At 63.7% G+C, this 57,671-nt stretch carries 48 protein-coding genes (1 of these 48 running past the window's edge); 14 read left to right on the top strand and 34 right to left on the bottom strand.

Translation table 11 applies throughout. The features are described 5' to 3' along the window. The 18 genes in view from IAE38_RS07195 to IAE38_RS07110 are tightly spaced (at most 9 nt apart) and all read right to left on the bottom strand, a layout consistent with a single transcriptional unit that may run on beyond the window. A protein-coding gene (locus IAE38_RS07195; protein WP_028632016.1) for a hotdog family protein crosses the window boundary here: on the bottom strand, positions 1–343 show its 5' portion. It extends 128 nt beyond the left edge of the window; the window shows 343 of its 471 coding nt (coding positions 1–343); its start codon is at positions 341–343; its stop codon lies beyond the left edge, outside the window. Continuing rightward, positions 340–1,533, bottom strand: coding sequence for a beta-ketoacyl-[acyl-carrier-protein] synthase family protein (locus tag IAE38_RS07190; RefSeq protein WP_201216790.1), 1,194 nt, complete (start codon positions 1,531–1,533; stop codon positions 340–342). The genes IAE38_RS07195 and IAE38_RS07190 overlap by 4 nt, the downstream gene beginning before the upstream one ends. Beyond that, a complete protein-coding gene (locus IAE38_RS07185) occupies positions 1,530–2,015 on the bottom strand; it encodes a hypothetical protein (RefSeq protein WP_201216788.1) in 486 nt (161 codons plus the stop codon). The genes IAE38_RS07190 and IAE38_RS07185 overlap by 4 nt, the downstream gene beginning before the upstream one ends. Continuing rightward, positions 2,012–2,743 carry a class I SAM-dependent methyltransferase gene (locus IAE38_RS07180; protein WP_028632013.1) on the bottom strand — a complete coding sequence of 244 codons (732 nt, stop codon included), beginning with the start codon at positions 2,741–2,743 and terminating at the stop codon, positions 2,012–2,014. The genes IAE38_RS07185 and IAE38_RS07180 overlap by 4 nt, the downstream gene beginning before the upstream one ends. Continuing rightward, entirely contained in the window at positions 2,740–3,987 is a 1,248-nt protein-coding gene (locus tag IAE38_RS07175; RefSeq protein WP_201216785.1) for an NAD(P)/FAD-dependent oxidoreductase, read from the bottom strand. Before IAE38_RS07175 ends, IAE38_RS07180 begins: the two co-directional genes overlap by 4 nt. Continuing rightward, positions 3,974–5,131, bottom strand: a complete 1,158-nt coding sequence (locus tag IAE38_RS07170; protein WP_201216782.1) for a sodium:proton antiporter — start codon at positions 5,129–5,131, stop codon at positions 3,974–3,976. The genes IAE38_RS07175 and IAE38_RS07170 overlap by 14 nt, the downstream gene beginning before the upstream one ends. Next, positions 5,128–7,449 carry an MMPL family transporter gene (locus tag IAE38_RS07165; RefSeq protein ID WP_201216780.1) on the bottom strand — a complete coding sequence of 774 codons (2,322 nt, stop codon included), beginning with the start codon at positions 7,447–7,449 and terminating at the stop codon, positions 5,128–5,130. The genes IAE38_RS07170 and IAE38_RS07165 overlap by 4 nt, the downstream gene beginning before the upstream one ends. Beyond that, positions 7,439–8,101: an outer membrane lipoprotein carrier protein LolA gene (locus IAE38_RS07160; RefSeq protein ID WP_201211686.1), complete on the bottom strand. Its 663-nt coding sequence runs from the start codon at positions 8,099–8,101 to the stop codon at positions 7,439–7,441. Before IAE38_RS07160 ends, IAE38_RS07165 begins: the two co-directional genes overlap by 11 nt. After that, on the bottom strand, positions 8,098–8,523 hold the full coding sequence (locus IAE38_RS07155; RefSeq protein WP_060480791.1) for an acyl-CoA thioesterase: 426 nt from the start codon (positions 8,521–8,523) through the stop codon (positions 8,098–8,100). Before IAE38_RS07155 ends, IAE38_RS07160 begins: the two co-directional genes overlap by 4 nt. Beyond that, complete coding sequence (locus IAE38_RS07150) at positions 8,516–10,060, bottom strand: HAL/PAL/TAL family ammonia-lyase (RefSeq protein WP_201216777.1); 1,545 nt, start codon at positions 10,058–10,060, stop codon at positions 8,516–8,518. Before IAE38_RS07150 ends, IAE38_RS07155 begins: the two co-directional genes overlap by 8 nt. Beyond that, positions 10,041–10,979, bottom strand: a complete 939-nt coding sequence (locus IAE38_RS07145; protein WP_201163053.1) for an LpxL/LpxP family acyltransferase — start codon at positions 10,977–10,979, stop codon at positions 10,041–10,043. The genes IAE38_RS07150 and IAE38_RS07145 overlap by 20 nt, the downstream gene beginning before the upstream one ends. Continuing rightward, entirely contained in the window at positions 10,976–11,710 is a 735-nt protein-coding gene (locus IAE38_RS07140; protein WP_201216774.1) for a glycosyltransferase family 2 protein, read from the bottom strand. The genes IAE38_RS07145 and IAE38_RS07140 overlap by 4 nt, the downstream gene beginning before the upstream one ends. Further along, positions 11,703–13,382, bottom strand: coding sequence for an AMP-binding protein (locus IAE38_RS07135; RefSeq protein WP_201216770.1), 1,680 nt, complete (start codon positions 13,380–13,382; stop codon positions 11,703–11,705). Before IAE38_RS07135 ends, IAE38_RS07140 begins: the two co-directional genes overlap by 8 nt. Continuing rightward, complete coding sequence (locus tag IAE38_RS07130) at positions 13,379–13,924, bottom strand: hypothetical protein (protein ID WP_201216768.1); 546 nt, start codon at positions 13,922–13,924, stop codon at positions 13,379–13,381. The genes IAE38_RS07135 and IAE38_RS07130 overlap by 4 nt, the downstream gene beginning before the upstream one ends. Further along, a complete protein-coding gene (locus tag IAE38_RS07125) occupies positions 13,921–14,175 on the bottom strand; it encodes an acyl carrier protein (RefSeq protein WP_028632002.1) in 255 nt (84 codons plus the stop codon). The genes IAE38_RS07130 and IAE38_RS07125 overlap by 4 nt, the downstream gene beginning before the upstream one ends. 9 nt (positions 14,176–14,184) lie before the next feature. Continuing rightward, on the bottom strand, positions 14,185–14,457 hold the full coding sequence (locus IAE38_RS07120) for a phosphopantetheine-binding protein (protein WP_028632001.1): 273 nt from the start codon (positions 14,455–14,457) through the stop codon (positions 14,185–14,187). Beyond that, positions 14,426–15,244 (bottom strand): lysophospholipid acyltransferase family protein, encoded by an 819-nt coding sequence (locus IAE38_RS07115; protein WP_028632000.1) that lies wholly within the window; start codon positions 15,242–15,244, stop codon positions 14,426–14,428. The genes IAE38_RS07120 and IAE38_RS07115 overlap by 32 nt, the downstream gene beginning before the upstream one ends. Next, a complete protein-coding gene (locus tag IAE38_RS07110) occupies positions 15,220–15,939 on the bottom strand; it encodes a beta-ketoacyl synthase chain length factor (protein WP_201216766.1) in 720 nt (239 codons plus the stop codon). The genes IAE38_RS07115 and IAE38_RS07110 overlap by 25 nt, the downstream gene beginning before the upstream one ends. A gap of 301 nt (positions 15,940–16,240) precedes the next feature. On the opposite strand from IAE38_RS07110, the gene IAE38_RS07105 reads away from it, so the two are divergent. The 3 genes from IAE38_RS07105 (at position 16,241) to IAE38_RS07095 (ending at position 17,739) form a co-directional block, all read left to right on the top strand. Then, positions 16,241–17,014 (top strand): ParA family protein, encoded by a 774-nt coding sequence (locus IAE38_RS07105; RefSeq protein WP_201163057.1) that lies wholly within the window; start codon positions 16,241–16,243, stop codon positions 17,012–17,014. A 70-nt stretch (positions 17,015–17,084) separates the two neighbouring features. Then, complete coding sequence (locus IAE38_RS07100) at positions 17,085–17,393, top strand: type II toxin-antitoxin system HigB family toxin (protein ID WP_201216763.1); 309 nt, start codon at positions 17,085–17,087, stop codon at positions 17,391–17,393. Next, the gene (locus IAE38_RS07095; protein WP_201211671.1) at positions 17,383–17,739 is read left to right on the top strand and encodes a helix-turn-helix domain-containing protein; all 357 of its coding nucleotides are present in this window, start codon (positions 17,383–17,385) and stop codon (positions 17,737–17,739) included. Before IAE38_RS07100 ends, IAE38_RS07095 begins: the two co-directional genes overlap by 11 nt. Before the next feature lie 205 nt (positions 17,740–17,944). Here the strand turns inward: IAE38_RS07095 and selO are convergent, their stop codons facing one another. The 6 genes from selO to betI all read right to left on the bottom strand — a co-directional run bounded on the left by selO (position 17,945) and on the right by betI (position 28,704). Next, a complete protein-coding gene (gene selO / locus IAE38_RS07090) occupies positions 17,945–19,405 on the bottom strand; it encodes a protein adenylyltransferase SelO (protein ID WP_201216761.1) in 1,461 nt (486 codons plus the stop codon). A 44-nt stretch (positions 19,406–19,449) separates the two neighbouring features. Next, positions 19,450–22,758: a mechanosensitive channel MscK gene (gene mscK, locus IAE38_RS07085; RefSeq protein ID WP_201163060.1), complete on the bottom strand. Its 3,309-nt coding sequence runs from the start codon at positions 22,756–22,758 to the stop codon at positions 19,450–19,452. 35 nt (positions 22,759–22,793) lie between these two features. Next, positions 22,794–24,536 (bottom strand): potassium/proton antiporter, encoded by a 1,743-nt coding sequence (locus IAE38_RS07080; RefSeq protein WP_201163069.1) that lies wholly within the window; start codon positions 24,534–24,536, stop codon positions 22,794–22,796. Between the two features lie 160 nt (positions 24,537–24,696). Then, complete coding sequence (gene betA / locus IAE38_RS07075) at positions 24,697–26,388, bottom strand: choline dehydrogenase (protein ID WP_201216759.1); 1,692 nt, start codon at positions 26,386–26,388, stop codon at positions 24,697–24,699. A gap of 151 nt (positions 26,389–26,539) precedes the next feature. Continuing rightward, positions 26,540–28,012 carry a betaine-aldehyde dehydrogenase gene (gene betB, locus IAE38_RS07070; RefSeq protein WP_028631991.1) on the bottom strand — a complete coding sequence of 491 codons (1,473 nt, stop codon included), beginning with the start codon at positions 28,010–28,012 and terminating at the stop codon, positions 26,540–26,542. A gap of 38 nt (positions 28,013–28,050) precedes the next feature. Further along, entirely contained in the window at positions 28,051–28,704 is a 654-nt protein-coding gene (gene betI, locus IAE38_RS07065) for a transcriptional regulator BetI (protein ID WP_028631990.1), read from the bottom strand. A 476-nt stretch (positions 28,705–29,180) separates the two neighbouring features. Between betI and IAE38_RS07060 the strand changes: the two genes are divergently transcribed. After that, the gene (locus tag IAE38_RS07060) at positions 29,181–31,184 is read left to right on the top strand and encodes a BCCT family transporter (protein ID WP_201163062.1); all 2,004 of its coding nucleotides are present in this window, start codon (positions 29,181–29,183) and stop codon (positions 31,182–31,184) included. Positions 31,185–31,327: 143 nt separating this feature from the next. Next, on the top strand, positions 31,328–35,983 hold the full coding sequence (locus tag IAE38_RS07055) for a dermonecrotic toxin domain-containing protein (RefSeq protein WP_201216757.1): 4,656 nt from the start codon (positions 31,328–31,330) through the stop codon (positions 35,981–35,983). 6 nt (positions 35,984–35,989) lie between these two features. Here IAE38_RS07055 and IAE38_RS07050 read toward each other — a convergent pair whose 3' ends face one another. The 4 genes from IAE38_RS07050 to gpmI form a co-directional block, all read right to left on the bottom strand. Then, positions 35,990–36,757 carry a divergent polysaccharide deacetylase family protein gene (locus IAE38_RS07050; RefSeq protein WP_028631987.1) on the bottom strand — a complete coding sequence of 256 codons (768 nt, stop codon included), beginning with the start codon at positions 36,755–36,757 and terminating at the stop codon, positions 35,990–35,992. 8 nt (positions 36,758–36,765) lie between these two features. Beyond that, positions 36,766–38,082 (bottom strand): S41 family peptidase, encoded by a 1,317-nt coding sequence (locus tag IAE38_RS07045; RefSeq protein WP_028631986.1) that lies wholly within the window; start codon positions 38,080–38,082, stop codon positions 36,766–36,768. Between the two features lie 78 nt (positions 38,083–38,160). Continuing rightward, positions 38,161–39,465 carry a murein hydrolase activator EnvC family protein gene (locus IAE38_RS07040; protein ID WP_201216755.1) on the bottom strand — a complete coding sequence of 435 codons (1,305 nt, stop codon included), beginning with the start codon at positions 39,463–39,465 and terminating at the stop codon, positions 38,161–38,163. Positions 39,466–39,610: 145 nt separating this feature from the next. Next, the gene (gene gpmI / locus IAE38_RS07035) at positions 39,611–41,146 is read right to left on the bottom strand and encodes a 2,3-bisphosphoglycerate-independent phosphoglycerate mutase (RefSeq protein WP_201216752.1); all 1,536 of its coding nucleotides are present in this window, start codon (positions 41,144–41,146) and stop codon (positions 39,611–39,613) included. A gap of 206 nt (positions 41,147–41,352) precedes the next feature. Here gpmI and IAE38_RS07030 point away from each other — a divergent pair, with 206 nt between their 5' ends. From IAE38_RS07030 to secB, 3 genes are read left to right on the top strand one after another with little or no spacing between them, the layout of a single operon-like run. Then, entirely contained in the window at positions 41,353–41,766 is a 414-nt protein-coding gene (locus IAE38_RS07030) for a rhodanese-like domain-containing protein (protein WP_028631983.1), read from the top strand. Position 41,767: 1 nt separating this feature from the next. Continuing rightward, positions 41,768–42,022 carry a glutaredoxin 3 gene (gene grxC, locus IAE38_RS07025; RefSeq protein WP_029886544.1) on the top strand — a complete coding sequence of 85 codons (255 nt, stop codon included), beginning with the start codon at positions 41,768–41,770 and terminating at the stop codon, positions 42,020–42,022. Between the two features lie 39 nt (positions 42,023–42,061). Beyond that, positions 42,062–42,547 (top strand): protein-export chaperone SecB, encoded by a 486-nt coding sequence (gene secB / locus IAE38_RS07020; RefSeq protein WP_028631981.1) that lies wholly within the window; start codon positions 42,062–42,064, stop codon positions 42,545–42,547. Positions 42,548–42,700: 153 nt separating this feature from the next. On the opposite strand, the gene trmL is transcribed toward secB, so the two are convergent. Then, positions 42,701–43,162: a tRNA (uridine(34)/cytosine(34)/5-carboxymethylaminomethyluridine(34)-2'-O)-methyltransferase TrmL gene (trmL, locus tag IAE38_RS07015; protein ID WP_201216750.1), complete on the bottom strand. Its 462-nt coding sequence runs from the start codon at positions 43,160–43,162 to the stop codon at positions 42,701–42,703. Here trmL and IAE38_RS07010 point away from each other — a divergent pair. Next, on the top strand, positions 43,161–43,598 hold the full coding sequence (locus tag IAE38_RS07010; protein WP_201165446.1) for a hypothetical protein: 438 nt from the start codon (positions 43,161–43,163) through the stop codon (positions 43,596–43,598). The genes trmL and IAE38_RS07010 overlap by 2 nt on opposite strands. A gap of 279 nt (positions 43,599–43,877) precedes the next feature. Here the strand turns inward: IAE38_RS07010 and ntrC are convergent, their stop codons facing one another. From ntrC to glnA, 4 genes are all read right to left on the bottom strand, one after another. Further along, positions 43,878–45,314: a nitrogen regulation protein NR(I) gene (gene ntrC / locus IAE38_RS07005; protein ID WP_028631978.1), complete on the bottom strand. Its 1,437-nt coding sequence runs from the start codon at positions 45,312–45,314 to the stop codon at positions 43,878–43,880. Next, positions 45,311–46,396: a nitrogen regulation protein NR(II) gene (gene glnL / locus IAE38_RS07000; protein WP_060480775.1), complete on the bottom strand. Its 1,086-nt coding sequence runs from the start codon at positions 46,394–46,396 to the stop codon at positions 45,311–45,313. The genes ntrC and glnL overlap by 4 nt, the downstream gene beginning before the upstream one ends. A gap of 256 nt (positions 46,397–46,652) precedes the next feature. Continuing rightward, entirely contained in the window at positions 46,653–47,195 is a 543-nt protein-coding gene (locus tag IAE38_RS06995) for a chorismate mutase (protein WP_201216748.1), read from the bottom strand. 153 nt (positions 47,196–47,348) lie between these two features. Continuing rightward, positions 47,349–48,755: a type I glutamate--ammonia ligase gene (gene glnA, locus IAE38_RS06990; protein WP_060480774.1), complete on the bottom strand. Its 1,407-nt coding sequence runs from the start codon at positions 48,753–48,755 to the stop codon at positions 47,349–47,351. Between the two features lie 454 nt (positions 48,756–49,209). On the opposite strand from glnA, the gene thiI reads away from it, so the two are divergent. Continuing rightward, complete coding sequence (thiI, locus tag IAE38_RS06985) at positions 49,210–50,664, top strand: tRNA uracil 4-sulfurtransferase ThiI (RefSeq protein WP_060480773.1); 1,455 nt, start codon at positions 49,210–49,212, stop codon at positions 50,662–50,664. 127 nt (positions 50,665–50,791) lie between these two features. Then, positions 50,792–52,612 (top strand): translational GTPase TypA, encoded by a 1,821-nt coding sequence (typA, locus tag IAE38_RS06980; protein WP_028631973.1) that lies wholly within the window; start codon positions 50,792–50,794, stop codon positions 52,610–52,612. Positions 52,613–52,805: 193 nt separating this feature from the next. On the opposite strand, the gene IAE38_RS06975 is transcribed toward typA, so the two are convergent. Beyond that, a complete protein-coding gene (locus tag IAE38_RS06975; protein WP_016712459.1) occupies positions 52,806–53,210 on the bottom strand; it encodes a YkgJ family cysteine cluster protein in 405 nt (134 codons plus the stop codon). Between the two features lie 185 nt (positions 53,211–53,395). Between IAE38_RS06975 and IAE38_RS06970 the strand changes: the two genes are divergently transcribed. The 3 genes from IAE38_RS06970 to IAE38_RS06960 all read left to right on the top strand — a co-directional run. Next, the gene (locus tag IAE38_RS06970; RefSeq protein ID WP_201165438.1) at positions 53,396–55,846 is read left to right on the top strand and encodes a glycogen/starch/alpha-glucan phosphorylase; all 2,451 of its coding nucleotides are present in this window, start codon (positions 53,396–53,398) and stop codon (positions 55,844–55,846) included. Between the two features lie 178 nt (positions 55,847–56,024). Then, positions 56,025–57,035 (top strand): class 1 fructose-bisphosphatase, encoded by a 1,011-nt coding sequence (locus IAE38_RS06965; protein ID WP_028631971.1) that lies wholly within the window; start codon positions 56,025–56,027, stop codon positions 57,033–57,035. A 3-nt stretch (positions 57,036–57,038) separates the two neighbouring features. After that, positions 57,039–57,671: DUF924 family protein (locus IAE38_RS06960; protein WP_201216745.1), on the top strand; the 633-nt coding region annotated here is incomplete at its 3' end.

The following is a 57,671-nucleotide window of genomic DNA, read 5'->3' as shown; positions in this document are numbered from 1 at the left end:
TGCCGTTGTCGTCTTCGAGCGAACGCTGGGCGTGGATGTGCAGTTCGGCGCCGGCGGGGAAGTGCTCGACATCGCATTCGTATTTGCGCGCACCCAGCAGGAAACCCAGTTCGACTGCCTGGCCGTTGCGCCGGGCGCGGCAGCCGGCATAGGCCGCGACGCTCTGGGCCATCAGCTCGATGCCCAGCCACGCCGGCAGGCTGCCGTCGGCGCGGTTGAACAGGCCGCCAGGCTGCACGGTGGTGCGGGTGAAGATCTGCTCCTCATCGCAGCGCTCGATCTGGTCGATCAGGATCATGTCGCCGGCGTGGGGCAGCAGCTCGGCCAGTGGCCAGGGGTTCATGCGGTGTCTCCGAGAATCAGGCTGACATTATTGCCGCCGAAGGCGAACGAGTTGCTCATCAAACGGCGTGGGCCATCAGTACCCAGGCGCTGGCGGCCATCCACCAGGGCCAGGCCCGGCAGCGCCGGGTCGCGCTGCTGGTCCCACACATGCGGTGGCAGCAGGCCCAACGGGTTGTGCTCGCTCAGGCTCAGCCAGCAGAACGCTGCTTCCAGCGCGCCGGCCGCACCCAGCGTGTGGCCGGTCATGGGCTTGCTCGACGAACACGGCACCGTGGCACCGAACAGGGCATGCACGGCCAGGCTTTCCATGGCGTCATTGTGCGCAGTGGCGGTGCCATGCAGGTTCAGGTAGTTGATTTGCGCGGGCGCGAGGCCGGCATTGTCCAGTGCTTTGCCCATGCACTGCAAGGCGCCGGCACCGGTCGGGTCGGGCGCGGATATGTGGTGGGCGTCCGAGCTGGCACCAGCACCTAGCAGTGCCAGGGTGCGGCCTTGCGCGTTGCGCTGGCGCGTCATCAGGAACAGGGCCGCCGCCTCGCCAATGTTGATGCCAGCGCGGTTGGCCGAGAACGGGTTGCAGCGCTGCTCACTGACCGCTTCCAGGGCGCTGAAGCCATTGAGGGTGAGGCTGCACAGGCTGTCGACGCCGCCGCACAGCACGGCGTCGCACACGCCCAGCTGCAGCAGGCGCCGGGCACTGAGCAACGCGCGGGCACTGGAGGTGCAGGCCGTGGAGATGACGTAGGCCGGGCCGCTGAGCTGCAGCCAGTCGGCGAGGAAGTCGGCCGGCGCGCTCAGTGCCTGCTGTGCGTAGTGATAGTCGGCAGGGAACTGCCCGCTGTTCATGAACTGGCCGATGGCGGCACTGCCTTCGGCAATGCCGGACGTACTGGTCCCGAGAATGACGGCAACACGGTGCCCACCATACTGGGCGATCGCCTGGCGGATGGCCGGCTCGATCTGCAGGGCGGCCGCGTACAGCAGCTGGTTGTTGCGGCTGTGCTGCTCGGGCAGCGGTACTGCGGGCAATGCCGCGGCGACCGCACCCACGGGCGGGCAGCGGTCGGGGATCCAGCCTGAAGCGGGCTGCATGCCGGAACAATCGCCGGTGAACAGGCCGGCCGCCACTTCGGCCTGGCCCTGGCCAAGGGCGCAGATCAGGCCTAGGGCATTGAGGTAGGCGGTCATGGTCGGTTCTCGCGAGGCAGGGGGTCGATTACATAACGCAGGCCTTCACCGAGGTTCAAGTCGAAGGCATCCTCGCCCCGATAGGTGACGTGCCAGCGGTCACCCAGCCAACGCTGCCCCGCTTGCTCGCGGGCCTGTGGATAAAGCTGGGCCAGCTGCGCAGGCGGGGTGAGGGCGAACAATACGGCAGCGAACAGCTCCCGGGCTGCCGGGTTGGGCGGCAGCAGCCCATCGGCCTGCCATTGCCGGCCGTCCAGCAGTTGCCGGGCCTGGGGGATGCCCAGCAGGTCGAGCAGCGACCAGCGCAAGCGCTGATGCTCGTCCTGGATCACCAGCAACCAGTCCTGGCGCTGGCCGGCCTGTTCGCGCTGCACATGCAACTGCTGCGGCAGGGTCAGCCCCGGCAGCCGCTCGGGCAGGGGCGGGCGCGCGGCGCAGGCGCTCAGCAGCAGGCACAGCACGCATGCCAGGAAGGCTTTCATGCGGGCTCCAGCGGCTTGCGCGCAACCACGTTGACCAGCGTTTCCTCGCGTTCGCCCACCGGTGGCGGCTTGCGCAGGCCCAGGCGCTCGAGCAGGCCGAAGTCCTTGGCCCGGCTCCACCACAGGTAGGGGTAGGAGACATTGGCAGGGCCAAACTCGAAGCCCTGGCTGCGCAGCATCTGCAGGTAGCCCTCGGCACTCTTCTGCACGTGCATGGGGTGGCGGAAAAACCAGCGGATCACCCAGGTATCGATGTACGCCTCGGTGGACTCGGCGAACAGCAGGTAGCCACCCGGCTTGAGTACTCGGTAAAACTCGGCCAGGGCTTTTTCCTGTTCCACCAGGTGGTGAAAGGTCTGGTGGCAGAACAGCAGGTCGATGCTGGCGTCAGGGTAGGGCAGCTTGGCGCAGTCGCTGCCGCACAGCTCCACATCGATGCCCAGGCGCTGGGCCTCGGCTGCGCTCAGGTCAAGGCTGTGCGGGTCGGCATCGGTGCCCAGCAGGCGAGCGGGCGCAAATACCCGCTGCAGGTGCTTGAACGACCTGCCCTGCCCGCAGCCGGCATCCAGCAGCACTGCGCCCTGGGGCGGTGCACCGTCGAACAGCCGGCGCAGGTCTTCGATGGCCACCCGCAGCACGTGGTGCTGCCAGGTGTGACTGGCGAGAAAACGAAAGCCTATGCGGGTTTCCTCGACATAGGTGTCGCTCAGGAACGGGCGCTCACTCATGCCGGCGCCCTCGCGCACAGTTCGGCCAGGGTGCGCAGCCGGCGCCGGGGTTCGGCCACGAACGGGTTGCGCGTGTCCCAGGCATAGCCAGCCAGGATGGAGCTGATCATGGCGCGGATTTCCGGCGAGCTGCCTGGGTGGTAGATCACATCCTGGAAACTGCCGTCGTACCAGCCTTCGACATAGACACGGAAGGTGTCGACGCCCTGCTGAAGGGGGGCGGCAAACTCGGTCTGCCAGTTCACCGTTTCACCTTGCAGTTGGCGGTGCAGCAGGCCGGCGGCCATGCTCGCCGAGCGCATGGCGATGGTGACCCCGGAGGAGAACACCGGGTCGAGGAATTCGGCGGCGTTGCCGAGCAGGGCATAGCCCTTGCCGTGCAGCGCCTTGACGTTGGCCGAATAGCCCCCGATGGTGCGCGCCGGGGTGTCCCACACTGCATTGGCCAGCACCTTGGACAGGCTCGGCGCCTGTGCCACGAAGTGCTTGAGGCAGGCGTCGAGGTCCTCGGGGGCGTTGGCATAGTGTTCTGCGGCCGCCACCACGCCCAGCGAGGTGCGGCCGTCGCTGAAGGGGATGGTCCAGAACCAGATGTCACGGTGCTCGGGGTGGGTGGTGATGAGGATCTTGTCGCGGTCGAACCCTGGGTGGTCGATACGGTCTTCGATGTGCGTGAACACGGCCCGGCGCACCGGGAAGGCCGACGGTGCCTCGAGGTCCAGCATTCTTGGCAGTACCCGGCCGTAGCCGCTGGCGTCCAGCACGAAGCCGGCCTGCACGGTGTACTCGCTGCCGTCCGGGCGGCGCACGCGCACCTGAGGCTGCTCGCCATTCATGTCGGCGCTGACGATCTCGTGCTCGTAACGTATATCTACGCCCTGGGCTTCGGCCTGGTCGGCCAGCAACTGGTCGAAGCGGGCGCGCTGCACCTGGAAGGTACTGGGTTTACCCTGGGTGAAGGTCTGGCCGAAGTCGAATGCCGTGTATTCGTCGCCCCAGGCGAAGGCGGCGCCATTCTTGTGCTGGAAGCCTGCGGCTTGCAGAGCCTCGAGCATGCCGGCCTCTTCGACGAAATCCAGGCAGTGGGACAGCAGGCTTTCGCCGATTGAAAAACGCGGAAAACGCTGGCGTTCGATGACCAGCACATCGTGCCCCTGGCGCTTGAGCAGGGCCGATGCGATGGCGCCGGAAGGCCCGGCACCGATCACCAGGACTTGGCGTTGTTGTAGGTCAGCGTTTGGCATGCGGGCTCCTTGCCATGGATGGGGCGTTGAGTGGAAGACGGTGCAGGCCGGCCAGCGCCGGCATCAGGGTGGCAACCAGGCTCATCAGCATCAGCGCGAAATACACGGCAGGGCTGATCAGTTGCTGCGACAGCAACAGGTTGAGGAAAACGATTTCGCTGAGGCCGCGAATGTTCAGCAGCAGGCTCTCGCGCCATCTGCTGGCCCCGGGGAATGACGGGGCGGCCCAGCACAGGCCAAGCCAGTTACCCAGCAGCTTGCTGGCGATCGGCAGCGCGACCAGCGCGCACAGTTGCCAGCCGTCCAGGCTGTCGAGGGCGTGGTGTGCATCGATCTGCACCACGCCGTAGGTCAGTATCAACGGCACGGCGAGGCTTTGTTGCACTCGGTGGTTGCAGGTATCGGGCAATGGCAGCGTGGCCGGTATCCTGCGCCAGGCAAGGCAGGCCAGGTAGCCCATGCCGAAGACCAGGGCATTGAGCTTGTAGTGTTCGGCAACGAACAGCAGCACCAGAAACAGCGCCCCATAAGCCTTGGGTGCGCGCAGGCCCAGTGCATGAAGCGGCAGCGGCAGCAAGGCAGCCAGCAACGGCAACGCCAGCGTGCCCGGGTGCAGGCTGCCTTGGCCCAGGCCCAGCAGCAGCCAGCAGGCCACATCGATCAGGATGGCCGCTTGCAGCAACCGCCGGCTGGCGGCAGCGGGGTAATCGATAGCCCGCAGGTACAGGTACAGCACAGGGATTGCGGTAATGGCGAAGACCAGGCCCAGGGCCAGGGCAGCGACGCCGCTCAAACCCATCAGCCCTGTTGCGCAGGCCAGGCCGCAGGCAAACGGCAGCAGAAAGCTGGGTACCGCCAGTTTCACAGCCTGGCGGTCTGGCCGCAGGGCCAGCACATCGGTGAGGATGTGCCCGAGCAGCAGGGCGAAGCTGGCGCCGTACAGGGTCTTGACCCAGGCCGGTGCGATCAGTGCGGTGCCGTCCAGCTGCCAGTGCGGGGTTATCCACAGCCCCATCACCACAGGCAGCACCAGGGTGGCCAGCAGCAGCTGGCTGACGATGGGGATCAGGCCCAGGCGTTTGCCCAGCTGGCTGGCGAGGGCAAATGCTGCCAACGCCAGGCCCCAGAACAGAATGATCGTCATGGTAGCGATGGCGCTCCGTCGCGAGGGGCGGCCCAAGGCGCCAGCAGGAAGCTGAAGACCAGGCCCAGGCTTACCGCTGCGCCGAAGTTGCTCACCGCCGGGGTGCTGGACAGGGCCAGCAGCCCGAACGACAGCCAGGTGGTGAGCGCGGCCAGCAGGGTACCCAGCAGGCTCACGGCCGCCCCGCCTATGCGCTCGTGCATGAGGATGGCGTAGTCGACGCTGATGGCAGTGACCAGCAACAGCCCGAACAGGCTGAACAGCGTCAGGGGTTGGCCCAGCCAGCCCAGGCTCGCCAGGCTGCACAGGGCGGCCAGCAGCGGCAGTGCAACGATGCGCAGCGAACCACGCAGGCCGAAGGGCATCACCAGCAACACCAGGATCAGCACGCAGGACAGCAGCTTGAGTTCCGCTGCGCTCACCTGGGTCGCCGCAAACAGCTGGTTGAGTTCGCCCAGCCGGTCCACCAGTTGCACGCCGTCCAGGTCCTGGGTCTGCAACTGCAGCAACGCTGCATCCGACAACCCCTGAAGGCTGACGATGGCAGCTACGCCCTGAGCATCGGCGCCCAGCCACAAGGGCCGCCATGCTTCGCCCAGGGGGCCTGCCAACACCTGTTCGATGGCCTGCACAGGTAATGCCTGCAACTGCTGGATCTCGGCCTGCAAGGCCGCTTCGGGTACGCCAAGCGCCACCAGCGGCTGCCAGTGCTCGGGCAGCACCTCCAGCGCCTTGCGCGCCTGTTGTTGCTCGGAGGGGCTGGCAACCAGCTGGCTGAGGCTCATGAAGCCCTTGAGCTTGCCCAGTTCCACCAGTTCCGTGAGTTTGGCCCCCAGCGCCTGGGTGCGCGCCAGCAGTTGTTGCTGGTCGGCGGCGCGCACCAGGTAGAACTGGCTGGTAGGTTGGTAGCCAGTGATGCGCGCCACGGCCTGGGCTTGCTGCAACAGTTGCGGCGGCGTACCGACCCACTGGCGGATGTCGTTGCGCGTCTGCAGGTGCCAGAGGCCGCCGGCGCAGAACAGCAGCACCAAGGCCAGCAAGGCACCACTGGGCACCCTGCGCAGCAGCGCTTCACGCCACTGTGTCAGGGCTTGGGTGATGCGCAGCGGCCATAGCGCCGGCCTGAGCTGCGCCGACGCCAGCAACGCGGGCAGCAGGCACACCGCGCTCAGGTAGGCGCCCAGCAGGCCGGCGGCGGAAAACGCGGCGATCTGGGTCAGGGCCGGGAAAGGTGTGAAGGCCAGGGCCAGGTAGCCAATGCAGCTGGTCGCCAGGCTCAGGCTCATGCCCGGCAGGGTCAGGCGCACCGCCGGCCAGCTGTGCCAGGGTTTCAGGCTCCAGCTCTTGGATAGGTAGTGCAGTGGGTAGTCCACCGCCACACCGATCAGGCTGGAGCCGAGCACCAGGGTCATGACGTGCATCTGGCCGAACAGGGCCACGCACACCACCGAGCCGAACAGCATGCCCACCAGCACTGGTACGAACGCCAGGAGTGCCCGCCAGTTACGGAAGGCCAGCCACAGCAGCAGCAGAATACCCAGCGTGGCGCCACCGCCTACCCAGCTGATTTCCCGGCTGGCCTGCTGCTGGCCGGCAGCAGCGTGCAGCAGGCCGCTGGCCGCCAGCAGGTGGGCACCGAGCGGTTCGGCCTGCTGGCGGGCGTTGGCCAGAAGGTCGGCCACCTGCAATGGCAGCTGCATGTCGAATGCGGTGCCCAGGGTACGGGCACGCAGCAGCACCCAATAGTGGTCATCAGCCTGGGCGATCAGTGCGCCGCTGGCGGTATTCAGTTCGACATTGGCGGGCTTGGGCTGGCTGTTCTGGACACGCCCCGTGAGCCCCAGCCAGTCGTCCTGGTTGGGCACCAGGCTGAACCCGGCAAACGGGTCGAACAGGCTTTGCACCCGTTGCGCCACGAACGCATCGGGTTGCGCTTCCAGCTGTTGCCGGTCTGCGGGCGCCAGCATGGCCAGCCGGCCCTGCAACAACTGTGTGCGCACTGCCTGCAGGTCGGTCTGCAGGCTCCACTGGACCTTTTCGAACAAGCCGCTGGCCTGCCACTGCCCGGCCAGCTTCTCGGCCATGGCCAGCGCCTGCTGGCGTTGCGGGTGCCCTACCAGTACCAGCAGTTCGCGGTTCAGCGGCTCCTGCATGCGCTGCTCGGCACGCTGCACCATTGGATCCTGGGTGGCGCCAGGCACCAGCGACATCAGGTCGGCGGACAGCGGCGCGCCCCGGTGCCACTGCCAGCCGGCCACGGCAAGCATGGCCAGCAGCAGGCAGACGAACAGGCGCGGCAGCAGGCGTTCAGTTGGCAAAGTCGCTGCGCTCCGCGTCGCTCAGGTCAGCAGCGCCGCTGCTTTCGGGCATGCGCAGCACCGTGCTGTCGCCCTGGGTTTCGCTTAATTCGATGCGTTGTACATAACGCCCACCGGTGATGTCGATCCGCTTGAACACCTGCTTGAGCAGCAGCGAACGGGGGGTGAGCTGCAACTGCCAGTGGGCGGCGTCCCCGGTGAGGGCCAGCTCGAAGTCACGTTGCAGGCCGGTGCTGTCGCCTTGCAGCACGGCGAAGAACAGGCGGTTCTGCTCGGCACCGGCGCTACGGTTGGGCAGGGCCTGCCAGCCGCTCGGGTCGCGCCGGGCGATGCCATGGGCATCGATGCGGTAGTCCTGGCGCAGCGGGGTTTGCAGCAGCCACAGCAGCCCGTGGTCGCGGGCCAGCACGAACTGCCCCTGGCTCAGCAGTGGCTGGGGCAGGGCACGCAGGTGCTTTTCCTGCACGAACGGGCCTTTGACCACGGCGGGGGCGCTGAGCTGCTTTTGCAGGTCGTCGAGGGTGAAGGCGAAGGTGAGGGGGCTGATAAGCCACAGCAGCAAGGCCAGGACGAGCGGGCCTGCTTTGCAGGCTATCGCCGGCAAGCCGACGCCTGCAGTACGCCGGAGGGCGCGGTTACCGATGGGGTTCATGCAAGCACCTGCTGGACGGCATCGAGCATCACCTGTGGCGAGGCCAACTGCATTTCGCCACTGGCGATGTGCACGGCGACCTGCACGGTGCTGGCCCGGGTCATGCGCTCACCGGTTTCGGCATCGCTGATCAGGTAATGGATTTTCAGGCGGTTTTCCCACTCCACCAGGCTGGCCCGCACGTTCAGGCGCTGGCCGAAGGTGGCGCCGCGCATGTAGCGCAACTGCAGGTCGATCACCGGCCATGCGTAGCCGCTGGCCTGCATCTGCACGTAGTTGTGCGAGAGGCGGTCGAGCAGGGCGCAGCGGGCCACCTCCAGGTACTTCACGTAATGGCCATGCCACACCACGTGCATGCTGTCGACGTCGAAGAATGGCACGACCACCTCGCTGTCGACGTGGAATACCCCGGCGCTACGCATGCAGCCTCCAGTGGCGCTGGCCGATCCGTTGCAGGCAGTGGCGCAGGTCTTGCTCCAGGGCCCGGTCTTCGATCACCGGGGCAAACTCACCCAGCAGCGCTTCGTGCATGTGCGCCAGCGCAGGCGGCAATGGGCGTGCATCGGCATGGCGGCTGCGCAGCCACACACCCTGGTTGGCGGCCAGTAGCGCAGCGGCAGCTACCTGTTCGGTCAGTTCCAGCACGCGCAGGGCATCGCGGGCAGCGATGGTGCCCATGCTCACCTTGTCCTGGTTGTGGCACTCGGTGGAGCGCGAGAACACGCTGGCGGGCATGGTCTGCTTGAGGGCTTCGGCGGTCCAGGCGCTGGTGCCAATCTGCACGGCCTTGAAGCCGTGGTTGATCATCGCCCGGTCGGCCGGCGCGCCGGACAGGTTGCTCGGCAGGCCATGGTTGTAGCGCACGTCCACCAGCAGTGCGAGCTGGCGGTCGAGCAGGTCGGCGACGTTGGCCACCAAGGTTTTCAGGCTGTCCATGGCAAAGGCGATATGCCCGCCGTAGAAATGCCCGCCGTGCAGCACACGTTCAGCGTCACCGTCGATGATCGGGTTGTCGTTGGCACTGTTCAGTTCGGTTTCGATGAAACCGCGCAGCCAGCCCAGGCTGTCGGCCAGCACCCCCAGCACGTGCGGCGCGCAGCGCAGCGAGTAGCGGTCCTGCAGGCGGTGCAGGGTCGGCAGCGGGGCGTCGATGGCAAGGTCCTGGCGCAGCCAGGCGGCGACTTGCGCCTGGCCGGGGTGCGGCTTGGCGGCGAACAGCCGTTCATCGAAGTGTTCCGGGTTACCCTGCAGTGCGATCACGTTCAGGGCGGTGATGCGGGTGGCCAACTGCAGCAGGTAGTCGGCGCGGCTGTAGGCCAGGCACGCCAACCCGGTCATCACCGCAGTGCCGTTCATCAGCGCCAGGGCTTCCTTGGGCCGGAGCACCAGCGGTTGCCAGCCCAGTTCGCGGTGCACGTCGGCGCTGCTGCGGCGCACGCCCTGGTACATCACATCGCGCTCGCCCGACAGCGTCGCGGCCACATAAGACAGCGGCGTAAGGTCACCGCTGGCGCCCACCGAGCCTTCTTCGGGGATCAGCGGCAGGATGTCGTGGGCCAGGAAGTCGCGCAGGCGCTCCAGCAGCTCAAGGCGCACGCCGGAAACACCATGGCTGAGCGAGCGCAGGCGGGCGGCCAGCACCGCGCGGGTGGCAGGGGCGTCCAGCAGCTTGCCGAGGCCGCAGCCGTGGAAGGTGTACAGGTGCTGTGGCAGCGCCTCCACATGTTCCAGTGGTACAGCCACCACGCAGGAATCACCGTAGCCGGTGGTGACGCCGTAGATCACCCCTTCCTTGTCGAGCAGGGTGTCGAGAAACCTTGCACCCCGGGCGATACGCGCCCGGTAGGTGGCGTCGTCCTGCAGGTGTACCTGGGCACGGCGCTCTGCCAGGGCCACCACCTGTTCGATTGCCAGCGGCGCTTCGCCGAACGTGACAGCTTCATGCGGATGCATCGTCATCGGTCTTCCAGAAAGGGTAGAAATTGAACCACTGCAGGGGCGCCCGGGTGCAGTAGTGGCCCAGGCGGTCGGCGTAGCGTGCGGCCCACTCGGCGATTACCTGATCGCGCTGGCCGCGTCGCCATTGCAGGCGCTCGGCAAAGGGTTCGAGGGTGACGTGGTAGCGCCCCTGGTGCTTGAGGCAGAACAGCAGGTTGAGCGGGCATTCGAGCATGCCCGCCAGCAGCCACGGGCCTTGCGGAAAGGCTGCCCGGTGGCCGAGGAAATCCACTTCTACCGTGCGCCCGCCGTGCAGGGGCACACGGTCACCGGCAATCGCCAGCCATTCGCCACGCTCCAGCCGTTCGGACAATTGCAGCATGACAGCTGGGTCCAGTTCGCTGACCTGGATCAGCCTCAGGTTGGTAGCCCCCGCTTCACCCAACAGGCGGTTGAAGCGCTCGGCATGGCGGGTGTGCACCAGTACGTTCATGGTGACCTGCTCGCCGATTTCGGCCAGGGCGCGGCACACCTCAAGGTTGCCCAGGTGCGCCCCTACCAGCATTTGCCCACGGCTGCCGCGCAGTTGCCGGCGCAGTTGGGCCGGGTCGTGGATCTCGATGTCTTCGATACGCAGCTTGCCGTTCCACACGTCCAGCTTGTCCAGCAGGGCCTCGGCGAAGGCCATGAACTGGCGGAACACCTGCCATTGGCTGGGGGCGGTGGTCTGCCCGCCGCTCCATTGGCGCAGCCGCTGCTGGTACTGCCAGGCGCTGCGCCGGGCGCGGCGGCCAAACAGGAAGAAGTAGGCGACGATGAGGTGGATCAACGGGCTGAGCATGCGCCGGCCCAGCAGGCGCACCAGGGTGGCGGTGAGTTTCATCAGCCAGAAGCTGCCGCGCTCCTGATGCTCGGCCCAATGCTGCGACGGTTCGCTCATGCCCGCCACCTGCGCCAGAGTATTGCCGGTGCCCGCAGCAGCATGCCGAAGAACAGCTTGGTGTGCATTTTCGAGATCAGCGCGTTGTCATGGAACAGCCTGAAATGTGACAGGCCGTCCTGGGGGTAGTGCACCCGGGTGGGCAGCCAGCGCATCGGCTGGTTGCGCCAGGCCAGGCGCACCAGGATTTCAGGGTCGAAGTCCATGCGCTTGCCCAGTTTGACGCTGTCGATCATCGCCAGGGTGGCAGGCAGCGGATACACGCGAAAACCGCACATGGAGTCGGGGATCTGCAGCGACAAGCTGTTGATCCACACCCACACGTGGGTGAGGTAGCGGGCATACAGCCTGCCCTTGGGCACACTGGCATCGTACTGGGGGTAACCGCACACCAGTGCCTGTGGGTGGTTGCGCGACTGGTCGAGGAACAGCCCCACATCGAGCAGGTTATGCTGGCCATCGGCGTCCACCTGCAGCGCATGGCTGAAGCCAAGGCGTGCAGCTTCTCGCAGGCCAGCCATTACCGCGCCACCCTTGCCCTGGTTCACGGCCAGGGTGACCAGATACACATCACGCTGGCTGGCCAGGTGTGCGAGCACTTGCGCGCAGGCGGGATGGCTGGCGTCATCGACCAGCACGCAGGGCAGGCCCGCTTGCTGCAGTTCGGCTACCACAGCCGGCAGTGCCTGCTCGTGGTTGTACACGGGGATGACCGCGCAGGGCTTATGCACAGGTGTTCTCCAGCAGGATACGGCCGCTGGAGCAGGGCTGCCCCGCGCAGGTGAAGGCGAAGTACAGTTTGCTGCGTGCTCGGTCCAGGCGAAGGCTCAGTGCCAGCTCGTCGCCGGGGCGCACCAGTTGCTGGAACTTCAGCACTTCCATGCCGGCGAAGTGCAGCCCGGCCTGCAGGTGTTGGGTTGCCAGGGCGATGGCCCAGTCGATCTGCACCACGCCCGGCAGCACTGGCGTACGCGGGAAATGCCCGGAGAAACACGCCAGGTCCAGCGGCACGGCGAGGTTGAACTGCAGTTCGTCGCCCGCGCCCTGCTGTGCCAGCACCTGTGGCGCCATGCTGCGTGGCGCCACCAGCAGCGTGTGCAGGGCCGCCTGGGGCAGCTTGCCTTGGCTGTTGAGTGGCAGTTGCTGCATCAGCCGCCAGCGGCGCGGCAACGCCAGCGCCTCGCAGTGGCCCGCCAGGTGTTTACGCAGCGTATCCAGCAGTACCCGGCGGCCCTGGTTGCGCAGCGCGTGCAGGCCCGCTGCGGTGGGTACCAGCAACGCGGCCAGGTACGCCCGGCCTTGTTCGATCATGCCCAGGCGCGCTTCAGCCACCCAGGGGTGGGTGCACAGGGCCTGTTCCAGCATGGGCAGGGAGATGCGTTTCTCTTCCAGCTTGACGATGCGGTCCAGGCGGCCCAGCAGGCGGAAACGCCCGTCTGGCGAGAACTGCGCAGCATCCGCGCTGTGTTCCACATGCCCGGCAGGCAGGTAAGGCGAGGCGATACGCAGCGCGCCATCGGCGCCGTGGCTCAATTGCACGCCCGCAAAGGGCTGCCACAGGGCTTGCCCCTGGCGCCAGGCGATACCGCCGGTTTCCGAACTGCCGAGAATTTCTGCAGGCCACTGGCCAAGGCGTTGTTCCAGGCGCTGCGCGGCATCGGCTGGCAGCTCGCCACCGGACGAAAATACCTTGCGCACCGGTTGCAGGGCAGGCCAGTCCAGGTTCTCGCCCATGCGCTTGAGCAGGGCAGGGCTGGCCACCCAGGCGAACGCAGGGTGCTCACGGCTGGCCCGTTGCAGGTCTTCGGGGAAGGGCAGCTGGCGCCGCTCGAAGCCGCGCCCGGCGCACAGGGGCCACAGCACACGGAACAGCAGGCCGTAGATGTGCTGGGTGGCGACACTGCCGATGATCCAGGCCCGGCCCAGGTCGGCTCCCCAGAGTTGCTCGAGTGCCTCTACCTCGTTGGCCAGCTGGCGCAGCTGCTTGTCGATGCGCTTGGGTTCGCCACTGGACCCGGACGTGCACAGGCTGATGCGGCACAGGTCCAGGTCCAGCGCGGCGGGGGGCATGGCTTGGCCCATCAATGCCTCGAACGGCGTATCACCGGGCTGGTCGCTGAGCCACAGGTCGACATGGCTGTGCCAGCGCTCACGGGTGGCGGGCTGCAGGTCGGCGGGCAGCAGCACCTCGACGCCCGCCCGCCAGGCACCCAGCAGGGCGGCGGCCAGTTGGGCCGCGTCCTCCAGGTGAATGGCCAGGCGCCGGGCACCGCGCTGGTGCAGGCCCCCCGCCAGCCGCAGGGCCTGTTGGCACAGGCCGGCATGGTCCAGGGCGGGGGCCTGGGTCACCGGCCGCGACGCGTCCAGCGCCAGCAGCAGGTGTTCGAGGTTGATCCAGTTCATGAGCGTCCTCGCACACGTTGTCTTATCAGCCATTCCAGGGCGAACAGCACGCCCATGGCGGCGTAGGCGATGATGCCGTTGTACAGCGTCCACCACGTCAGGGGTGCCCACAGGGTGAGGCTGGCGGCGATCAGGCCGTTAAGCAGAAAAAACAGGCACCAGGCCTGGGTGACGTGCCGCGTGTAGCGCACCGCTCGTGGCGGCAGCTGTGGGTCGCGCAGCCGTGCCAGGCGCTCGGCCACCGGCATGCCGTGCAGCAGGCTGGCACCGAACAGCGCCAGCATGAAGGCACTGATCAACACCGGGTACCAGCGCAGCAGTGCCTGGCTGTCGGACAGCCCCAGTACGCAGCAGAATGCCAGGGCGGCCACGGCCATCCACAGGCTTCCGGGGCGGCGCGGCGCGCTGAGCACACGGGCCAGCCACAGGCTGCCAAGCAGCAGGCCGAACTGCCAGGGGGCGAAATGGGCCATGCCGAAGTGCACCGCAAACGGGTACAGCAGGCCGGCCACCAGCAGGCCCAGGCCAATCAGCTGTTTCATGCCGCCGGGTTTACCAGGCGGAACACAGCCTCGACCACGTCGTTGACGGTGCGCACCGACTTGAATTCGTCAGCGGCGATTTTTTTGCCTGTCTGGCGCTTGATGTGATCGATCAGGTCGACGGCGTCGATGCTGTCGATTTCCAGGTCCTGGTACAGGTTGGCGTCGAGGCTGATGCGGGCCGGGTCCAGCTCGAACAACTCGACCAGGGCGTCGCGCAGGATGTTGAAGATGTCTTCACGGGTTTGCATGGTGCGGTCTCAGGCGGCCTGACGGGCAGTGACGAATGCCGCCAGGGTGGCGACGTTGCTGAAATGGTTGCGGGTGTCCTTGGCATCGGCATCGATCTTGATGCCGTAGCGCTTCTGGATCGCCAGGCCAAGCTCCAGCGCATCTACCGAATCCAGGCCCAGGCCTTCGCCGAACAGGGTCTGTTCGTCGTCGATGTCCTGGACGCTGATGTCCTCGAGGCCCAGGGCGTCGATGATCAGCTGTTTGAGGTCACGGTTGAGGTCTTGCTGTGGCGCGCTCATCGGCGGCGAGCTCCTTGAGGAAGTAGTCATGCAGGTAATCGTTCAGCAGGCGAGAGGCCTTGGGCGCCGGGCCCAGGGCGCTGAACACTTGGGGGTCGATATCGGCCCCTACCTTGAAGGTAAGGTGCACGCGGCGGCTGGGGATGCGGTACCAGGGTTCGTTCTTGGTCAGCGTGGTGGGGCTGACCCTGATGGTGACGGGGGTGACCATTTTCGCGCCACGCAGGGCGATGGCGGCGGCCCCGCGATGGAAGGCCGGCGCCTGGCCTGGCGGGGTACGCGTGCCTTCGGGGAAGATCACCAGCGTTTGGCCCTGCTGCAGCGAGTCGACGGCGGCGTCGAGCATGTCCATGCTGCCGTTGTTGCCGATGTACTGGGCTTCGCTGACCGGCCCGCGGGTGAACGGGTTGTCGAACAGGCTTTGCTTGACCACGCAGTTGGCCTGGCGCACCAGGCCAATCAGGAACACCACATCGATCAGCGACGGGTGGTTGGCGATAATCATCTGCCCGGGCCGGCCCAGGCGCTCTGCCCCGTCGATCTGGTAGGTGAGTACACCGGCGGCGCGCATGAAGCGCACGAAGCGCCAGAACAGCCAGCTGATGGTGCGCCGCGCACGCAGGCGATGGCGGCCGCTGCCCCCAGGCAGGCACGCCAGCAACGGGAACACCAGCAGGCGCAGGGCCAGGCAGCCCAGGCCAAATACAAAGAAGCTCGCGGCGGTTGCCAGCAGGCGCCAATGGTAGGCGTCGCGGGGCCTGCTCACAGCTGACGGTGCCAGTTCCATGTACGACGCATCCATGTGTGGTTGAAAGAATCGCAGCCCGTCAACATGGCCTTGAGCCAACTGAGGCCATGGGGCAATGCCCCGTGCCGTGACGGGTCAGCGGAGGTTGCGGGTGCCAGTTGCCACTGCTTGCCCGGGGTAAGCAACAGGCCCAGCGCATAGGCGAAGGGCACGTCGTCTATCCACGGCCCATACACCTGCGGTGGTTGCTCCTCGGTGACGATCAGCAACACGGCTGGCGCACCTTCGGCCAGTAGCGCGGCCGCTTCCAGGATGCCTTGCTCAAAGCCGTCGCCGGCGGCGGCCAGCGCGGTCATTTCGCACGTGGACCCGCGCAGGATCGACCACAGGCCGATTACCGCGTTGTGTACCGACAGGCTGAACTGGGTAGGGGACAGCGGCTGATTCGCCGCCAGCTCGCTGAGGATCGAGAACGTACGCGGTGTTTCACCATGCCGTGAAACGAACACCAGTGGCAGTTGCGGCTGCCCCTCGGCCAGGGGCCAGCCCACGGCGAACGCCATCCGCGCCATGTGGCTGAGCCGCCGCCGCTGCATGGCGGGCAGGAAGGCCACGTCGGGTGCCGCGGCATCGCCAGCGGATGGCTGCTGCCCACAGGCCCAGGCCTGCCAATCAGCAGGCGCCGAGAGGCCCGGAGCCCATGCACGCCATTGGGTGATATCAAAGGTGATCACAGTGGTTTCTCTTTCCCGCCCCGAGGGACTTCCATGCCGAGGGAATGACTCGGCGCATGCCTGCAAGGGTGGTGCGTTCGTCGAGTGGCGCGCATTATCCCGGTGCCGCGTACATGTAGCAATGGATTCGGATCCAAACAGACAACGCCTTCAATTGCGTGTGGCAACGTCTGATCGAATAGTTGCCTGTTTCCGACAGCCGGTGCTGCGTGCTGGCAGGCTGCTATTGCCTGCGACGGTGCTGGTTATTGTCACGTGGCCCGCACATACTCGGGCACTCGTCTACACACGGAGATCAGCCATGCGGCGCGTGGTATTCAATCAGAAAGGTGGCGTGGGCAAATCGAGCATCGCCTGCAACCTGGCGGCGGTGAGTGCCCATGAAGGTTACCGTACCCTGCTGATAGACCTGGATGCCCAGGCCAATTCCACCCAGTACCTCACCGGCCTGACCGGCGACGACATCCCCATGGGCATTGCCGACTTCTTCAAGCAGAGTTTGTCCAGCGGGCCGTTCGCCAAGAAGAACAAGGTGGACATCTACGAAACCCCGTTCGACAACCTGCATGTGGTCACTGCCACGGCGGAGCTTGCCGACTTGCAGCCCAAGCTCGAGGCCAAGCACAAGATCAACAAGCTGCGTAAGCTGCTCGAGGCGCTGGACGAGGACTACGACCGAATCTACATCGATACGCCGCCTGCACTGAATTTCTATGCGGTTTCAGCATTGATCGCTGCCGATCGGGTACTTATTCCTTTCGACTGCGACAGCTTCTCGCGCCAGGCCCTTTACGGCCTTTTGGCGGAAATCGAGGAGTTGAAAGATGACCACAACGAAGACCTGCAGGTCGAAGGCATTGTGGTCAACCAGTTCCAGGCCCGCGCCAGCCTGCCCCAGCAGATGCTCGACGAGCTACTGGCCGAAGGCTTGCCCGTGTTGCCGGTCTACCTGGGCAGCTCGGTGAAAATGCGCGAATCGCACCACGCCAGCCTGCCGTTGATCCACCTCGAACCCCGGCACAAGCTGACACAGCAATTTGTGGAGTTGCACGATTTGCTGGAGCGGGGGGAGTAGCTGGCTTGGCGAGAGCTTGGTGCGGCGGTAAACTCTCGGCATAATCTCCCAAAAAGGGAGATTGGCCCGGATGCGTATTATTGCCAAGAGCAGTTTGGTGAAATTTTGGGAGTCGCCTGGCCGTCAAGACGCCAAATCGGCCTTCGAAAGCTGGCATGACATCGTGCTCAAGGCAGAATGGCGAACGCCACAGGATGTGAAGAATCAAATGGGTAGTGCCAGTGTCTATGGCAATAACCGCGTTGTCTTCAACATTGGAGGCAATAAGTATCGGCTAGTCGTGGAGATTCAATACCGTGCGGGTATTGCATGGGTTAAGTTCATCGGTACGCACGAGCGGTATGACGAAATCGACGTGGAGACAGTCAATGGATATTAAACCGATCCGCAATTATGATGATCTGCGAGCGGCATTCGAGAGGCTAGAAGCTATTTTCCAAGCAGAGGCTGGCACGGCTGAGGCCGATGAAATGGAAGTTCTAGTCACGCTGATCGAAGTTTACGAAAGCAAGCACTACCCAATCCATCCTGCTACCCCGATTGAAGCCATTAAATTTTGCATGGACCAACAGGGACTTACTGCACGGGATCTTGAACCCTATATCGGCGCAAGTGGCCGAGTATCGGAAGTGCTAAATGGTAAACGGGGCTTGAGTCTCTCGATGATCAAGCGTCTCCATGATGGCCTCCGCATTCCTTACGAATCATTGCTGGCAGGCGCGTAAGAAGTCACACGTATAGGGCAGTGTTTCAGTAAGCAAGGCCTATTCACTGTGGGGTTTACCCGCGAAGCAAACAGTGCGGTGTATGGCACCGGCTTCGCCGGTGTTCGCGGCTGAAGCCGCTCCCACAAGGTGGATTGCGCCAGCGTTCAGATTTTATGGAAGACAACTGCTCCCATTGTGTGCAGCCCTACCCACAACGCTTGAATCAGGAAGAGCAGCTGATTTCCAGGTGCTTGCCCCACTCCGGCGGGCGTTGGGCATAGGCTTCCATCCCTGGCTGCTCTTCGAACGGTTTGCAAAGCACTGCATGCAGGCGCCGCACCTCCGTGTAATCCCCGCTTTCAGCCGCTTCGATGGCCTTCTGTGCCAGGTAATTGCGCAGCACATAAAGCGGGTTTACCGCATGCATGCGCGCGCGCCGGCCTTCGGCGTTGGCAGGTTCGCGGGCGCAGCGTGCCAGGTAGTCCGCCGCCCAGCCGTCGAAGCCGGCCAAGTCGATGAAGTCGTCCCTTACCCGCTGCAACGCCTCGGCCACCGGCTGGTCGCCCAAGGTACGGAAGAACAGGTTGTAGTCCACGCCGCCGCTCTGCATGCGCTGCAGCAGGCGCTCGACCAGCGCCATGTCGTCATCCTCGGCAGTGGTCAGCCCCAGGCGCCGGCGCATCAGGTCCAGGTAGTGCGCCTGGTACAGCGGCAGGAACAGCCCCAGCGCGTCCTTCAGCGGCTCCACTTCGATCACCGTGGTCAGCGCCTGGGCCAGCGCGCTGAGGTTCCAGTGGGCGATGGGTACCTGGTTGGCATAGCTGTAACGGCCCCGGTCATCGGAGTGGTTGCAGATGAAGTTGGCATCGAAATCATCGAGGAACGCGAACGGGCCGAAGTCGAAGGTGATGCCCAGGATCGACATGTTGTCGGTGTTCATCACCCCATGACAGAAGCCATAAGCCTGCCAAAGGGCGATCAGCTCGGCGTTGCGCTCCACGATGGTGCGGAACATGGCGAGGTAGGGTTGTTCGGCCGTCAGGCACTCGGCGTAGTGCTGTTGCAACACGTGGTCGATCAGCTGGCGTTGCTGTTCGGGCTGCTTGGTGTAGTAGAAATACTCGAAATGGCCAAAGCGCACGTGGCTGTGGGCCAGGCGCGTCAGCATCGCAGCGCTCTCGCGGGTTTCGCGCCACACCGGGGTGCTGGAGCCGACCACGCACAGCGCCCGGCTGGTGGGGATGCCCAGGGCATGCAGGGCTTCGGACGCGAGGAACTCGCGAATGGATGAGCGCAGCACGGCGCGCCCATCGCCCATGCGCGAATACGGGGTTTGGCCGGCACCCTTGAGGTGCAGGTCCCAGTGCTCGCCTGCATCGTTGACCACCTCAGCCAGCAGCAGGCCACGGCCATCGCCCAGGCGCGGGTTGTAACTGCCGAACTGGTGCCCGGAATAGACCATGGCCCGTGGCTCGGCCTGGTCCCACAGGCTATTGCCGCTGAATACCTCGGCAAAAGCCGGCAGCTCGGCCTGAGCCGGGTCCAGGTCCAGCAGGGCCATGGCTGCCTGGCTTGCCACCACCAGGCGCGGCTCTGCAATAGGCTCTGGCAGCACCTCGGTGGAGAAGGCGTCGCCCAGGCGGGCGAAGCGGTTGTCGAAGCTCAGTTGGTCGAGTGCTTTCACAGGCTGCTCCTGAAGTTCAGCGAAGCATAAGGCATTCGAGCCTGCTACACCGCAGCAGTGCCATCGGGTTTGGGTGGGCCCTGCGGGATCAGCTGCTGCTTGCCACCCTTGGTGTCCATCAGGAACACCTCGACCTGGCGTACCGAGATCTTGATGTCGTGGGCCTTGAACTCACGGTTGATGTAGCGGTTGATCTCGTCCAGCGTCGGGTTGCGGTCGCCTAGGTCGCGCACGTGCATGCGCAGTTCGTGGTCCAGCGAGCTTTCGCCAAATTGCAGGAAGTACACCAGCGGCTCCGGGTCCTTGAGCACGCGCGGGTTCTCGTGGGCACCCTTGAGCAGCAGGTCGCGCACCAGGTCCAGGTCGGAGCCGTAGTCGATGCCAAGCTTGAGCGTCACGCGGGTGACCGTGTCGGTCAGCGACCAGTTGATCAGCTGGCCGGTGATGAAGGTCTTGTTGGGGACGATGATGTCCTTGCGGTCGAAATCGGTGATGGTGGTGGCCCGGATGCGGATCTTGCTGACCGTGCCCGACAGGTTGCCGATGGTGATGGTGTCGCCGATGCGTACCGGGCGTTCGAACAGGATCATGATGCCGGAAATGAAGTTGGCGAAGATTTCCTGCATGCCGAAACCCAGGCCCACCGACAGTGCCGCCACCAGCCATTGCAGCTTGTCCCAGCTCACCCCCAGGGTGGACAGGGTGCTGACGATACCTACCCCGACGATGGTGTACGAAAGCAGCGTGGTGGTGGCGTAGGCGCTGCCCTGGGCCAGGTTCAGCCGTGACAGCACCAGCACCTCCAGCAGGCCAGGGAGGTTGCCGGCCAGGGCGAAGGTAATGCCCACGATCACCAGCGCGCCCAGCAGGTCGCCGAGGCTGATGGGCACCATGCTGGCGGCCGCGCCGGTACCACTGGTGTACTCATACAGCACGAAATTGTTGAGGTAGGCGAACACCGATATCAAGTCTGCCCATACCCAGTACAGCCCGGCAATGAACCCGCCGAGCAGGGCCAAGCGGATCAGGCGCAGGGATTGCTGGTTGACCTGTTCGATATCCAGGGTGGGCTCTTCGATGATGACCTCACCGTCCAGCCCCTCCTTGGCCGCTGCCCGCTTGCTCAGCGCACGCTGGTAGGCCAGGCGCCGCGCTGCCACCGAGAGGCCGCGCACGAAGGCGGCTTCGATCACCAGCCAGAACAGCAGCAGGTAGAGCGTATAGATCAGCCGGTCGGTCAGCTTCAGCGCGGTGTAGTAGTAGCCGAAGCACACGGCCATGAACAAGGCGATGGGCAGCGCGGTGAACGCCACACCCACGGCTTTGCGGAACAGCGAGGTGTCGCGGTGTGCCGGGCTGCTCAGCAGCAGGCGGCTGAGCAGCCACGCCATCAGTGCGTAGCAGGTCAGCACCACGCCGATGCCCAGTACGTCATCCGCCAGCGCCGAGGGCTGATGCTCCGCCACGGCCACCACGCCTACCAGGGCCAGCACCACGGTGCCCAGGCGGCGCACCCAGCCACGCAGGAATTCGACCTGAGGCTTGTGCCAGCGGAAGTGCACCTCCGCCACCCCGCCTGGCGACAGGATGCGATAGGCGGTGTAGAACACCAGCCAGGCCTGGGCCAGTTGCCACAAGGCGGCGCCCAGGTTGGCGTTCTGCCCACGGGCGTCGATCTGCAGGGCGTAGCTGCACAGGGCCAGGCCCAGGCTCACCGGCATCGCCAGCAGGATGTTGATCAGGATTGCCCGCGGCGTATGCCACTGGCTGTCGCGGCGGAAGTGGCCGATATCCTGGTGGACCTTGTCGATGCTGGCGTACAGGTTCTTGCGCCGCCACAGCAGGCCACCGATCACCAGCAGCAGCGGCAGGAACAGCAGCGGGCGCTGCACCAGGCCGTCCGCCAGCTCGTTCAGCCCCGAGCTCCAGGGCAGGTTGGCTACCTGGTCGGCCAGGCGCTGGGGCACGTAGGTCAGCCAGTCCCAGTCCAGGGGCTTGTTGCTGGGGATCCAGAACATCTGCTCGTCCAGCGTGGTACGCAGGCTCTGTGCCGTACCCAGCAGTTGCTTCTGGTTCAGCTGCAGGGTGATGGACTCGTTGAGCAACGCCGACAGCTCGCGGTTAAGCCGCTCCAGCAGGTCACTGCGGGTGATCGCCACCTCCAGCAGCGCCTTGCGCAGCTGGGGCGTCACCTCTTCCTGGGGTTGACCGGCCAGCAGCTTGTCCACATAGCTCACCGGGCTGCTCATCTGTTCGCGCTGCTGGTTGACTTCGAACTGGTACAGCCGTGTGTCGGCAATCTGGTCAGCCAGGTCACGGTCCAGCTTGAGGTGGGGCAGGGTCTGCTTTTGCTTGTAGAGGATCTTGGACAGCAGCAGGCTGCCCTTGAGCACGTTGATCTGCTCGTCCAGTGCCTGGTCGGCCTGGGTCAGGCTGTCGAGCTGCTGCTTGGTCCGCAGGTTCTGCTGGGTCAGTTCGTTGAGCCGGTCGGTGCTTCTGAGCAGGTAGTCGGACAGTTGCAGGTTGGTCGCGCTCTCGGTTGCCAACAGGCTGCTGCCACCGGCTTTTTGCGCCTCGATCGACTGCTGGGTCACGGTCTCCTGTGACTGGGCCAGGCGTTTGCTGTTGATCAGGGTCTGCAGGTCCTGAATTTCCTGCTCAAGGCGTGCGGCGCGTTCGATCAGCAGGTCGTGGCGGGCATTGCCCAGGTCTTGCAGCAGGCTGTTGCCAGCCAGTTCCTGGCGGCGCAGCGTGGTCATCGCATTGAGCGAAGCCAGTTCGGCATTGAGCTGGTTGCGCAGGTCGGCGCTGATCGGTTTGCCGGCGTCCTTGCCGCTTTTGAGCGTGCTGTTGATCTGCTGGGTACGGGCCTGGCTGCTGCTGATCTCGGCCTGGGACCGCTCCGGGCGGGTCTGCGAGTTGATGATCAGGCTGTTGGCTTCGGACAGTGCCTTCTGCAGCTCGCCCTGCTGGGTGGTGCGCTCGCTGAGCATCTGTTCAAGCTGTGGCACGGACAGGCTGGCATAGCGCTGCGCTACCGGTTGCGCCGGGCTTTGCTTGAGCCGGGCCAGTTCTTTCTGGCTGTCGCTGGTTTCCTTCGGGGCATTGGCCAACTGCTGCTTCAATGCCGCCAGCTTGCGTTCGCTGTCTTCCTTGCTGGCTAGCAGGTTCAGGGTCTGTTCCAGCACCTGCTGCAGGGCCTTCTGATCGGCTTCGGGCAGCTTGCGGTCGGCAATTTTGTCGAGGCTGTTCTGCACGCTGGCGGTGGTCGGGGCTTCTGCCGCAGCGGCTGCGAAGGAAAGGGACAGGCACAGCCCCAGCAGGGCTGTGCGCAGGTACACGCGAAAGGACATAGGCAGGCTACTTATGGATCAGGCAGAAACGAAGTTTAGAGGAACAATCCTGGTCCTGGTCGCGTTCCTTCGGGGAATCTGACGCCCACTTTCTGGATGTTGTTCCCGTCCATGGTCGCCACGGTCCAGATCGTGCCGTTCCATTCCACCTGGTCGCCTACCACTGGCGCGCCTCCGACCTTCTGTCGGATGAACTGCGCCAGTGGCATTTGCGCGTCGAGTGTGTCCACTTTCAGGCCGTACAGGGACGCCACCGCGCCCAACTCTGCGTCACCTTCGAGCACAAAGTCACCGAAGAAGCGCAGGTCCAGGCCGCGCTGTGGCGCCTGGCTGAAGAGTTTGCCCAGTGCGGGCAGGTTGTGCTCGTGGCCGATGACGCAAAGCATGTCGTCCACCTGCAGCACGGTGCTGCCGGTGGGGTGCAGCAGCTGTTCGCCACGGAACAGCGCGGCAATCCGGGTGCCCTCGGGCATCTTGAGTTCGCGCAGGGCTGCACCGATGCACCACTTTTCTGCGCCCAGGCGGTACACGAACATTTCCCACTCGCTGGTGATGTGCACCTCCAGCGCCGAGCGTGAAATGGGCGCCGGGTCTGGCGGCACGGTCACCTTCAGCAGTTTGGCCATCCACGGCAGGCTGGTGCCCTGGACCAGCAGCGATATCAGCACGATGAAGAAGGCCAGGTTGAAGAACAGTTGGGCGTCGGGCAGGCCGGCCATGAGCGGGAACACCGCCAGAATGATGGGAACTGCGCCGCGCAGCCCGACCCAGGCAATGAACCCCTTTTCACGCCCATGGAAGGCCTTGAACGGCAGCAGTGCAGCCAGCACCGACAGCGGGCGTGCCACCAGGATCATCCACAAGGCCAGGCCCAGTGCCGGTACCGCGATGGGCAACAGATCGTGGGGCGTCACCAGCAGCCCCAGCACCAGGAACATGCCGATCTGGGCCAGCCAGGCCATGCCGTCGAGCATGTGCAGGATGCCATGGCGGCTGCGGATTGGCTTGTTGCCCAGCACCAGGCCGCACAGGTACACGGCCAGGAAGCCGCTGCCATGCAGCGCGTTGGTGAGTGAGAACACCACCAGGCCGCCGGCCACCACCAGAATGGGGTACAGGCCGCCAGCCAGGTTGATGCGGTTGACCAGTTGCAGCATCAGCCAGCCACCGCCCAGGCCCAACAGCCCGCCGATACCGAACTCGCGCAGCAGGTGGCCCAGCAGGCTCCAGTGCAGCCCGGTCTGGCCACTGGCAATCATGTCGATCAGGGTGACGGTGAGGAACACCGCCATGGGGTCGTTGCTGCCCGATTCGATTTCAAGGGTGGCGGTGACCCGCTCGTTCAACCCCTTGCCGCCCAGCAGCGAGAACACCGCTGCGGCGTCGGTGGAGCCGACGATGGCGCCGATCAGCAGGCCCTGGATCAGGCTGAGGTTGAACAGCCAGGCGGCGACCATGCCGGTCAGCGCCGTGGTGATCATCACCCCCACCGTGGCCAGCGACAGCGCTGGCCACAAGGCGACGCGGAAGCTGGCAACCCGGGTGCGCAGCCCGCCGTCGAGCAGGATGACGGCCAGCGCCAGGTTGCCCACCAGGTAGGCGGTGGGGTAGTTGTTGAAAATGATGCCGCCGCCGTCCACGCCCGCGACCATGCCGACGGCGAGGATGATTACCAGAATAGGGATGCCCAGGCGCGATGACAGCGAGCTGACCAGAATACTTGCGCCCACCAGCAATGCGCCGATCAGGAACAGGCTGTTGATGGTGCTGGCATCCAAAGGCAGGTACTCCGGGATATTGCGGGAAGAATGAGGCTTGACTGGCAAGTCGCGTGCCAATCGATTCTAACCCGATGAATTGCCAGCATGTAAAGCGTTTCTGCAGATGTACAAAAGGCACCACAGTGGGTGCCTTTATCCATGCTACCTGTGGGGCGGCTTACGCCTGCTTCACTTCGCGCATCGGCGCGCCTTTCACCGGTGCATCGCCCGCCACGTAATACTGGGCAGTGCTGCGCGGCAATGGCTGGCGACCACGGATCTTGTCCGAAATTTTCTCGGCAATCATGATGGTGGTGGCGTTGAGGTTACCGGTGATGATGATCGGCATGATCGAGGCGTCGACCACGCGCAGGCCCTGCATGCCATGCACGCGGCCCTCGCCATCGACCACGGCCATGTCATCGGTGCCCATCTTGCACGAGCAGGACGGGTGGAACGCCGTTTCAGCGTGCTCGCGGATGAACTTGTCCAGTTCTTCGTCGGTTTGCACGTGCGCGCCCGGGCTGATTTCGCGGCCACGGTAAGGGTCCAGCGCCGGCTGGGCCATGATTTCGCGGGTCAGGCGGATACCGTCACGGAATTCCTGCCAGTCCTGCTCGGTGGCCATGTAGTTGAACAGAATGCTCGGGTGCTGGCGCGGGTCCTTGGATTTGGCCTGCACGCGGCCACGGCTTGGCGAACGCATCGAGCCCATGTGCGCCTGGAAACCGTGCTCCTTCACGCCGTTGGAGCCGTTGTAATTGATGGCGACCGGCAGGAAGTGGTACTGGATGTTCGGCCACTTGAACTCGGGGCGGGTGCGGATGAAGCCACCGGCCTCGAACTGGTTGCTGGCGCCGATGCCGGTGCCATTGAACAGCCATTCGGCGCCGATGGCCGGCTGGTTCCACCACAGCAGCGACGGGTACAGCGAGACCGGCTGGGTGCAGGCGTACTGCAGGTACAGCTCCAGGTGGTCCTGCAGGTTCTCGCCCACGCCTGGCAGGTCGTGCACCACAGGCACACCCAGGGTTTCCAGCAAGGCGCGCGGGCCCACGCCGGAGCGCTGCAGCAGCTGCGGCGAGGCAATGGCGCCGGAGCTTACGATCACTTCCTTGCGCGCGCGTGCTTCGACGCGCTCTTCGCTATCGCCCACCAGGTAGGTCACGCCCACGGCACGCTTGCCGTCGAACAGCACGCGGTCGCTGAGGGCGTGGGTGACGATGGTCAGGTTGGGGCGCTTCTTGGCCTGGTCCAGGTAGCCGCGGGCGGTGCTGGAGCGGCGGCCGTTCTTGGTCACCGAACGGTCCATCGGGCCGAAGCCTTCCTGCTGGTAGCCGTTCAGGTCTTCGGTGCGCGGGTAGCCGGCCTGCACGCCGGCCTCGACCATGGCGTGGAACAGCGGGTTGTTGCCAGCCTTGGGCGTGGCCACGCTGACCGGGCCTTCGCCACCGTGGTAATCGTTGGGGCCGATGTCGCGGGTTTCGGCCTTGCGGAAGTACGGCAGGCAGTCCAGGTAGGTCCAGTCCTGCAGGCCAGGCAGCTCGGCCCAGCCGTCGAAGTCCATGGCGTTGCCACGGATGTAGCACATGCCGTTGATCAGCGACGAACCGCCCAGGCCTTTACCACGGCCACACTCCATGCGGCGGCCATCCATGTGCGGCTCGGGGTCGGTCTCATAGGCCCAGTTGTAGCGGCGGCCCTGCAGCGGGAAGGCCAGGGCGGCGGGCATCTGGGTGCGGAAGTCAAAACGGTAGTCGGGGCCACCGGCTTCGAGCAGCAGCACGGTGGTGCCGGCATCTTCGGTCAGGCGGGTGGCCAGGGTGTTACCGGCAGAGCCGGCACCCACGATGATGTAATCGTATTCCATGGGGCTTCCTCCGGAAGCAGTGGCGAGCTTCAAGCTGCGAGCTGCAAGAAACAGCAGCCGTGCGAAGCTCACGGATGGACGAGGCCTGCAAGGGCCGGTTGGCAGGTTGCCAGCCGGCGCTTTCTTGCAGCGAGTAGCTAGAAGCTGTGGATCAGAAGACCGACGCGTAACCGCCCAGTTCGACTTGAACCGACTTGATGCGGGTGTACTGGGCCAGCGAGCTGATACCGTTCTCACGGCCTACGCCCGATTGCTTGTAACCACCCACCGGCATTTCGGCCGGCGACTCGCCCCAGGCGTTGATCCAGCAGATGCCGGCTTCGAGCTGGTGGATGATGCGGTGGGCGCGGCTGATGTCGTTGGTGCAGACGCCCGCTGCCAGGCCGTACTCGGTGTCGTTGGCGCGGCGTACCACCTCTTCCTCGGTCTCGTAGCTGAGGATGCTCATTACCGGGCCGAAGATTTCTTCCTTGACGATGGTCATGTCGTCGGTGCAATCGGTGAACACGGTCGGTGCCACGAATGCGCCCTGGGCGAACAGGCCGTCGGTCATGCGCTCGCCGCCACACAGTACGCGGGCGCCTTCTTCCTTGCCCTTGGCAATGTAGCCCAGCACGCTTTCCATGTGCTGGAAGCTGACCAGGGGGCCGAAGTTGGTGTTTTCATCTTCCGGGTTGCCAGCGCGGATGCGTGCCACGCGCTCGACGATCTTGGCTTCGAAGGCAGCTTTCAGCTCGGCCGGGATGAACACGCGGGTACCGTTGGTGCATACCTGGCCCGAGCTGTAGAAGTTGGCCATCATGGCGATGTCGGCGGCCTTGTCCAGGTCGGCGTCGGCGCAGATGATCAGGGGCGACTTGCCGCCCAGTTCCATGGTCACTTCCTTGAGCGACGAGCTCGAGGCGCTGGCCATGACTTTCTTGCCGGTGGTGGTGCCGCCGGTGAAGGAGATTTTCTCGATGCGCGGGTGCTCGGTCAGCCAGCCGCCGACTTCGCGGCCGCTGCCGGTCAGTACGTTGAACACGCCATCAGGCAGGCCAGCTTCGGTGTAGATCTCGGCCAGTTTCAGGGTGGTCAGCGAGGTCACTTCCGACGGCTTGAAGATCATCGCGTTGCCGGCGGCCAGGGCCGGTGCGGATTTCCACAGGGCGATCTGGATGGGGTAGTTCCAGGCGCCGATGCCTGCGGTAACGCCCAGGGGCTCGCGGCGGGTGTAGACGAAAGACGATTCGCGCAGTGGGATCTGCTCGCCCTCGATGGCCGGCACCAGGCCTGCGTAGTATTCCAGCACGTCGGCACCGGTCACGATGTCGACGTAGCGGGTTTCGGAGTACGACTTGCCGGTGTCCAGGGTTTCGAGCATGGCCAGTTCGTCATTGCGTTCACGCAGGATGTCGACGGCACGGCGCAGAATGCGCGAGCGCTGCATGGCGGTCATGGCCGCCCACACTTTCTGGCCACGCTCGGCGCTGGCGACGGCCTTCTCGACGTCAGCCTCGGTGGCACGCTGCACGTGGGCAAGCACTTCGCCGGTGGCCGGGTTGATGGCTTCGAAGGTGGCATCGCTGCCAGCATCCACGTAACCGCCATCAATGTAGAGTTTTTGCGTTCCGAAACGGGCCATAGTGTCCTCGCAAGTGCAGTGTGTGGGTTGGCCTGGGGTCACGCTCCCGCCGGGTTGGCAAGGGCTGCGCGCCGTTTTTCAGCCCCTGGGTCAGTGCCCAGGGTGTGCTGCTTGGCCAGTTGTAGATCCATGTATTCGTAAGCAATCCGTATTGCCTGGTCGGTGTCGAAGGCATCCCCCGACAGGGCGCCACGCAGCCACAAGCCATCGATCAGGGCTGCCAGGCCGCGGGCTGCCTTGCGCGCATGGTAAAGCGGCAGGGCGCGGCGGAACTGGCAACACAGGTTGGAGTACAAACGGTGGTCGTTGATCCGTTGCAACCTGTGCAGATCGGGCTGGTGCATGCTGGAAGCCCAGAACGCCAACCAGGTTTTCATCGCCGGGCCATTCACCTGGCTGGCATCGAAGTTGCCCTCGATGATCACTTTCAGGTGGGCGCGGGGCGTATCGTCGGTCAAGGCTTGGCGGCGTGCCCGCACGCCCTCGTTGAGCATGCTCATGATGTAGCCCATCGTCGCTGCGATCAGGCCATTCTTGTCCCGAAAGTAGTGACTGATGATGCCGTTGGACACCCCGGCCAAACGGGCAATCAGCGCAATGCTGGCATCCCCCAGGCCGACCTGATCGACAGCCTGCAATGTGGCTTCGATCAACTGCTGACGGCGGATGGGTTGCATACCGACCTTGGGCATCTTGCTATCTCCTCAGGCCTGCGAGCAGACGACAGGCGGCTGACTCGGCGAAGACCAGTCTATTTTGTTTTGATTGAACGTTCAATCAATAAAGAATAAGCTCTGCGACAATTTGTGCCATTGACAGTTTTTCAGGCGGTCGATCAGGCACGAATTGTCACCCCAGAAAATCGCGAAGCCCCCGGCTGGTAAAGCCTGCGCGGGTGCTAGCGATGCAAGACGCAGATGCTGCCGTGCGGTGCTGGACCGTGCGGCAGGCCCTTGGAGCGGGCGGTGTACCTGTGACCAATGCGCGCACCGCAAGCCGGCGCGGGGCATTTGCAGCAGGGCCACCTGTGTGTGTTTTGCAGCGGATCGGTTCGGAACCGCGATTCCCAGGGTGCTTTTATAACACCTGATGCAGTGGGGATATTCCACCAATTGCTCGGGAAAAACAGATTAGCCTCCACAGCCGTACTGCCCGGAGCATTCGTGCAATGACTTCTGCCTCACTTACAAACCCTCCTGCCGAGAGGGTACGGGTCAACCGCGTGGTGTTCTTCACCTCCGCGCTGATGATCCTCGTTCTGACTGCCTTGCTGATCGCTGTACCCGAAACTGCCGGCCAGGTACTGGGCGTTGCCCAGCAGTGGCTGACGCGTACCTTCGGCTGGTACTACATGCTGGTGATCTGCGGCTACCTGCTGTTCGTCATCTACCTGGCGTTTTCCGACTACGGCAAGCTCAAGCTGGGCGGCAAGGACGACCAGCCTGACTTCAGCTACGGTGCCTGGGCCGGCATGCTGTTTTCGTCGGGTATCGGCATTTCGCTGCTGTACTTCGGTGCATCCGAACCGCTGGACCACTACTTCAACCCCCCCGAGGGCTCCCCGGCCAGCCTGGAGGCCGCGCGCCAGGGCCTGCAACTGACCTTCCTGCACTGGGGCTTGCACGGTTGGGCGATCTACGCACTGGTCGGCCTGGCAGTGGGTTACTTCGCCTACCGGCACAACCAGCCGCTGGCCCTGCGTTCGGCGCTGTACCCGCTGGTGGGTGAGCGTTGGGTCAAGGGCGCCGCGGGTAACGCCGTGGACATCTTCGGCATGTTCGTGACCCTGCTGGGCCTGGTGACCAACCTGGGTATCGGCTCGATGCAGGTGGCCTCGGGCCTCGAGTACCTGTTCGGCATGGACCACAGCAAGACCAACCTGCTGGTGGTCATCCTGGTCATGGCCGGGGTGGCCACCGTGGCAGCGGTGTCGGGTGTGGAGAACGGTATCCGCCGGCTGTCCAACCTCAACATCGCCCTGTTCAGCGGCCTGCTGATGTTCGTGCTGCTGGGGGGTGAAACGCTGCACCTGCTCAACGGGCTGGTGCAGAACGTGGGCGATTACCTCAACGGCATCGTGCTGAAAACCTTCGACCTGTATGTGTATGAAGGCGAAGCCGGCAAGTCCGAGCGCTGGCTGGGCCTGTGGACCGTCTTCTACTGGGCCTGGTGGATTTCCTGGGGCCCGTTCGTGGGCATGTTCATTGCGCGTATTTCCAAGGGCCGTACCGTACGCCAACTGGTCAGCGGCGTGCTGCTGATTCCGCTGGGCTTCACCCTGGCCTGGCTGTCGATCTTCGGCAACACCGCCCTGGACCTGGTTATCAACCATGGGGCGGTGGAACTGGGCAAGACCGCGCTGGAACAGCCGTCCATGTCCATCTACCAACTGCTGGAATACTTCCCGGCGGCGAAGGTGGTGATCGGTGTGGCGGTATTCGTTGGCTTCGTGCTGTTCCTGACCCCCGCCGACTCCGGCGCGGTGATGATGGCCAACCTTTCCTGCAAGGGCGGCAAGGTGGACGAGGATGCGCCGCACTGGATGGTGGTGTTCTGGTCGGTAATCATCACCCTGGTCACCATCGGCCTGCTGCTGGCGGGCAACTTCGAAGCCATGCAGACCATGGTGGTGCTGGCTGGCCTGCCGTTCTCAGTGGTGCTGGTGCTGTTCATGTTCGGCCTGTACAAGGCCATGAAGCAGGATGTGGCCGTTGAACAGGAGCGCGCCGAGCTGGCCGCCCGTGGCCGCCGCGGCTTCAGCGAGCGCCTCAGCCAGCTGGAGCTGCAGCCTAACCAGGCCGTGGTGCAACGCTTCATGGACAAACAGGTAAGCCCGGCACTGAAGGAAGCCGCCGCGCAATTGCAGACACTGGGCTTCGAGGTAGAAACCCGTGTAGGCCAGTCGCGCAACATGATGGGCCTGCGGGTGATGATGGAAGAGGGCAACCCGTTCGTCTATGAGGTCAGCCTTGACGGCTACATGGCTGCACCGAGCGAAGCGCCGGTGGAAGGCGAGCCGGAAGTCAGGCAGCGCTTCTACCGTGCCGAGGTGTACCTGCACGATGGCAGCCAGGAGTACGACCTGATGGGCTTTGCACCGGAGCAGATCGTACGCGACGTACTGGACCAGTTCGAAAGCCACCGCCAGCTGCTGGGGCGTGTCTACAGCTGATCTGACCTTGCCCGTCGCCGGGCCTGCAAACCCTGTTTGTGGGCCTGGCGCAGGGCGCGGGTACCTGTAGGCAGCAATATGTACACCCAGCTGCCAACCCGCTGAAGGCAGGCTCACCCTCCGCTCATTCAGGAGGCGTGACCATGCCGGACCCCTACGCACTACCCACCGATTTCAAAGCCCTGGTGGCTGCCCAGTTCGCCAGCCGCCCCACCCTGCGGCAGGTGCTGAGCACGCAGATCATGCAGCTGCTGATTCAGCACTACCCACTGATCAAGGTCCATCGCCCCGAACTCACGGATGCCGATCGCCTTGGCCTTGCCCTGCCCAGTGCCGATGGGCAGCGCGTATCGACCACGCCCCTGGTGGATGTGGCGTTGCAGGCCCTGTACGCCGGTACGCCGCTGAATTTTTCGCAGGTCGCGGGGCAGAAGCAGTACCTGACGCTTGATGCTCGACGTTTTTTCGCCATCCCCGACCCGCTGCAGACCGCAGAAGGTGACCAGATCGAACTGGCGCCGCTTACCCAGGCATTCAATGACCTGCTGCTGATCATCTGGGGCTGTTTCAACCAGGCCCAGGTCGACTACTGGCGCGCCGATGGCAGTGCAGGTGTCAGCCGTGATCGCTGGTTACAGCAGATGATCAGGTCGGCCACCCTTTACAACCTGCCATTGCAGGGGTTGGGGCCCCAGCAACAGGCGTGCGTACGCGGCTTGTTGCGCGGGGCAGGGCAACGTCCCAGCGTGTTTTTCGTGCAGATCGAAACCACCGTCGACGGCAAGGCGACCAGCCGTTTTCTGCCCGATTTGCTGGTATATGGCCAATGGGACGAGGCTGATGTCGTGCTGTGGTGCAAGCCGGCCGGCACCGTGTGGGGCTACCCGGGCTTCGATGCGTTTGCCCAGGCGTTGCAGGCTGAATACCCAAGCCTGGCCAGCCACGACAGCATCAGCTGGCACCGGCATGAGCTGGAAGGTGATCCGTTTTCCCAGCAGACGGCAATGCTGCTGGAGTGCATGCTGGAGCAGGTCGGCAGCCTGCGCCGCAGTGCGTTGAACGGTGTTGCCGACCTGGAGCAGGCCTGCCTGGCCCTGACCGACCCTGCACAGTGGTTCATCGAGGGCTACGTCAACCAGCCCGCGCTGGATGGCAAGCCGCCCCGTGGGCTGCTCAGTGTGGCGGCCCCGGACAGTTTTGCCTGCCAAAGGGCCTTTTATGAGCTGGCCCTGGCCCAGGCTGAATCCGACGGTGTTGCAGCCCTTGATGAGGTACTCGACCTGCACGGCTACGCCAGCCAGCAGTTACGAGAGCAGTTGCTGCACGATCACCCGGTGGATGCCAACTACTTTCCCGATGACCTGCAACTGGAGCTGACCTCGGCATTCGGTGTGCCGGGTGGTGCCGGGGTGGGGGCCGGTGATGGCGCGCTCGAGAAGCGCACCCTCAGCCTGACCCAGTTCGCCATTGCCAACCTCAGCTCGCTAGAGAGTGCGACCATAACGTCCATCACCCACCGCGAAGGCCAATTGATAATGGCCTGGATGACCGCCGACTACGCAAAGACGCTGGTAGAGCGTGTGGACGTGGGGGGTAATTATCCAGCCTATGTGGCCAGCAAGCTGAACGAGCCGACAGGGTTGGCGCAGCGGGTGCAGCGCTTCGCCCGGGAATGGCGCTGCGATTTCATGCTGCGCGCACTGCGGGCCAAGCTGCATGGCAGCTTGAGCGAGGCAGCCTTGCAGGCGATCTGCGACTATTGCAGCGGGCAAGTCGACCCGTTGCTGCCGGCAAGCATGCTGATGCCGTTCGCCCTGCGCCGTGACCCTGACAGCCAGGCTTACGATGTGGTCCGTGGCATGTACGTGTTGTTCAACGCGGAGCCAGGCAGCGTCGTGCTATACCGGCCGCTTTATGGCAACGCGGCCGTTCTGGCGTTCGCCAGCATCGAGGCCATGATGCAGGCAGTGCGCGATGACCAGGCGCTGCAGGCCAGCCTGCTGGCCTGGCTGGCGCCAGAGGCCCGGCATGTGTATGCCAACGGTGGGTTCACTGAACCTCACCTGGGCGGCGCCATCGTGGACACGTCGATATTGCCCGCCCCGGTGGCGCCCGCGCAGTTCTGGCCGCGGTTCTGGCGCAGCGATGTCGACCTGCAGATGTACACCGCCAATCGCGACCTCTTGGTGGAGCTGGCGGATCGCAACTCGGTATCCAACGCAGAGAGCCGCTGGGCAATCCTTACCCAGGGGGCCTGGTTGTTGTTCGACGTGGCAAGCCTGGTGGTGCGTGGCCCGGCTGCTGTCGCGCTGTGGCTGGTGCAAATGTTCAATGCCGCCAGCGCAGACCTGCAGGCCATTCGCGAAGGCAGCGACTTCGAGCGGTCTGCGGCGGTGGTCGACATGCTGCTCAACCTGGTGATGGTCGTTGGCCATGCTTATGCACCCAGGTTGACCCGCAACCCGGCTACCCTGCCAGACGCCATGCCCAGCGACAGCCCTGGGCCTGGGTCGGTACGCCCAGTGCTGGGAGCTGGAGCCCAGATGCTGCAAGGCAAGGTCTACCTGCCGGGCGCACTGGAAAAAAGCGGTGCACTGCTCGATTTTTCCTTCAGCGGTGGCGAGGGCTTCAACGTGCTACCCGCCCAACTGCGTAAACGATTGGAAGCCATGCGCGCCGATGCATCGCTCGAAGGCGTCGAGCCCCTGCAGACGGGTGATGCGGCAGGGCTTTACTGGCAGGATGGCCAGCACTACGTAAAGCTTCGGGGTGACACCTATCGCGTTGAGCCCGGCGAGCATGGCGTGCGCATCGTCGACGCACTGGGCAACCCCGGCCCTTGGTTGCAGCACACAGCAGGGGTATGGCGTATCGATCATGGGCTGCGTTTGAGTGGGGGTATGCCCAGGGGGCGCGTGGAACTGATGCGCGAGCAGAATGTGCGGCAGGAGGCACGCATGCGTGATGAGGATGCGCGCCTGACCGAGCAGCGCAAGGGCCTCGTCGAGGCCTATGAGCGGCACAAGAACGAGGTCGACAGGTCCACCGCCAGGATCGAAGAGCTGGAGCGCCTGGCGCAGCCCGACGAGCACCAGCAGGAAATGCTGAGCCTGCAAAAGCAGTTGAGGAGGGGGCAGCGGCAATACCTGGCCAATGACCTCAAGCAGCTTGTCGCACAGGACGCCGAGCACGACAGGGTATTGATGGAGCGCGGGCGCATACGGCTTTCCAGCCAGGTCGTGGAAGACGCCATTCGCCGTCAGCGCAGCACGATCCGGGAAGGCCTCATTGCCACCTGCGAGACGTACTACAACCTGCTGGCCACCATGATCAACGAGGAAGACATCGACGGCCAGCACAAGGCAATTGCACTGCTGCCCGAAACCGATGAGGAAAAGCAGCAGTACCAGCGGTTGGTGAAATCCCTGGAGCGCGTGTGGCAATGGGGCAGTGACATGGTGGCGCTGTCGGCACAGTTCGACCCGTTGCTGGAGAGTACGCTCAAGGACAACGACATCGTCTTCAGGGATGAAAATGGGCGGCAGGCCAACAAACACCATGAGTTGAGCCGCGTCATCCAGGACCGCCGCCTGAATGCCATCGACCTGGAGTTCAGGTTGCTCGAGGACTTGGGTGAGTTGGCGCTCAACCGTTTGAACGGTACCAGTGAAGCGCAGCTGGATGAATATTACGAGATGCTCGCCGGTGACAACCTGCGCAGCGCGGGCAGTGCGCACGGCGAGCTGGCAGGCAGCGGTTTGACCGATGAAGAGCGTGTGGCGGTGCTCAACGATGTGATCGACAGCTATGAGGAAACCATTGGCCGGGCGGAGTACCTGGCCAGTGTCGAGCCGGCCGAAATCCGCCCGGACAAGCTCCAGCTGTTCTTGCAGGTGCTACGCAGGCTCAAGGACCTGGCCAGCGAAGAAATGGCGGCCAGCGTCCGCGAACTGGAACAGGTCGAAGCTGCTCGCCCCCGCACACCCGTGTATGCGGCGCGCGGCGGTGTACGTCGCCTGGTGCGCACGCACCGTGGCCGTAGCGTGGTGGGTATCGAGGCGGTGGGCGATGACGGTGTGGCAGAGGTGCAGCAGCGCGACAGCCGCGACAAGGTGCTGCGCACGTTCCGCAGGCAGAACAGCCAGTGGTGGGAGGTACAGGGCGCACCGCAGCAGGAGCTGGCACCTGCCAGGCCGCATGCGCCTGAGGTGCTGCGAAACAGGCTTGGCAGGCTGATCGACAGCGTGGGTACAACGTTGGTCATGGCCAAGCGTTTTTTCAGCAAGGATGAGCCTTTGGGGCTGTCCACGGTGATCGATCAACATATCAAGGACCTGCGTGACACCCGGGCGCTGTTGCCGCGCACTGCGTCGGACAAGGCCTTGGCCGAGCGTGCACAGGCCGCCGTGGATGAGCTTGAGGACAGCAAGCAGGAGCTGCTCAAGACCCACTACCTGACCAGCAAGGCGCCGACGTTGAACGCCCTGAAATTTCTACACGGCATTGGCGAACTAGCGGTGGCGAGAGTTGAACGTCGGGTGGAATTGTCACCCACTGACTACCTGGACACTTACGAAATCAAGCGTGTTTCAGGTAAACGATTGTGGGAGGCGCATTTCCACTATCCTGGCGCGGACACCCCTGACAGAAACTTCCAGCGCGGGCACCTGAAGTTGTGGGAACAACGCAAACTCGGGCATCAGGCCGTGTTGCGCGCGGCCAGGCGCAATGAGGTGCTGCGGGTGTATCGCGGGCAACTGCGCAAAGGCGACGTCGAGGGCATCATCCCCTTCGAATGACGTGCGTCAGCGGTTGCTGTACCTGCCGTGTCGGCCATGGGCCGGCATGGCCTGGTTGCCACGCTCGGCAACCATCTGCTGCAGCTCAATCAGCTCGACACCCTGCTGTTTCAACCGGGGTATCTCGCGTTCGAGCACTTCCAGTGTTTGCGGGTAAGGGTGGCCGATGAGCACGGCCGATCCTTGCCGACGCGCCAGCGCCACGCCCTGTTGCAGCTGCCCGGCAATAGCCTCGGTGGTGCGCACATCGTCAAGGAACACGTCCCGCGACACATGGGCCACGCTCTGGGCCTGGGCCTTGGCCGCTGCCACGGTGGCGGCGCTGGTGCGGCTGTCGACGAAGAACAGCCCGCGCTGCTGCAATTCCCCCATCAGCCAGGCCATGGCCTCGGGCTGCGAGGTCATGCGGCTGCCCATGTGGTTGTTGACCCCCGCTGCGAACGGCACCTTCAGCAGCGCAGCGTCCAGGCGCGAAGCCAGCTCGCCCATGGCAAGGCCGGGGTGCCACGCGTAGGGGCCCGTGGCCGGGTCCATGGGCATGTGCAGGATCACCGTTTTGCCGGCCTTGTGCGCCTGGCGGGCGAAGCCGGTGGCATGTGGGGTGTCGGGCATGATCGCCATGGTCACCGGCCCGGGCAGGGCCAGGGTACGGTTGTCACGCTCGGTGCTCTGGCCCAGGTCGTCGATGATGATGCTCATGTACGCCTTGGCCGGTGGGGCCGCTTGCGCGGCACCGGCCAATAGGCACAGCAACAGGCACAGCAGGTGCCGCATGGGGCTCATCAATTGCCTTTGGTGATGTTGAGGCCCTTGAGCAGGCTCAGGGCCTGGCTGAGCTGGAAGTCGTCATCCTGTGGCCGCTCCTTGCGCTTGCTGCTGCCGGTGGGGCGGTCGGCGCCGCCGTTGCCGTTGCCCAGGTGGCCCTGCAGGTCGGCTTCCTTGAAGTTGTCGTTGTCGGCCTCGGCCGTGAGCTTGGCCTGGCGCACTTCGATGTCCGGCACGATGCCCTGGGCCTGGATGGAGCGGCCGTTGGGGGTGAAGTACAGGGCGGTGGTGAGCTTGAGTGCGCGGTCGTTGGCCAGCGGCAGCACGGTTTGTACCGAACCCTTGCCGAAGCTGTCGGTGCCCATCAGCACGGCGCGCTTCTGGTCCTGCAGGGCGCCGGCGACAATTTCCGATGCCGAGGCGCTGCCGCCGTTGATCAGCACCACCAGCGGCACGCCCTCGCTGGCGTCGGCCGGGTCGGCCGAGAAGCGCAGTTCGGAGTTGGCGATGCGGCCCTTGGTGTACACGATCAAGCCTTTGGTCAGGAAGTGGTCGGCCACTTCCACCGCCGACTGCAGCACGCCGCCTGGGTTGTTGCGCAGGTCCAGGATGACGCCGCGCAGCTTCTTGCCGTTGTCCTTGCGCAGCTTGGCCAGGGCTTTGCCCACTTCCTCGCCGGTCTTGACCTGGAACTGGGTGATGCGGATGTAGCCGTAGTCGTTTTCCAGCAACTGGCTCTTCACGCTCTTGACCTGGATGACCGCACGGGCCAGCGTCACGTCGAACGGGTTGCCGCCGTCGCGGATCAGGGTCAGGGTGATCTTGTCACCCACCTTGCCGCGCATCTTGTCCACAGCCTCGGTCATGGTCTGGCCACGGGTAGGGGCACCGTTGATCTTGACGATCAGGTCGCCTGCCTGCACACCGGCGCGGGAAGCGGGCGTGTCATCGATGGGCGATACCACCTTGATGAAGCCGTCTTCCTGGCCAACCTCGATGCCCAGGCCGCCGAATTCGCCGCTGGTGCTTTCCTGCAGCTCCTGGAAGTCTTCTGGCCCAAGGTAGGCAGAGTGCGGGTCCAGGTTGCTGAGCATGCCCTTGATGGCGTTCTCCAGCAGGGTCTTGTCATCCACCGGCTCGACATAGGCGGCCTTGATCCGGTCCATGACCTCGGCGAAGGTGCGCAGCTCTTCGAGCGGCAGCGGCGCCTTGCTGGTCATCTCGGTGGCCGGTGCTGCCGCCGCCTTGGCCGGCTCTGCGGCGAGGGCCAGGGGCGTGCCGACCGCCAGGGCGATGGACAGGGCCAGCTGGGTAAGACGAGGCGAGTGCAGCATGTCGAACGAACTCCTGATCCTGTAAGCGCTCCCTGCGGAGCATCGGCGCAGCACCCAGGCTACGCCGCATAAGTTTGACTAGCCACGGCACCATTGCGAAGGGTCGGTAGGCCGGCCCTGCTGGCGGATGGCGAAGTACAACCCGGCAGCCTCCTGGCCACCGCTGTCACCGACCGTAGAGATGACCTCGCCAGCCTTGACGATATCCCCGGCATTCTTCAGCAGGCTCTGGTTGTGGCCGTACAGGCTCAGGTAACCGTTACCATGATCGAGAATGACCAGAAGACCGGCACCGCGCAACCAGTCGGCAAACACCACGCGCCCGCCGTGTACGGCGCGCACCTGGGTGCCGGGGCTTGCCCCGATCATCACCCCGTCCCACTTGGCCCGGGCATCCGTACCGCGTGCATCACCGAAGCGTGCCAGCAATCGACCATTGACTGGCCAGGGAAGTTTTCCACGGGCTGCAGAAAATGCACCGCCGTAGCTGGCGCCATCACCGGACACCATTGGCCCCAGGGTGGCACGGGCCTTTTTCGGCGGCTCGACCGGTTCGGCAGGCTGATTGCGAGCGGCGGCGGCGGCAAGGGCCTCCTGCTGACGGCGTTTTTCTGCCTCCTGCTGCGCTATCAGGGCCCGCTGGCGCGCTTCTTCGGCTTCGCGGGCCTGGCGAGCCAGGGTTTCCTCGATGGTTTTCAGGACCTTGGCCAGGTCGGCCTGGTCTTGCTCGCGGGCGCGCAGCTTCTGGTCGCGGTCTTTTACGTCGCCGTTGAGTTTGGCCAGTACCTGCTGGCGCTTGCTGCGCTCGGTTTCCAGCGCCTGGCGCCGGGTGTCGAGGTCTGCCTGCTGGGCCAGTAGTTGCTGCTGTTGCGTGCCGATTTCGCGCTCCACATTGGCCAGCTGGCGAAGTGTTTCGTTGAAGGTGCGCAGTTGTTCAAGGCGCGCCTTGCTGAGGTAATCGTAATACGTGAGGGTGCGGGCGAATTTCTCGGGGTTCTGCTGGTTGAGCAGCAGCTTGAGGTATTCCTCGCGCCCGTTCTGGTAGGCAGAACGGGCCTGAATGGCGATCAGCCGTTGTTGTTCAACGCGGGCGCTCTGGAGTTTTTTTTTCTCGGTATCAAGGCGCTCCAGCTCGCCCTCGGTCTTTTTTAGTTCTTGCTGCAGGGCCTCCACCTGCCTTTCGAGCTTGCCGATGTCGGTTTCGGTCGTTTTCAGGTCTTTTTGCACACCGGCCTTTTCTTCCTGGAGCTTGCCCAAGGTCTTCTTGAGCTCGGCAATGTCCTGGCGGGTGGCATCCAGTTGCTGCTGGGTCTGTGCGCGCTCATCGGCGAAGGCCGGGCTGAGCAGGCAAGACAGGGCTAGAAGGATCAGGGCGCGAAGCATGAGGTTTGGCGTACCGGGGATGGAGACTGGCCTAGTATGAATCAGCTGCAAGCTACAAGCTACAAGCGGCAAGCCGAGCGCGTGTGGCTCTTGATCTTGCTTTTGCTCTTTCTTGCAGCTTGTAGCTTGCAACTTGCAGCTGTTCTCAAGCGTCGAGGAGGATTGAGGTGCCGGTCATTTCCACGGGTTTCTCCAGGCCCAGCAGCTTGAGCATGGTCGGCGCAACATCGGCCAGTACGCCGCCTTCACGCACCTTGAGGGGGCGCTTGCCCACGTAGATGAACGGCACCGGCTCGGTGGTGTGGGCAGTGTGGGCCTGGCCGGTGGACTCGTCTTCCATCTGCTCGACGTTGCCGTGGTCGGCGGTTATCAGCGCTTCGCCGCCGACTTTGTCCAGTGCTTCCACGATGCGGCCCACGCAGCTGTCCAGGGCCTCAACTGCTTGCACGGCCGCCGAGAACACGCCCGTGTGGCCCACCATGTCGCCGTTGGCGTAGTTGACCACGATCACGTCGAAGCGCTGCTGCTCGATGGCCTCGACGATGCGGTCGGTGACTTCGGGGGCGCTCATTTCCGGCTGCAGGTCGTAGGTGGCAACCTTCGGCGACGGGATCAGGATGCGTTCTTCGCCTTCGAACGGCTCTTCACGCCCGCCCGAGAAGAAGAAGGTGACGTGGGCGTACTTTTCGGTCTCGGCAATGCGCAGCTGGGTCTTGCCGTTGTTGGCCAGGTATTCGCCCAGCACGTTGTGCAGGCTGGCCGGGGCGAAGGCCGCCGGGGCTGCGATCTTGGCCGAGTACTGGGTCAGGCCGATGTAGGCGGCAACCTTGGGCAGGCGCGCCCGTGGGAATTCGTTGAAATCAGGCTCGACGAATACCCGTGACAGTTCACGGGCGCGGTCGGCGCGGAAGTTCATGAAGATCACGGCATCGCCGTCTTCTACCTTGACCGCCTGGCCAATGCGGGTGGCCTTGACGAATTCGTCGCTCTCATCGCGTGCATAGGCGGCTTCGAGGCCTGCCAGGGCGCTGTCGGCGGTGTATTCGGCGGTGCTGTCGACGATAAGGTTGTAGGCGGCGCTGACGCGATCCCAGCGGTTGTCACGGTCCATGGCGTAGTAACGGCCGATGAGGCTGGCGATGCGGCCCTTGCCCAGCTTGGCAAAGGTGGCATCCAGCAGCTCGATGGACGACTGTGCGCTGCGTGGCGGGGTGTCGCGGCCGTCGAGAAACGCGTGCAGGTAGATTTTTTCGGCGCCGCGCTGGGCCGCCAGTTCGGCCATGGCCACCAGGTGGTCCTGGTGGCTGTGTACGCCACCATCGGACAGCAAACCGAGAATGTGCACAGCCTTGCCAGCATTAGCGGCTTTGTCCACGGCGCCGGTGAGCACGGGGTTGGTGAAGAATTCGCCGTCACGGATGGCCTTGGTCACCCGGGTGAAATCCTGGTACACCACGCGCCCGGCGCCGAGGTTCATGTGGCCGACTTCAGAGTTGCCCATCTGCCCGTCCGGCAGGCCGACGTCCATGCCCGAACCTGAAATGAGGCCGTGCGGCTGGGTGGCGCGCAGGCGGTCGTAGACCGGCGTATTGGCCGAATAGATGGCGTTGTATTCGGGGCTTTCGCTGTGGCCAAAGCCATCCAGGATGATCAGGACCAGGGGTTTGGGCGTGCTCGTCATCAATCAAACTCACGGTTGTTCAAAGATGATAAAGACACGCATTTTAGGGCAAATGCGCCATCGCGGGCGAATAATCGTCCCTTCCGCCGACCGGCGCACCTGGCCTGGCCCCATGAAAGCGCTTTGATGGCCGGGCCGTCGGGCTTTGGTGCCACACAGGGGGTGTGTATACTGGCCGGCATTTTCTATCGCGTGGAACACCCCAGATGGTTGCTAACCTGATTCAATTTGCGACAAACCACTACCTACTGGTGGCGATCTTCGTTGTTCTGCTGGTCGCTTTGCTGGTCAATGAAATCCGTCGTGGCGGGCAGAGCCTGAGCAATGGCCAACTCACCGCCCTGGTCAATGCCGACAAGGGCTTGGTCATTGATATCCGCCCGGCCAAGGAGTACACCGCCGGCCACATCGTCGGTGCGGTGAACATCCCCCAGGACAAGCTGGCCAGCCGCATGACCGAGCTGGACAAGCACAAGGAAAAAACCCTCATCGTGGTCGACGCGATGGGCCAGCAGTCCGGCACCGTGTGCCGCGATCTGCTCAAGGCTGGTTACAACGCTGCCAAGCTCAGCGGTGGCGTGTCCAGCTGGAAAGCCGATAACCTGCCTTTGGTGAAGTGATATGAAACCCGTCATCGTCTATTCCAGCGACTACTGCCCCTACTGCATGCGCGCCAAGTACCTGCTCGAGAGCAAGGGCGTTGCATTCGAGGAAATCAAGGTCGATGGCAAGCCGCAGCTGCGCGCCGAAATGGCCCAGAAGGCTGGCCGCACATCGGTGCCGCAGATCTGGATCGGCAGCACCCACGTCGGTGGATGCGATGACCTCTACGCCCTGGAGCGCGCCGGCAAGCTCGACGCACTGCTGGCGGCCTGATTTGCACTGCACTCCAAAACACTAGGATAAGGATCTGCCATGACTGACCAACAGACCAACGGCGCTGCTGCAGAAGACAACAGCCCTCAGTTCTCCCTGCAGCGCATCTATGTGCGTGACCTGTCGTTCGAAGCCCCGAAAAGCCCGCAGATCTTCCGTCAGACCTGGGAGCCGAGCGTCGGCCTGGACCTGAACACCAAGCAGAAAGCGCTGGAAGGTGACTTCCACGAGGTGGTACTGACCCTGTCGGTTACCGTCAAGAACGGTGACGAAGTGGCGTTCATCGCTGAAGTGCAGCAGGCGGGTATCTTCCTGATCAAGAACCTGGATGCCGCTTCCATGAGCCACACTCTGGGCGCATTCTGCCCGAACATCCTGTTCCCCTACGCGCGCGAAACCCTGGACAGCCTGGTAACCCGTGGCTCGTTCCCGGCCCTGATGCTGTCGCCGGTCAACTTCGACGCTCTGTACGCGCAAGAAATGCAGCGCATGCAGGAAGCGGGCGAAGTGCCTGCTGCGCAGTAACAGCTGCTGCCTGTGCAAAAGCGCCTCTCGGGGCGCTTTTTTATTGCCTGCAAGGGCCTCTTCGCGGGTAAACCCGCTCCCACTGGAATGGTGCTACCCAGGAATTTCGGTGGGAGCGGGTTCACCCGCGAAAGGGCCCTTGCAGGCTAACCATCAGCTTCCGGCAAACCCATTCTGCCGCCACGCCTCGTAAACCGTCACCGCCACGGTATTGGACAGGTTCAGGCTACGGCACCCCGGCCGCATCGGCAGGCGCAGGCGTTGTTCGGCGGGCAGGCTGTCCAGCACCTCGCCCGGCAAGCCTCGGCTTTCTGGCCCAAACAGAAACGCATCGCCAGGCTGGTAGGCCACCTCGTGGAATGGGTGCGAACCCTTGGTGGTGAAGGCGAACAGCCTCGGGCCGCCCAGGCTCTCCAGGCAAGCCTCGAGGCTCGGGTGGCGCTTGAGCGTGGCATACTCGTGGTAATCCAGCCCGGCACGGCGCAGGCGTTTGTCGTCCAGTTCGAAACTGATGGGTTCGATCAGGTGAAGGTGGCAGCCGCTGTTGGCACACAGGCGGATGATGTTGCCGGTATTCGGCGGAATTTCGGGTTGAAAAAGGATGACGTGAAACATGCACGGCTCCAGGCATGAAGATGACGGGCATTCTACCCCTGAACCGGATGTGCGTTCGAAAGCGTTCCCGCGGGTAATGCTGTCGCTGGCGATTGTCGGCGTCATGGTGGGGTTGATGATCGGCCGCCTCACCGCGCCGCAAGCACGCGAGCTGCAGCAGATCGAGATTGTGCAGGATGGCCTGGCATTGTGGTTCAACGAAGAACCCAAGCTGCATGGCGAGAACGTCGAGGGCACTGTGGCGTTGCTGTTTCAGGCCACGGGCAAGGCCGGGCAGGGGCGGCTTACGGTGCACGGCAAGCCGGCGAGCTGGCGGGTGCAGCAGAGCCAGGAAGGCTTGCTGCTCACGGTGGTGGCCGCGCGCGCCCTGCACGGCGAGTGGGCCGGCGCCTCGGCCGGTGGGCGGTGGCGGCTGCAGGTGACCCTGCACGAATAAAAGAGGGGATATCTCGGCCTGCCTGTACCAAGGTCCCCCGAAAAACAGGATGTCGCGAATAAAAGAGGGGTCACCCGGCCTGCCTGTACCAGGGCCCCCGAAACTGGAGTTACCAAGGCTATTGCAGGGGTCGTGCCAGTTTTGAGAAGCACGTGAATACTGGGCTTTCAGGGGGAATCTGCCAGGTTTTGAGGGGGATCGTGCCTTGGTGCGGTGCACGGGGCACAGGATCGGTGCAGGCGGGTGCCGGGGCTGCGCAATGGCCCCGGCAGGTGGGTTTCAGTGCTCGTCGCCTTCCTCGTCGTCGGCACCGGCCACGTTCATGCCCAGCTCCTTGATCTTGCGGGTCAGGGTGTTGCGCCCCCAGCCCAGCAGCAATGCGGCATCACGGCGGCGACCTGCAGTGTGTTTCAGCGCTGTCTCGATCATGATCCGCTCGAAGCTGGGCACGGCGCTGTCCAGCAGGTTCGACTGCCCACGGGCCAGGGCCTGGTCGGCCCACTGGCGTAGCGCCTGCTCCCAGTTGGTCACCGGCGCAGCATCCTGCGGCAGGTTCAACAGCTCCGGTGGCAGGTCGCCGATCAGCACTTCACGGCTGGACGCCATGACCGTGATCCAGCGGCAGGTGTTCTCCATCTGCCGCACGTTGCCAGGCCAGGGCAGGTTGCGGATGAACTCCTCTGTCTCCGGCTTGAGCACTTTCGGCTCCACCGCCAGTTCCTGGGCGGCGCGGGCCAGAAAATGCCGGGCAAGGGCCGGGATGTCTTCACGGCGATCGGCCAGCCGCGGGATGTGGATGCGGATCACGTTCAGGCGGTGGAACAGGTCTTCACGAAACTTCCCGGCTTGCACCAGCGATTCCAGGTTCTGGTGGGTAGCCGCGATGATGCGCACATCGACCTTGACCGGTATGTGGCCCCCCACTCGGTAGAATTCGCCGTCCGCCAGCACCCGCAGCAGGCGGGTTTGGGTGTCGGCTGGCATATCGCCGATTTCGTCGAGGAACAAGGTGCCCCCGTCGGCCTGCTCGAAGCGGCCGCGGCGCAGGTTGGCCGCCCCGGTGAACGCGCCTTTTTCGTGGCCGAACAGCTCGGACTCCATCAGGTCCTTGGGGATGGCTGCCATGTTCAGGGCGATGAACGGTGAGGCAGCCCGCGGGCTGTGGCGGTGCAGTGCGTGGGCGACCAGTTCCTTGCCAGTACCCGATTCGCCGTTGATCAGCACCGTGATGTTGGAGTGGCTCAGGCGGCCAATGGCGCGAAACACCTCTTGCATCGCCGGCGCTTCGCCGATGATTTCAGGGGTGCGGGCCAGGCTTTGTGGCACGTCCAGCCCATGTTGTTCCTGGGCGTGCTGGTTGGCACGCTTGACCAGCGCAACCGCCTCGTCCACATCGAATGGCTTGGGCAGGTACTCGAACGCACCGCCCTGGTACGACGCCACGGCGCTGTCCAGGTCGGAGTGCGCGGTCATGATGATGACCGGCAGGCGTGGGTGCTGTTCGCGAATCTGGGCGAGCAGTTCCAGGCCGCTGGAACCGGGCATGCGGATATCGGAAATGATCACGTCGGGCTGCTGGCGTGCCAGCCGGCCCATCACCCCATCGGCGCTGTCGAAGCTCTGGGTGGTCATGCCTTCTTGTTGCAGGGCTTTTTCCAGCACCCAGCGAATGGAGCGATCATCGTCGACGATCCATACGGTTTCACTTCGGCTCATGAGGCGTTGGCTCCTTGTTCCAGGGGCAGGTAAATGGAAAATGCGGTATGGCCCGCGTGGCTTTCGCACTCGATCAGCCCCTGGTGCTGGCTGATGATGTTCTGGGTAATGGCCAGGCCCAGCCCGGTACCGTCCGGGCGACCACTGACCATGGGGTAGAAGAGGGTGTCCTGCAGTTCCGCTGCAATGCCGGGCCCGTTGTCGATGATCTCGACCCTCGCCACCAGCCTATGGCGCACATGGCCGATGGTGAACTGGCGCAGGGCACGGCTGCGCAGGGTGATGCGGCCCAGGCGCAGCTCGTTTTGCGAACTGATCGCCTGCATGGCGTTGCGCACGATATTGAGCACTGCCTGGATCATCTGTTCGCGGTCGATCAAGACGTCCGGCAGGCTAGGGTCATAGTCGCGCACCAGCGTGATGCACCCCTGGCTCTCGGCATCCACCAGGCTGCAGACCCTTTCCAGAACTTCGTGGATGTTGGTCATGGCCAGCGACGGCAACTTGTTGGAGCCCAGCATGCGGTCAACGAGGTTACGCAGGCGGTCTGCTTCTTCGATGATCACGTTGGTGTAGTCGCGCAGGCTCTCTTCAGGCAGTTCGCGCGCCAGCAACTGCGCGGCCCCCCGGATGCCGCCCAGCGGGTTCTTGATCTCGTGGGCCAGCCCGCGCACCAGCAGTTTGGTGGTTTCCTGCTTGCTTAGCTGGGCCTCTTCCTTGGTGATGCGCAGCAGCCGGTCACGGGGGTGCACCTCCAGCAGCAGCAGCGTCTGGCCCAGGTGCAGGATGGGGGTAACGGCGTAGTCCACGGTAATGGTCTGGCCGGTCAACGAGGTCAGTTGGGCTTCGCGCTTGGTGAACGGGTGAGCCTGCTCTACCGCTTGGCGCAGCGAGCCCAGGGCCTCGGCAGACTCGGTGAACAATTCGCTGATGAACTGCCCATGGCTGCGCTGGCCGCTGACGGCCAGCAGCATCTCGGCGGCCGGGTTCATGTATTCCAACCGCAACTCGGCATTGAGCAGCAAGGTGGCGGTGGTGAGGTTGTCCAGAAGCAGACGGTGCTGTGCATCACTGATGGTCATAAGGCGTCGTCGACCTCTTTCGGGGCTGTCTGGCAAAACGTGGACCGGCCAAGGCACGGGGTTTCCACTGTTGCAGTCGCCATGAAAATGCAAGAAACAAACCAAGGCCCCGAAAAGAAGCGGAATAAGCCGAAAAACGCCTTATTAGGTTCGACTACGCACCAAGATGTTCAGGTTTATCGTTTCAGACGACCTTTTTTGGGTGGCCGCGAAGTGCAACTGCACGTGGCGCGCACCATAATGGAGCATAGTGAGTTCACGGGCGATCGCATAGCTGGCCGGTAGCGCGGATCAACGCATGTTGCGCCGCTGGCAGTAGCGGCCTGTTGGCGATGGCAACGGCAAGCTGCGCCGCGCAGCCTGGTACAGGGCGTTGGTCGAAGGCGGCCAGCTTCGCCAGCAAGTCAGCCTGCAGTTCGTCCAACCGTGGGCGGATGACTGCGGTCAGGTCCAGGCGCTGGGTGTCTGGCGCCTGGCCCGCCAGGTGCCATTGGGACAGCAAGGTGTATTGCACCAGCTTGTTGGCTTCCATCTGGTCGGCGAAGAACGCCTCGGCGCGTTGTGGCGCCAAGCCCAAGGCTGGTGCGGCCTGGCGCACGCTGGCCAGTACCTGTTGCTCGCGCTCGGTGGCCTGCACGGGTTGTTTGTTGTCCCATTTGTGCAGCGCCACTGCTTCGGCGACGGCCAGGCGCCGCTCGATGCTGTCGAGCAGTGGGTCGAACACCCCATTGGGTGCGCTGATGGATGTGCAGCCGGCGAGGGTGCAGGCAGCGAGTAGGGCGAGTGAACGGTAGCGCATGGAAAACCTCCTGTGTATGAAGGCTCCAGTGTGGTAGCTGCCGTGGTGTTCCCGGGGTAGGAGGGTTCTGAAATGCTTGAAGGCAAAACGAGAACGGCCCCCCGAGGGAGGCCGTTTTGATGCTGTTACCGACGCCAGGCGCCGATCAGGTCATCAGCAGCTGTAGTACAGCTCGTATTCCAGTGGGTGAACGAAGGTACGGACCTTGATCTCTTCTTCGCTCTTCAGTTCGATGAAGGCATCGATGAAGTCGTCGGAGAACACGCCGCCCTTGGTCAGGAACGCACGGCCTTTGTCCAGTTCTTCCAGGGCTTCTTTCAGGCTGCCGCACACTTGCGGAATGTCCTTGGCCTCTTCGGGCGGCAGGTCATACAGGTTCTTATCCGCCGCATCGCCTGGGTGGATCTTGTTCTGGATGCCGTCCAGGCCAGCCATCAGCAGGGCTGCAAAGGCCAGGTACGGGTTGGCCGATGGGTCCGGGAAGCGCGCTTCGATACGGCGGGCTTTCGGGCTGCCGACGTAGGGGATACGGATCGAGGCCGAGCGGTTGCGTGCCGAGTAGGCCAGCATTACCGGGGCTTCGAAGCCTGGGACCAGACGCTTGTAGGAGTTGGTGGACGGGTTGGTGAAGCCGTTCAGGGCCTTACCGTGCTTGATGATGCCGCCGATGAAGTACAGGGCGGTGTCGGACAGGCCAGCATAGCCTTCGCCCGCGAAGGTGTTCTTGCCTTCCTTCCAGATCGACATGTGCACGTGCATGCCCGAGCCGTTATCGCCGTACAGCGGCTTGGGCATGAAGGTAGCGGTACGGCCGTAGGCGTCGGCAACGTTGTGCACGACGTATTTCAGGGCCTGTACTTCGTCAGCCTTCTTCACCAGGGTGTTGAACTTGACGCCGATTTCGTTCTGGCCCGCGGTGGCCACTTCGTGGTGGTGAACTTCGACGGTCTGGCCCATTTCTTCCAGTGCGTTGCACATGGCAGTACGGATTTCGTGGTCGTGGTCGAACGGCGGAACCGGGAAATAGCCGCCTTTCACGCCTGGGCGGTGGCCTTTGTTGCCGCCTTCGATATCGGCACCGGTCATCCACGAGCCTTGCTCGGAGAAGATTTTGAACATCGAGCCGGAAATGTCCGACTGGAACTTCACTTCATCGAAGATGAAGAACTCAGGCTCCGGGCCTGCGAAGACGGTGTCACCAATGCCGGTGCTCTTGAGGTATTCCTCGGCGCGCTTGGCGATGGCGCGTGGGTCACGGTCGTAGCCCTGCATGCTCGACGGGTCGACGATGTCGCAGGTGATGATCAGGGTGGGCTCTTCGGTGAACGGGTCGAGCACGGCGGTTTCGTCGACCGGCATCAGGATCATGTCGGAGGCTTCGATGCCTTTCCAGCCAGCGATGGAGGAGCCGTCGAACATCTTGCCGACTTCGAAGAAATCGTCGTCCAGCGCATCACGCGCCGGCATGGTCACGTGGTGCTGAGTGCCTTTGGTGTCCGTGAAACGCAGATCAATCCACTTGACGTCATGATCTTTGATGAGTTGAACCGACTTCGACATGTTGTCCTCCGGATGGTCTAGGGCACGGTTGGCCGCGGCCCTGGAAAAAGGGTGTTGCCGGGCGCGGATAGTCGGCCAAGCTTACCTGCCTCACAAGGGAGCAAATTGCATGCCAGTGCCCGAAAATGGCGAGGTCTGGACACAAGGGGGCGTTCTTGGGCATCTGGAGACAGGCTTAGGGCAAGCTTTGCACCATTAGCATGCGTAATTTTCCTGTGGTGCACCGCAATGGTGCGTTGCATCTTTATGTAGGAGCGAGCGCAGCTCGCGATTGCATTTTCCAGGGCTATCGTGTGGGGGCTATCGCGAGCTGCGCTCGCTCCTACGCGCTCCTACGATAGAGGGCGTTGCATTAATATTGGCGCTTCTGACCAAAAGTTGGTCAAAAGCTGAGCAACTTCCGCTATAATTCGCGCCCCTCATTTTCGGCAGGCCCAGTGCGCGCTGTAGACCAATGAAACTTATCGTCAAAGTCTTTCCAGAGATCACCATCAAGAGCCGGCCGGTGCGCAAGCGCTTCATCCGCCAGCTGGCCAAGAACATCCGCAACGTGCTCAAGGACCTCGACCCTGAGCTCGCGGTCGATGGTGTCTGGGACAATCTCGAAGTGGTCACCCGCATCGAGGACGAAAAGGTCCAGCGCGAGATCATCGAGCGCCTTACCTGCACCCCGGGTATCACCCACTTCCTGCAGGTCGAGCAATACCCACTGGGCGACTTCGACGATATCGTCGCCAAGTGCAAGCACCATTTCGGCCACCTGCTGGCCGGCAAGCACTTCGCCGTACGCTGCAAGCGCGGTGGCCATCACGATTTCACCTCGATGGACGTCGACCGTTACGTCGGCAGCCAGCTGCGCCAGCAGTGCGGTGCGGCCGGTATCACGCTGAAGAACCCCGAAGTGCTGGTGCGCATCGAAATCCGCGACCAGCGCCTGTACGTGATTCACAGCCAGCACCAGGGCATCGGCGGTTATCCGCTGGGTGCGCTGGAGCAGACGCTGGTGCTGATGTCCGGTGGTTTCGACTCCACCGTGGCGGCCTACCAGATGATGCGCCGCGGCCTGATGACCCACTTCTGCTTCTTCAACCTCGGCGGCCGTGCCCACGAGCTGGGGGTGATGGAAGTGGCCCACTTCCTGTGGAAGAAGTATGGCAGTAGCCAGCGCGTGCTGTTCATCAGCGTGCCGTTCGAGGAAGTGGTCGGCGAGATCCTCAACAAGGTCGACAACAGCTACATGGGCGTGACCCTCAAGCGCATGATGCTGCGCGCTGCTGCGCGCATGGCCGAGCGCCTGGACATCGACGCGCTGGTGACCGGCGAGGCGATTTCCCAGGTGTCCAGCCAGACCCTGCCCAACCTGTCGATCATCGATTCGGCTACCGACAAGCTCGTGCTGCGCCCGCTGCTGGCCACCCACAAGCAGGACATCATCGACCAGGCCTACGCCATCGGCACCGCCGATTTCGCCAAGCACATGCCCGAGTACTGCGGCGTCATCTCGGTGAACCCGACTACCCATGCCAAACGCCACCGCATGGAGCACGAAGAAAAGCAGTTCGAGATGCAGGTGCTGGAGCGCGCCATCGAGCGCGCCAAGTTCATCTCCATCGACCATGTGATCGACGAGCTGGGCAAGGACATCGAAATCGAGGAAGTGGCCGAGGCTCTGCCGGGTCAGATCATCATCGACATCCGTCACCCCGATGCCCAGGAAGACGAACCCCTGCTTATCGACGGGATCGAAGTCCAGGCCATGCCGTTCTATGCCATCAACAGCAAGTTCAAGCACCTGGACCCCACGCGCCAGTACTTGCTGTATTGCGACAAAGGTGTGATGAGCCGTTTGCACGCACACCACCTGCTCAGTGAGGGACATGCCAATGTGCGTGTTTATCGTCCGGCATAAGACGCCAGGGCTGTATGGCGGCAGCATCCGCCATCGCCCTCCCGACCTGCGGGCCCGCTGAGCCGCAAAGCATACCTATTCGCCGCCTACACTGGCGGCAACCGAATCCTCTGATCGAGATACAGTTGTGATCGAAAATCTGCGTAACATCGCCATCATCGCCCACGTTGACCATGGTAAAACCACCCTGGTCGACAAACTCCTGCGCCAGTCCGGCACCCTGGAACGTAACGAGCTCAACGACGAGCGCGTGATGGACTCCAACGACCAGGAAAAAGAGCGCGGCATTACCATTCTGGCGAAAAACACCGCCATCAACTGGAACGGCTACCACATCAACATCGTCGACACCCCCGGCCACGCCGACTTCGGTGGCGAGGTTGAGCGTGTGATGTCGATGGTCGACTCCGTGCTGCTGCTGGTCGACGCCCAGGACGGCCCTATGCCGCAAACCCGCTTCGTGACCAAGAAGGCCTTCGAAGCCGGCCTGAAGCCGATCGTTGTGATCAACAAGGTCGACCGCCCGGGCGCGCGTCCTGACTGGGTTCTGGACCAGATCTTCGACCTGTTCGACAACCTCGGTGCCACCGATGAACAGCTGGACTTCAAAGTCGTCTACGCCTCGGCCCTGAACGGCATCGCCGGCCTGGACCACACCGAAATGGGCGAAGACATGACGGCCCTGTACCAGTCGATCATCGACAACGTGCCTGCGCCTTCGGTTGACCGTGACGGCCCGTTCCAGATGCAGATCTCCGCACTGGACTACAACAGCTTCCTCGGCGTAATCGGCGTTGGCCGCATCGCCCGTGGCCGCGTCAAGCCGAACACCCCGGTTGTGGCCATCGACACCGACGGCAAGAAGCGCAACGGCCGTATCCTGAAACTGATGGGTCACCACGGCCTGCACCGTGTTGACGTCGAAGAAGCTCAGGCTGGCGACATCGTCTGCATCAGCGGTTTCGACGAGCTGTTCATTTCCGACACCCTGTGTGCACCGGACGCGGTAGAGGCGATGAAGCCGCTGACCGTTGACGAGCCAACCGTTTCGATGACCTTCCAGGTCAACGACTCGCCGTTCTGCGGCAAGGAAGGCAAGTTCGTCACCAGCCGTAACATCAAGGATCGTCTGGACAAGGAGCTGCTGTACAACGTAGCCCTGCGCGTTCAGGAAACCGACTCCCCAGACAAGTTCAAGGTGTCGGGCCGTGGTGAACTGCACCTGTCGGTACTGATCGAAACCATGCGCCGCGAAGGCTTCGAGATGGCCGTAGGCCGCCCTGAAGTGATCATCCGCGAAGTGGATGGCGTGAAGCAGGAACCGTTCGAAAACGTGACCATCGATATCCCTGAAGAATCCCAGGGCAAGGTCATGGAAGAGATGGGCCTGCGTAAGGGCGACCTGACCAACATGGTGCCGGATGGCAAAGGCCGTGTCCGCCTGGAGTACAACATCCCGGCCCGTGGTCTGATCGGTTTCCGTAACCAGTTCCTGACCCTGACCAACGGTGCAGGCATCCTGACCTCGATCTTCGACCGCTACGACACCATGAAGTCGGGCCAGATGTCTGGCCGTCTGAACGGCGTTCTGGTTTCGGTCGAAACCGGCAAGGCACTGACCTACTCGCTGGAAACCCTGCAGGCGCGCGGCAAGCTGTTCGTCGAGCACGGCCAGGAAATCTACGGTGGCCAGATCATCGGCCTGAACAGCCGTGACAACGACCTGGGCGTGAACCCGACCAAAGGCAAGAAGCTCGACAACATGCGTGCTTCGGGCAAAGACGAAGTCATCGCCCTGGTGCCGCCGGTTCGCCACACCCTGGAACAGGCCCTGGAATTCATCCAGGATGACGAGCTGTGCGAAGTGACGCCGAAGTCGATCCGTCTGCGCAAGAAGATCCTGGACGAAGGCGAGCGTACCCGCGCTGCCAAAAAAGCCAAGAACTGAGTTAGCTCAGGCTGAATGAAAACGCCCCCGGTCGAAAGGCCGGGGGCGTTTTTTTGTGCCTTCAGGAATTGTGCTGTCGGGGCTGGCCTCTTCGCGGGTAAACCCGCTCCCACACGATCTCTGCAATGATCAGGGCCTGTGAAGCCACTGTGGGAGCGGGTTCACCCGCGAAGAGGCCGGTCCAGGCTAACGATCAGCGCCCGACCACCTTGGGCTTGTACGCGCAATACCCCGGCCGCGGGCCAACCTTGGGGTGATTGCGGCAGGTGTCTGGGCGCTTGTCATAAATGGTGCACAGGCGGCTCTTACGATCCAGATACATGCAGTCATCATTGCTCATCCGGGTCAGGGTGAAGATCCCGGACTTCTGGTTGAAGCGCTCGATGATGCCTTCTTTCTGCAGGCGCTTGGCCACGTTCTTGGGAGGTTCGTCTTTTTCGAACTCATCCACCACACCGATACGGATCAGATCCTTGATCTTGACCTCGACCGGCAAGGTGCAGCAGGTGGAATGGCAGCCACCACACATATGGCTGGCATAGCGCTGCCAGGTTTCCAGGCGGTCGACTTCGGCAGCGGCGATCAGGGTCGTTTTCATCGTTTTTAGGGTGGATCACGGTCTTGGGGCGCGCGATGATACCGGAATCGCTCAATTTATGAACAACCTTTTGACCAAATGCAGTGTGCCTGATGAAAATCGCGAACACTGGCCGTTGTGCCCGGTCGAAGCGTCTAGGCTCAACATTTGCATTCCGCTTTCGTCTATTCGCCCGAGGATGCCGCATGTCCCAGGAACCCAACGCTCGAGACGCTGAAGTCGCGGATTTTCGCGCCGCCGTGCTGGATAAACTCACCTACGCGGTCGGCAAGGACCCGGAGCATGCCTTTGACCACGACTGGTTCGAAGCCATTGCCCTGGCGGCGCGCGACCACATGGTCGACCACTGGATGGACCACACGCGGCAGTCGTACCGACGCAGCCAGAAGCGGGTGTATTACCTCTCCCTCGAGTTCCTCATCGGCCGCCTGCTCTACGACAGCCTGAGCAATCTCGGCCTGCTGGACATCGCCCGTGATGCCCTGGAAGGGTTGGACGTGGACCTGGAGCGCATTCGCCTGCTCGAGCCAGATGCCGCGTTGGGTAACGGCGGCCTGGGCCGCCTGGCAGCGTGCTTCATGGAAAGCATGTCGACCTTGGGCATCGCTGCGCATGGCTATGGTATCCGCTACGAGCACGGGTTGTTCCGGCAGGCGATGGTGGACGGCTGGCAGCAGGAGCAGACCGAGAACTGGCTGGATTTCGGCAACCCCTGGGAGTTCGAGCGGGCCGAAGTGATCTACCCGATCAGTTTTGGTGGCAGCGTCGAAACGCTGCACGACGCCCATGGCAATGCGCGCCAGGTGTGGACGCCGGGTGAAACCGTGCGGGCAGTTGCCTACGACACCCCCGTGGTGGGCTGGCGCGGTTCCAGCGTCAATACCCTGCGCCTGTGGCGTGCACGGGCGCTGGAAGAGCTGCACCTGGAGCGCTTCAATGCCGGTGACCACCTGGGTGCAGTGGCCGAAGTGGCCCGCGCCGAAAGCATCTCGCGGGTGCTTTACCCGGCCGACAGCACCGAAGCGGGGCAGGAACTGCGCCTGCGCCAGGAATACTTTTTCGTATCGGCTTCGTTGCAAGACCTGCTGCGCCGCCACCTGAACATGCACGACAGCCTGCTCAACCTGCCCGATGCCGCGGCTATTCAGCTGAACGACACCCACCCGTCCATTGCGGTTGCCGAATTGATGCGCCTGCTGGTCGACCAGCACGAGATCCCGTGGGATACCGCCTGGGAGCTGACCGTAGGTACCCTGGCCTACACCAACCACACCTTGCTGCCCGAGGCGTTGGAAACCTGGCCGGTGGCGCTGATGGAACGCATGCTGCCGCGGCACATGCAGATCATCTACCTAATCAACGCCTACCACATCGATGCCCTGCGGGCCAAAGGCACCCATGACTTCGACGTGTTGCGGGCCGTGTCGCTGATCGAGGAAGACAACGGCCGCCGGGTGCGCATGGGCAACCTGGCGTTCTTGGGCTCGCACAGCGTCAACGGCGTGTCGGCGCTGCACAGCCAACTGATGAAGAGCACGGTGTTCGCCGAGCTTCACAAGTTGTACCCCGACCGCATCAACAACAAGACCAACGGCATCACGTTCCGCCGCTGGCTGTACCAGTCCAACCCGCAGCTGACCGGCATGCTGGTGGAGGCACTCGGGCCCGAGCTGCTGGACGACCCCGAGGGGCGCCTGGCCGGCCTGGTGCCGTTTGCGGACAAGCCCAGCTTCTGCCGGCAATTCGCCGCCCAGCGGCTGCACAGCAAGCGGGCACTGGCCAGCATCATCCAGGACCGCCTCGGCATCACCGTGAACCCCGAGGCCATGTTCGACGTGCAGGTCAAGCGCATCCACGAGTACAAGCGCCAGTTGCTCAACCTGCTGCACACCGTGGCGCTCTACCAGGCCATGCGCAACGACCCCAGCACCAACTGGGTGCCCCGGGTCAAGATTTTCGCCGGGAAGGCCGCTGCCAGCTACCACCAGGCCAAGCTGATCATCAAACTGGCCAACGATATTGCCCGGGTGGTGAACAACGACCCCACGGTGCATGGCCGGCTCAAGGTGGTGTTTCTGCCCAACTACAACGTCAGCCTGGCCGAGAGCATCATCCCGGCGGCGGACCTGTCCGAGCAGATCTCCACCGCCGGTTACGAAGCGTCCGGTACCAGCAACATGAAGTTCGGGCTCAACGGTGCCCTGACCATTGGCACACTGGATGGCGCCAATGTGGAGATGAGTGAGCAGGTGGGAGCCGAGAACATGTTCATCTTCGGCCTTACCGCGCAGCAGGTGGAGGCACGCAAGCGTGCCGGAGACTTTGGCGCGGAGCAGGACATTGCAGCATCCGGCCGCCTCGGCAACGTGCTGGAGGCGATCCGCGGTGGGGTGTTCTCGCCGGATGATCCGTCGCGCTATGTGGGGTTGATCGATGGGCTGGTGGGTTACGACCGCTTCCTTGTGTGCGCCGACTTCGATGCGTACTGGGATGCGCAGCAGCGTGTCGAGGACCTGTGGCACCAGCCGCAGCAGTGGTGGCGCATGGCGGTGCTGAACACGGCGCGCATGGGCTGGTTCTCGTCGGACCGCACCATCAGGGAGTACGCGACCGAAATCTGGAAGGCGCTGGAGTGATCCGGGCCCTTCGCGGGTGAACCCGCGAAGGCCCGGATGCCGACCACCGGCCTAGCGGCCGCTGAACTACCGACCTGATGTGCCGTCTGACAGCCGTGGCGAGTCTCATGACTCGCTAGGCTGTCACTCTCCCTGTAAACTGCGTGGGTTTTCATCCCCAATCCATTCGGAGCCATACATGTCCCGCGTTACCCTGAGTCGCTATCTGATCGAGCAGACCCGCAGCAACAATACCCCTGCCGATCTGCGCTTCCTGATCGAAGTGGTGGCGCGTGCGTGCAAGGAAATCAGCCACCACGTGTCCAAGGGCGCCCTCGGCGGCGTGCTGGGCAGCATGGGCACCGAAAACGTGCAAGGCGAAGTCCAGAAGAAACTGGACGTGATTTCCAACGATATCCTGCTTGAAGCCAACGAGTGGGGCGGTCACCTGGCCGGCATGGCGTCCGAAGAAATGGACAACGCCTACCAGATCCCGGGGCGCTACCCCAAGGGTGCTTACCTGCTGGTGTTCGACCCGCTGGACGGCTCGTCCAACATCGACGTCAACGTGTCGGTAGGCACCATCTTCTCGGTACTGCGTTGCCCAACCGAGTACCTGAGCCAGAACGAAACCCTGAACGAAAACGCATTCCTGCAACCAGGCACCCAGCAGGTTGCGGCGGGTTACGCCATCTATGGCCCGCAGACCATGCTGATCCTGACCCTGGGCAACGGCGTAAAAGGCTTCACCCTGGACCGTGAGCTGGGCAGCTTCGTGCTGACCCATGAGAACATCCAGGTGCCTGAAACCACCGCGGAGTTCGCCATCAACATGTCCAACCAGCGCCACTGGGAAGCCCCGGTACAGCGTTATGTGGACGAGCTGCTGGCGGGTGAAACCGGGCCGTTGAAGAAGAACTACAACATGCGCTGGATCGCCTCGATGGTTGCCGACGTGCACCGCATCCTGACCCGTGGCGGCCTGTTCATGTACCCGCGTGATGCCCGCGACCCAAGCAAGCCGGGCAAGCTGCGCCTGATGTACGAAGCCAACCCGATGTCGTTCATCATCGAACAGGCCGGCGGCGCTTCCACCAATGGTTACGACCGCATCCTCGATATTCAGCCAGACAGCCTGCACCAGCGTGTGTCGGTGATCCTCGGCTCGAAGCAAGAGGTCGAGCGCGTAACCGCCTACCACAAGGAGTAAGTCATGCTCGCACCTTGGCAGCCGTTGCTGGAGTGGTGGTTCGGTTGGGGCAGCAATGCCCAGGCCGTGGCTGACGAGAAAAGCGCGCAGTGGTTCGGCAAGCAGCACGATGCCGAGGCGCATGCGCTGTTCGGCGAACTCGTGGAGCAGGCCCTGGCGGGCGGGCTCGACGAGTGGCAGCAAAGCCCGCAGGGCTGGCTGGGGCTGCTGATACTGCTGGACCAGTTGCCACGCATGCTCTACCGCGATACGCCGCGTGCCTTCGAGGGCGATCGTCGTGCCCAGGTGGTGGCCATGCAAGGCTTGCAGAAGGGCTGGGACTACCAGTTGCTGCCTATCCAGCGGGTGTTCGTGCTGCTGGTGCTGGAGCATGCCGAAGTGCTGGACTGGCAGAACCTGTGCGTGGAGCGTTATCAGATGCTGCTGGAAGAGCAGCCTGAGCCCAACCGCCGGCTGTTCGAAGGGTTTCTGGATTACGCCGAGCAGCATCAGCGTGTGATCGAGCGCTTTGGCCGGTTCCCGCACCGCAACCTGGTGCTGGAGCGGCCGAGTACCAGCGAAGAGATGGACTTCCTGCTGGAGCCCGGCTCCCGCTTCGGGGGCGGCCGGGGGGGGGGGGGGGGGGGGGGGGGGGGG

Source organism: Pseudomonas sp. S32 (assembly GCF_016648095.1).
Taxonomy (GTDB): Bacteria; Pseudomonadota; Gammaproteobacteria; order Pseudomonadales; family Pseudomonadaceae; genus Aquipseudomonas; species Aquipseudomonas parafulva.
This window is presented reverse-complemented; position numbering and strand designations above follow the sequence as displayed.

Bases quoted from the DNA above. Each gene is read 5' to 3' on its own strand.
- IAE38_RS07190 (WP_201216790.1), bottom strand. From the start codon at position 1,533: ATGACCGCCTACCTCAATGCCCTAGGCCTGATCTGCGCCCTTGGCCAG.
- IAE38_RS07185 (WP_201216788.1), bottom strand. From the start codon at position 2,015: ATGAAAGCCTTCCTGGCATGCGTGCTGTGCCTGCTGCTGAGCGCCTGC.
- IAE38_RS07180 (WP_028632013.1), bottom strand. From the start codon at position 2,743: ATGAGTGAGCGCCCGTTCCTGAGCGACACCTATGTCGAGGAAACCCGC.
- IAE38_RS07175 (WP_201216785.1), bottom strand. From the start codon at position 3,987: ATGCCAAACGCTGACCTACAACAACGCCAAGTCCTGGTGATCGGTGCC.
- IAE38_RS07170 (WP_201216782.1), bottom strand. From the start codon at position 5,131: ATGACGATCATTCTGTTCTGGGGCCTGGCGTTGGCAGCATTTGCCCTC.
- IAE38_RS07160 (WP_201211686.1), bottom strand. From the start codon at position 8,101: ATGAACCCCATCGGTAACCGCGCCCTCCGGCGTACTGCAGGCGTCGGC.
- IAE38_RS07155 (WP_060480791.1), bottom strand. From the start codon at position 8,523: ATGCGTAGCGCCGGGGTATTCCACGTCGACAGCGAGGTGGTCGTGCCA.
- IAE38_RS07150 (WP_201216777.1), bottom strand. From the start codon at position 10,060: ATGACGATGCATCCGCATGAAGCTGTCACGTTCGGCGAAGCGCCGCTG.
- IAE38_RS07145 (WP_201163053.1), bottom strand. From the start codon at position 10,979: ATGAGCGAACCGTCGCAGCATTGGGCCGAGCATCAGGAGCGCGGCAGC.
- IAE38_RS07135 (WP_201216770.1), bottom strand. From the start codon at position 13,382: ATGAACTGGATCAACCTCGAACACCTGCTGCTGGCGCTGGACGCGTCG.
- IAE38_RS07130 (WP_201216768.1), bottom strand. From the start codon at position 13,924: ATGAAACAGCTGATTGGCCTGGGCCTGCTGGTGGCCGGCCTGCTGTAC.
- IAE38_RS07125 (WP_028632002.1), bottom strand. From the start codon at position 14,175: ATGCAAACCCGTGAAGACATCTTCAACATCCTGCGCGACGCCCTGGTC.
- IAE38_RS07120 (WP_028632001.1), bottom strand. From the start codon at position 14,457: ATGAGCGCGCCACAGCAAGACCTCAACCGTGACCTCAAACAGCTGATC.
- IAE38_RS07115 (WP_028632000.1), bottom strand. From the start codon at position 15,244: ATGGAACTGGCACCGTCAGCTGTGAGCAGGCCCCGCGACGCCTACCAT.
- IAE38_RS07105 (WP_201163057.1), top strand. From the start codon at position 16,241: ATGCGGCGCGTGGTATTCAATCAGAAAGGTGGCGTGGGCAAATCGAGC.
- IAE38_RS07100 (WP_201216763.1), top strand. From the start codon at position 17,085: ATGCGTATTATTGCCAAGAGCAGTTTGGTGAAATTTTGGGAGTCGCCT.
- IAE38_RS07095 (WP_201211671.1), top strand. From the start codon at position 17,383: ATGGATATTAAACCGATCCGCAATTATGATGATCTGCGAGCGGCATTC.
- mscK (WP_201163060.1), bottom strand. From the start codon at position 22,758: ATGTCCTTTCGCGTGTACCTGCGCACAGCCCTGCTGGGGCTGTGCCTG.
- betA (WP_201216759.1), bottom strand. From the start codon at position 26,388: ATGGAATACGATTACATCATCGTGGGTGCCGGCTCTGCCGGTAACACC.
- betB (WP_028631991.1), bottom strand. From the start codon at position 28,012: ATGGCCCGTTTCGGAACGCAAAAACTCTACATTGATGGCGGTTACGTG.
- betI (WP_028631990.1), bottom strand. From the start codon at position 28,704: ATGCCCAAGGTCGGTATGCAACCCATCCGCCGTCAGCAGTTGATCGAA.
- IAE38_RS07060 (WP_201163062.1), top strand. From the start codon at position 29,181: ATGACTTCTGCCTCACTTACAAACCCTCCTGCCGAGAGGGTACGGGTC.
- IAE38_RS07055 (WP_201216757.1), top strand. From the start codon at position 31,328: ATGCCGGACCCCTACGCACTACCCACCGATTTCAAAGCCCTGGTGGCT.
- IAE38_RS07050 (WP_028631987.1), bottom strand. From the start codon at position 36,757: ATGCGGCACCTGCTGTGCCTGTTGCTGTGCCTATTGGCCGGTGCCGCG.
- IAE38_RS07045 (WP_028631986.1), bottom strand. From the start codon at position 38,082: ATGCTGCACTCGCCTCGTCTTACCCAGCTGGCCCTGTCCATCGCCCTG.
- IAE38_RS07040 (WP_201216755.1), bottom strand. From the start codon at position 39,465: ATGCTTCGCGCCCTGATCCTTCTAGCCCTGTCTTGCCTGCTCAGCCCG.
- gpmI (WP_201216752.1), bottom strand. From the start codon at position 41,146: ATGACGAGCACGCCCAAACCCCTGGTCCTGATCATCCTGGATGGCTTT.
- IAE38_RS07030 (WP_028631983.1), top strand. From the start codon at position 41,353: ATGGTTGCTAACCTGATTCAATTTGCGACAAACCACTACCTACTGGTG.
- grxC (WP_029886544.1), top strand. From the start codon at position 41,768: ATGAAACCCGTCATCGTCTATTCCAGCGACTACTGCCCCTACTGCATG.
- secB (WP_028631981.1), top strand. From the start codon at position 42,062: ATGACTGACCAACAGACCAACGGCGCTGCTGCAGAAGACAACAGCCCT.
- IAE38_RS07010 (WP_201165446.1), top strand. From the start codon at position 43,161: ATGCACGGCTCCAGGCATGAAGATGACGGGCATTCTACCCCTGAACCG.
- trmL (WP_201216750.1), bottom strand. From the start codon at position 43,162: ATGTTTCACGTCATCCTTTTTCAACCCGAAATTCCGCCGAATACCGGC.
- ntrC (WP_028631978.1), bottom strand. From the start codon at position 45,314: ATGAGCCGAAGTGAAACCGTATGGATCGTCGACGATGATCGCTCCATT.
- glnL (WP_060480775.1), bottom strand. From the start codon at position 46,396: ATGACCATCAGTGATGCACAGCACCGTCTGCTTCTGGACAACCTCACC.
- IAE38_RS06995 (WP_201216748.1), bottom strand. From the start codon at position 47,195: ATGCGCTACCGTTCACTCGCCCTACTCGCTGCCTGCACCCTCGCCGGC.
- glnA (WP_060480774.1), bottom strand. From the start codon at position 48,755: ATGTCGAAGTCGGTTCAACTCATCAAAGATCATGACGTCAAGTGGATT.
- thiI (WP_060480773.1), top strand. From the start codon at position 49,210: ATGAAACTTATCGTCAAAGTCTTTCCAGAGATCACCATCAAGAGCCGG.
- IAE38_RS06975 (WP_016712459.1), bottom strand. From the start codon at position 53,210: ATGAAAACGACCCTGATCGCCGCTGCCGAAGTCGACCGCCTGGAAACC.
- IAE38_RS06970 (WP_201165438.1), top strand. From the start codon at position 53,396: ATGTCCCAGGAACCCAACGCTCGAGACGCTGAAGTCGCGGATTTTCGC.
- IAE38_RS06965 (WP_028631971.1), top strand. From the start codon at position 56,025: ATGTCCCGCGTTACCCTGAGTCGCTATCTGATCGAGCAGACCCGCAGC.